The 57,671-nt window shown below is 41.3% G+C and carries 52 protein-coding genes, 2 tRNA genes and 1 riboswitch (1 of these 55 running past the window's edge); of the genes, 11 read left to right on the top strand and 43 right to left on the bottom strand.

Annotated elements, in window-relative coordinates; genetic code table 11:
• Positions 1–796: the 3' portion of an SGNH/GDSL hydrolase family protein gene (locus HZA77_11180; protein MBI5375989.1), read on the top strand. The gene continues 599 nt to the left of window position 1, outside the view; the window shows 796 of its 1,395 coding nt (coding positions 600–1,395); the start codon falls outside the window, past its left edge; its stop codon occupies positions 794–796.
• A 39-nt stretch (positions 797–835) separates the two neighbouring features.
• Here the strand turns inward: HZA77_11180 and HZA77_11175 are convergent, their stop codons facing one another.
• The 5 genes from HZA77_11175 to HZA77_11155 all read right to left on the bottom strand — a co-directional run bounded on the left by HZA77_11175 (position 836) and on the right by HZA77_11155 (position 3,976).
• Entirely contained in the window at positions 836–1,240 is a 405-nt protein-coding gene (locus HZA77_11175) for a type II toxin-antitoxin system VapC family toxin (protein MBI5375988.1), read from the bottom strand.
• Positions 1,237–1,467 carry an AbrB/MazE/SpoVT family DNA-binding domain-containing protein gene (locus HZA77_11170; protein ID MBI5375987.1) on the bottom strand — a complete coding sequence of 77 codons (231 nt, stop codon included), beginning with the start codon at positions 1,465–1,467 and terminating at the stop codon, positions 1,237–1,239. The genes HZA77_11175 and HZA77_11170 overlap by 4 nt, the downstream gene beginning before the upstream one ends.
• Positions 1,468–1,617: 150 nt before the next feature.
• Complete coding sequence (locus HZA77_11165; GenBank protein ID MBI5375986.1) at positions 1,618–2,400, bottom strand: prepilin peptidase; 783 nt, start codon at positions 2,398–2,400, stop codon at positions 1,618–1,620.
• The gene (locus tag HZA77_11160; protein MBI5375985.1) at positions 2,397–3,266 is read right to left on the bottom strand and encodes a stage 0 sporulation protein; all 870 of its coding nucleotides are present in this window, start codon (positions 3,264–3,266) and stop codon (positions 2,397–2,399) included. The genes HZA77_11165 and HZA77_11160 overlap by 4 nt, the downstream gene beginning before the upstream one ends.
• Positions 3,267–3,313: 47 nt before the next feature.
• Positions 3,314–3,976, bottom strand: a complete 663-nt coding sequence (locus HZA77_11155; protein MBI5375984.1) for a dTMP kinase — start codon at positions 3,974–3,976, stop codon at positions 3,314–3,316.
• Positions 3,977–4,408: 432 nt separating this feature from the next.
• On the opposite strand from HZA77_11155, the gene HZA77_11150 reads away from it, so the two are divergent.
• Positions 4,409–6,619 (top strand): PKD domain-containing protein, encoded by a 2,211-nt coding sequence (locus HZA77_11150; GenBank protein MBI5375983.1) that lies wholly within the window; start codon positions 4,409–4,411, stop codon positions 6,617–6,619.
• Positions 6,620–6,643: 24 nt separating this feature from the next.
• Here the strand turns inward: HZA77_11150 and HZA77_11145 are convergent, their stop codons facing one another.
• Together HZA77_11145 and HZA77_11140 are read right to left on the bottom strand one after the other, a co-directional pair.
• On the bottom strand, positions 6,644–7,810 hold the full coding sequence (locus HZA77_11145; protein ID MBI5375982.1) for a 4Fe-4S binding protein: 1,167 nt from the start codon (positions 7,808–7,810) through the stop codon (positions 6,644–6,646).
• Positions 7,811–7,886: 76 nt separating this feature from the next.
• Entirely contained in the window at positions 7,887–8,741 is an 855-nt protein-coding gene (locus HZA77_11140) for a hypothetical protein (GenBank protein MBI5375981.1), read from the bottom strand.
• A 134-nt stretch (positions 8,742–8,875) separates the two neighbouring features.
• On the opposite strand from HZA77_11140, the gene HZA77_11135 reads away from it, so the two are divergent.
• Together HZA77_11135 and HZA77_11130 are read left to right on the top strand one after the other, a co-directional pair.
• Positions 8,876–9,655 carry a hypothetical protein gene (locus tag HZA77_11135; GenBank protein MBI5375980.1) on the top strand — a complete coding sequence of 260 codons (780 nt, stop codon included), beginning with the start codon at positions 8,876–8,878 and terminating at the stop codon, positions 9,653–9,655.
• A 165-nt stretch (positions 9,656–9,820) separates the two neighbouring features.
• The gene (locus HZA77_11130) at positions 9,821–11,197 is read left to right on the top strand and encodes a cation diffusion facilitator family transporter (GenBank protein ID MBI5375979.1); all 1,377 of its coding nucleotides are present in this window, start codon (positions 9,821–9,823) and stop codon (positions 11,195–11,197) included.
• Positions 11,198–11,292: 95 nt separating this feature from the next.
• Here the strand turns inward: HZA77_11130 and HZA77_11125 are convergent, their stop codons facing one another.
• Positions 11,293–14,505 (bottom strand): choice-of-anchor D domain-containing protein, encoded by a 3,213-nt coding sequence (locus HZA77_11125; GenBank protein ID MBI5375978.1) that lies wholly within the window; start codon positions 14,503–14,505, stop codon positions 11,293–11,295.
• Between the two features lie 480 nt (positions 14,506–14,985).
• A riboswitch (cyclic di-GMP riboswitch) is annotated at positions 14,986–15,061 on the bottom strand.
• Positions 15,062–15,666: 605 nt separating this feature from the next.
• On the opposite strand from HZA77_11125, the gene rpiB reads away from it, so the two are divergent.
• The 6 genes from rpiB to HZA77_11095 are packed head-to-tail and all read left to right on the top strand — an operon-like array spanning position 15,667 to position 21,769.
• Complete coding sequence (rpiB, locus tag HZA77_11120; GenBank protein ID MBI5375977.1) at positions 15,667–17,391, top strand: ribose 5-phosphate isomerase B; 1,725 nt, start codon at positions 15,667–15,669, stop codon at positions 17,389–17,391.
• Positions 17,392–17,406: 15 nt separating this feature from the next.
• A complete protein-coding gene (locus tag HZA77_11115) occupies positions 17,407–17,856 on the top strand; it encodes a cytidine/deoxycytidylate deaminase family protein (GenBank protein MBI5375976.1) in 450 nt (149 codons plus the stop codon).
• Positions 17,853–18,329: a transcriptional repressor NrdR gene (gene nrdR, locus HZA77_11110; GenBank protein ID MBI5375975.1), complete on the top strand. Its 477-nt coding sequence runs from the start codon at positions 17,853–17,855 to the stop codon at positions 18,327–18,329. The genes HZA77_11115 and nrdR overlap by 4 nt, the downstream gene beginning before the upstream one ends.
• Positions 18,330–18,371: 42 nt before the next feature.
• Positions 18,372–19,553: an aminotransferase class V-fold PLP-dependent enzyme gene (locus tag HZA77_11105; GenBank protein MBI5375974.1), complete on the top strand. Its 1,182-nt coding sequence runs from the start codon at positions 18,372–18,374 to the stop codon at positions 19,551–19,553.
• A gap of 57 nt (positions 19,554–19,610) precedes the next feature.
• The gene (locus HZA77_11100; GenBank protein ID MBI5375973.1) at positions 19,611–20,516 is read left to right on the top strand and encodes a hypothetical protein; all 906 of its coding nucleotides are present in this window, start codon (positions 19,611–19,613) and stop codon (positions 20,514–20,516) included.
• Complete coding sequence (locus tag HZA77_11095; protein MBI5375972.1) at positions 20,516–21,769, top strand: nucleotidyltransferase family protein; 1,254 nt, start codon at positions 20,516–20,518, stop codon at positions 21,767–21,769. The genes HZA77_11100 and HZA77_11095 overlap by 1 nt, the downstream gene beginning before the upstream one ends.
• Positions 21,770–21,774: 5 nt before the next feature.
• On the opposite strand, the gene HZA77_11090 is transcribed toward HZA77_11095, so the two are convergent.
• The 30 genes from HZA77_11090 to mqnC form a co-directional block, all read right to left on the bottom strand.
• Complete coding sequence (locus HZA77_11090) at positions 21,775–22,602, bottom strand: glycosyltransferase family 2 protein (GenBank protein MBI5375971.1); 828 nt, start codon at positions 22,600–22,602, stop codon at positions 21,775–21,777.
• Positions 22,599–23,804: a glycosyltransferase family 4 protein gene (locus tag HZA77_11085; protein MBI5375970.1), complete on the bottom strand. Its 1,206-nt coding sequence runs from the start codon at positions 23,802–23,804 to the stop codon at positions 22,599–22,601. Before HZA77_11085 ends, HZA77_11090 begins: the two co-directional genes overlap by 4 nt.
• A 9-nt stretch (positions 23,805–23,813) precedes the next feature.
• Positions 23,814–24,755 carry an SDR family oxidoreductase gene (locus HZA77_11080; GenBank protein MBI5375969.1) on the bottom strand — a complete coding sequence of 314 codons (942 nt, stop codon included), beginning with the start codon at positions 24,753–24,755 and terminating at the stop codon, positions 23,814–23,816.
• Between the two features lie 22 nt (positions 24,756–24,777).
• Positions 24,778–26,652 carry a penicillin-binding protein 2 gene (gene mrdA, locus HZA77_11075; protein MBI5375968.1) on the bottom strand — a complete coding sequence of 625 codons (1,875 nt, stop codon included), beginning with the start codon at positions 26,650–26,652 and terminating at the stop codon, positions 24,778–24,780.
• A 53-nt stretch (positions 26,653–26,705) separates the two neighbouring features.
• Complete coding sequence (locus tag HZA77_11070; GenBank protein ID MBI5375967.1) at positions 26,706–27,419, bottom strand: hypothetical protein; 714 nt, start codon at positions 27,417–27,419, stop codon at positions 26,706–26,708.
• A 221-nt stretch (positions 27,420–27,640) separates the two neighbouring features.
• A tRNA-Ile gene (locus HZA77_11065) sits at positions 27,641–27,713 on the bottom strand.
• A gap of 17 nt (positions 27,714–27,730) precedes the next feature.
• Positions 27,731–29,506, bottom strand: coding sequence for an RNA polymerase sigma factor RpoD (gene rpoD / locus HZA77_11060; GenBank protein ID MBI5375966.1), 1,776 nt, complete (start codon positions 29,504–29,506; stop codon positions 27,731–27,733).
• Between the two features lie 29 nt (positions 29,507–29,535).
• Positions 29,536–31,308, bottom strand: a complete 1,773-nt coding sequence (locus tag HZA77_11055; protein ID MBI5375965.1) for a DNA primase — start codon at positions 31,306–31,308, stop codon at positions 29,536–29,538.
• A gap of 8 nt (positions 31,309–31,316) precedes the next feature.
• Positions 31,317–32,294 carry an NGG1p interacting factor NIF3 gene (locus HZA77_11050; protein ID MBI5375964.1) on the bottom strand — a complete coding sequence of 326 codons (978 nt, stop codon included), beginning with the start codon at positions 32,292–32,294 and terminating at the stop codon, positions 31,317–31,319.
• An 85-nt stretch (positions 32,295–32,379) separates the two neighbouring features.
• Positions 32,380–32,826: a GatB/YqeY domain-containing protein gene (locus HZA77_11045; GenBank protein ID MBI5375963.1), complete on the bottom strand. Its 447-nt coding sequence runs from the start codon at positions 32,824–32,826 to the stop codon at positions 32,380–32,382.
• Between the two features lie 167 nt (positions 32,827–32,993).
• Complete coding sequence (locus tag HZA77_11040; protein ID MBI5375962.1) at positions 32,994–33,311, bottom strand: hypothetical protein; 318 nt, start codon at positions 33,309–33,311, stop codon at positions 32,994–32,996.
• 23 nt (positions 33,312–33,334) lie between these two features.
• Positions 33,335–33,817, bottom strand: coding sequence for a PTS sugar transporter subunit IIA (locus HZA77_11035; GenBank protein ID MBI5375961.1), 483 nt, complete (start codon positions 33,815–33,817; stop codon positions 33,335–33,337).
• Between the two features lie 297 nt (positions 33,818–34,114).
• The gene (locus tag HZA77_11030) at positions 34,115–35,485 is read right to left on the bottom strand and encodes a sigma-54-dependent Fis family transcriptional regulator (GenBank protein ID MBI5375960.1); all 1,371 of its coding nucleotides are present in this window, start codon (positions 35,483–35,485) and stop codon (positions 34,115–34,117) included.
• Between the two features lie 75 nt (positions 35,486–35,560).
• Positions 35,561–36,106: a 2-oxoacid:acceptor oxidoreductase family protein gene (locus HZA77_11025; protein MBI5375959.1), complete on the bottom strand. Its 546-nt coding sequence runs from the start codon at positions 36,104–36,106 to the stop codon at positions 35,561–35,563.
• A gap of 16 nt (positions 36,107–36,122) precedes the next feature.
• On the bottom strand, positions 36,123–36,947 hold the full coding sequence (locus HZA77_11020) for a 2-oxoacid:ferredoxin oxidoreductase subunit beta (protein ID MBI5375958.1): 825 nt from the start codon (positions 36,945–36,947) through the stop codon (positions 36,123–36,125).
• A gap of 2 nt (positions 36,948–36,949) precedes the next feature.
• The gene (locus tag HZA77_11015; protein ID MBI5375957.1) at positions 36,950–38,080 is read right to left on the bottom strand and encodes a 2-oxoacid:acceptor oxidoreductase subunit alpha; all 1,131 of its coding nucleotides are present in this window, start codon (positions 38,078–38,080) and stop codon (positions 36,950–36,952) included.
• Positions 38,081–38,107: 27 nt separating this feature from the next.
• Entirely contained in the window at positions 38,108–38,302 is a 195-nt protein-coding gene (locus HZA77_11010; GenBank protein ID MBI5375956.1) for a 4Fe-4S binding protein, read from the bottom strand.
• 4 nt (positions 38,303–38,306) lie between these two features.
• Positions 38,307–39,182: a succinate--CoA ligase subunit alpha gene (gene sucD, locus HZA77_11005; GenBank protein MBI5375955.1), complete on the bottom strand. Its 876-nt coding sequence runs from the start codon at positions 39,180–39,182 to the stop codon at positions 38,307–38,309.
• A 30-nt stretch (positions 39,183–39,212) separates the two neighbouring features.
• Positions 39,213–40,373 (bottom strand): ADP-forming succinate--CoA ligase subunit beta, encoded by a 1,161-nt coding sequence (gene sucC, locus HZA77_11000; protein MBI5375954.1) that lies wholly within the window; start codon positions 40,371–40,373, stop codon positions 39,213–39,215.
• A 19-nt stretch (positions 40,374–40,392) separates the two neighbouring features.
• A complete protein-coding gene (locus HZA77_10995) occupies positions 40,393–41,094 on the bottom strand; it encodes a succinate dehydrogenase iron-sulfur subunit (GenBank protein MBI5375953.1) in 702 nt (233 codons plus the stop codon).
• Positions 41,095–41,096: 2 nt separating this feature from the next.
• A complete protein-coding gene (locus HZA77_10990; protein ID MBI5375952.1) occupies positions 41,097–42,821 on the bottom strand; it encodes a succinate dehydrogenase flavoprotein subunit in 1,725 nt (574 codons plus the stop codon).
• Between the two features lie 33 nt (positions 42,822–42,854).
• Entirely contained in the window at positions 42,855–43,235 is a 381-nt protein-coding gene (sdhD, locus tag HZA77_10985) for a succinate dehydrogenase, hydrophobic membrane anchor protein (protein MBI5375951.1), read from the bottom strand.
• 19 nt (positions 43,236–43,254) lie between these two features.
• Positions 43,255–43,611 (bottom strand): succinate dehydrogenase, cytochrome b556 subunit, encoded by a 357-nt coding sequence (gene sdhC / locus HZA77_10980; GenBank protein ID MBI5375950.1) that lies wholly within the window; start codon positions 43,609–43,611, stop codon positions 43,255–43,257.
• A gap of 25 nt (positions 43,612–43,636) precedes the next feature.
• Positions 43,637–44,194 carry a Fe-S-containing hydro-lyase gene (locus HZA77_10975; protein ID MBI5375949.1) on the bottom strand — a complete coding sequence of 186 codons (558 nt, stop codon included), beginning with the start codon at positions 44,192–44,194 and terminating at the stop codon, positions 43,637–43,639.
• Positions 44,195–44,215: 21 nt separating this feature from the next.
• The gene (locus HZA77_10970) at positions 44,216–45,058 is read right to left on the bottom strand and encodes a fumarate hydratase (GenBank protein ID MBI5375948.1); all 843 of its coding nucleotides are present in this window, start codon (positions 45,056–45,058) and stop codon (positions 44,216–44,218) included.
• 228 nt (positions 45,059–45,286) lie between these two features.
• Entirely contained in the window at positions 45,287–46,219 is a 933-nt protein-coding gene (gene mdh, locus HZA77_10965) for a malate dehydrogenase (GenBank protein ID MBI5375947.1), read from the bottom strand.
• A 14-nt stretch (positions 46,220–46,233) separates the two neighbouring features.
• Entirely contained in the window at positions 46,234–47,424 is a 1,191-nt protein-coding gene (icd, locus tag HZA77_10960) for an isocitrate dehydrogenase (NADP(+)) (protein ID MBI5375946.1), read from the bottom strand.
• A gap of 494 nt (positions 47,425–47,918) precedes the next feature.
• Positions 47,919–49,718 carry a DUF1566 domain-containing protein gene (locus HZA77_10955; protein MBI5375945.1) on the bottom strand — a complete coding sequence of 600 codons (1,800 nt, stop codon included), beginning with the start codon at positions 49,716–49,718 and terminating at the stop codon, positions 47,919–47,921.
• 42 nt (positions 49,719–49,760) lie between these two features.
• Positions 49,761–50,645 carry an MTAP family purine nucleoside phosphorylase gene (locus tag HZA77_10950; GenBank protein ID MBI5375944.1) on the bottom strand — a complete coding sequence of 295 codons (885 nt, stop codon included), beginning with the start codon at positions 50,643–50,645 and terminating at the stop codon, positions 49,761–49,763.
• A complete protein-coding gene (gene mqnC, locus HZA77_10945) occupies positions 50,642–51,712 on the bottom strand; it encodes a dehypoxanthine futalosine cyclase (protein ID MBI5375943.1) in 1,071 nt (356 codons plus the stop codon). Before mqnC ends, HZA77_10950 begins: the two co-directional genes overlap by 4 nt.
• A 332-nt stretch (positions 51,713–52,044) precedes the next feature.
• Here mqnC and HZA77_10940 point away from each other — a divergent pair, with 332 nt between their 5' ends.
• Positions 52,045–53,322, top strand: coding sequence for a citrate (Si)-synthase (locus HZA77_10940; protein MBI5375942.1), 1,278 nt, complete (start codon positions 52,045–52,047; stop codon positions 53,320–53,322).
• A gap of 57 nt (positions 53,323–53,379) precedes the next feature.
• Here HZA77_10940 and mqnE read toward each other — a convergent pair whose 3' ends face one another.
• From mqnE to HZA77_10915, 5 genes are all read right to left on the bottom strand, one after another.
• Positions 53,380–54,459 carry an aminofutalosine synthase MqnE gene (gene mqnE, locus HZA77_10935; GenBank protein ID MBI5375941.1) on the bottom strand — a complete coding sequence of 360 codons (1,080 nt, stop codon included), beginning with the start codon at positions 54,457–54,459 and terminating at the stop codon, positions 53,380–53,382.
• Between the two features lie 21 nt (positions 54,460–54,480).
• Positions 54,481–54,553 (bottom strand) — tRNA-Ala (locus HZA77_10930).
• Positions 54,554–54,782: 229 nt separating this feature from the next.
• A complete protein-coding gene (locus HZA77_10925; GenBank protein MBI5375940.1) occupies positions 54,783–54,989 on the bottom strand; it encodes a helix-turn-helix domain-containing protein in 207 nt (68 codons plus the stop codon).
• Positions 54,990–55,299: 310 nt separating this feature from the next.
• Complete coding sequence (locus HZA77_10920; GenBank protein ID MBI5375939.1) at positions 55,300–57,231, bottom strand: aconitate hydratase; 1,932 nt, start codon at positions 57,229–57,231, stop codon at positions 55,300–55,302.
• 284 nt (positions 57,232–57,515) lie between these two features.
• Positions 57,516–57,671 (bottom strand): PEP-CTERM sorting domain-containing protein (locus HZA77_10915; protein MBI5375938.1); only part of this gene is annotated, 156 nt, incomplete at its 5' end.

The following is a 57,671-nucleotide window of genomic DNA, read 5'->3' as shown; positions in this document are numbered from 1 at the left end:
CATTGTTTTTGACGGTTACAATGATTTTTTCCAAAAAAATATAGTTGAGCAAACAGATAATTCATATCCGGAACGATATCATTGGAACGAAAGACATGTAGAATTAAAAGCAGATGCAGAGAATCCAAAATTCAAGATTCAACTTCCGGAAAGATATCAAATCTGGCGTTATTCATATTTCTTGGATATGGCTATAACATATTCTGATAAATTATTTGTTAAACTGCAAAACTCACTTCCCCGCCCAAAGGTTAAAATACCGGATATTATTATTAATAAATACCCGTCCACAACAGAAGAAGAATTTCATCCGATTGTAAAGTGGCGAAGCAATTTGAATTATGACAAATGGCTTACTGAAAAACAGATTGAATCGCTGCCGAATGCTGTCAACAAACACAATATCGAACACTACATTACCAATATAGTTTTCATGAAAGCAGTAACTGACAAGAGAAAAGTTTTCTTCCTTTCAATATTGCAGCCAATGCTTCTTCCCGAACTAAAGAAAGTTTTTACTCCGGCGGAAAAGATGCTTTATGATTGCAATGTCCAATTCGCTGCCCAGCAATATCATGTAGACTATCACAAGATGATTTATGATTCTTCGGAGTACGCAGCAAAAGAGATCGGCGATGAATTACATGATTCTTTTCTTGATATGAGAGGATTCTTCAATGGAGAATCTCAAAGAACATATTTCGACTGGGTTCACTATAATGATTTTGGCAATCAGCTTATAGGCCAGTATTTATCTGACTTCATAATAAATAAGCTGGAAAACACATCTTCTTAGTACGTGTAAATAACACAATGTTTGCAAAACCTATCCTCTCTAAAGCCAATGTATTTTCAGCTCCCCTTCCACCTGCCTGAATTCCTTATCACCGGTAACAAGCTCAGCCTTCCGCAATTTTGCCAGAGCCGCCGCGAAACAGTCAGCATAAGACATTTTTTTTACTGCTTTGAATTCAGCAGCCTGTCTGGCAAGCTCCAAATCTGCCGGAATCAATTCTATTGGCAACGTAGAAATCAAATGGGCTAACTGGTCAGCCCGCTCGCGCCCGTCTTCCCGAAGTGTTATATAATAGATCTCTCCCCAATTCACTACGGAGAGAAGAGCTGGGCGTCCTGAATCCCTCGCATCCTGAAATATTTCAACCATCTTATCTTTTCCAGCTTCACCTTCAAAGAAGGCTATGAGGCTATAGCTGTCTAAAACTTTTTTTACAATCCTCACAGTACCCGTTCCTTTTTCTTTTCTTCCATCAGCGCCTTCATTAGCCTTCCCTTTGTTTTGGTTATCCCGGCAAGGCTTTTTATATACTCATCTGTGACTGGTTTAATAATTATTTTCTCATCCTGCTCATAAATAAAAACCTGTGTTCCTTTTTTGATGCCATACTTGCGGCGCAGTCTTGAGGGGATTACTATCTGTCCCTTGGATGTGACAAGCGATTTATCCATAAAATCTCCCATTAGATATACAATAAAATATAACCATAATAACAATGTACGTCAATTTATTTATAGTAATAACATATTTATATTGTATGTAAACTTATGACAGGTAATAATATTTGACATGAGAAATGAAGAATAAAGAGTGACTGAATTTCAGTAGTTTCCTGTAAGTAATCCTGTATAAAGACCAATCAGTTTTTTGCCGGCAATAATAAAAATCAGAGCTGCAAGAGAAAGGAAAACTCCGAATGGAATCGGGTATTTTCTTCCTTTCCCTCCAAAGAGTATCATGGCACCGCCTGCAAGGCTTCCGAGCAGCGAGCCGATAAACAGTGTGAATGCTGTTCCCATGATGCCTGTAAATGCACCGATCATGGCAAGAAGCTTTATATCACCTCCGCCCATACCTTCATCACCTGTTAACTTTTCATATGCCCATGCAATAAAAAAAAGCACTCCGCCGCCTGCGAGTATCCCTGCCAGTGAATCAATAAATTTTAATTCCCTGACAAAGCAACTCAATATCCCGAGAGGAATAAATCCCAGCGATATCTCGTCAGGTATGATCCTGTGAGTGATGTCAATACCGCTTACTATCAGAAGAGCCGACGTAAGAACGAGATAGACAGCAAACTCTGCGGAATAAGAGTAAACATAGTATATGGCAGAAAACAGTGACCCTGTAAGGATTTCAACCAGAGGGTATTGAAAAGATATTTTAACTCCGCAGTGCCTGCATTTTCCGGCAAGTACAATATAGCTTATTACCGGTATATTGTCATAGAAGCTGATAAGATTTCCGCACCGGGTGCAGTGAGAACGGGGAGTTACTATTGATTCCTCTCTGGGAAGTCTGTAGATGCAAACATTTATAAAACTACCGACACATAGACCTGCTGCAAAAATGAAAACTGAAAGTACCAGGCCAGGCATCATTCATCCGCTGAGTCGTCAGCTTCGAGGGCAACCTTTTCCACGTCAAGATCATCGGCGTCTACAGTCACCATTGTGGTGTCTTCAAGTTCGACTATGAGCTTACGCGTAATGGTGTTGACCTTTCTCACCTTCCCTGTCCTTCCATCATGCAAAGTCACCTTTTTGCCATATTTAGGCAGGTCTCGGTTTATCTCCTTGTATGTCGTGTATTCATACATAAGACAACACATGAGACGCCCGCAGATTCCGGAAAGTTTATTGGGATTCAAAGTCAGGTTCTGAGCTTTCGCCATTTTAATGGAAACAGGCTCAAACTCTTCAAGGAATGAGCTGCAGCAGAGTTCCCTGCCGCAATGACCGTAGCCCCCGATTATCCGTGCCTGGTCTCTTACTCCTATCTGCCTCATTTCAATTCTTGTTCTGAACTCATAAGCAAGGTCTTTTACGAGCTCCCTGAAGTCGATCCTGCCGTCAGCAATAAAATAAAATATTATTTTCGAGTCATCAAAGGAAGTGTCTACACGAACAATTTTCATCTGAAGATTGCGCGATTCAACTTTATCTCCGGCTTTTCTTAATACTTCCCTTTCCTTCTCCTTGTGTGTCTCTATTTTCTTAACATCATCATCTGTAGCTTTTCTTATTACTTTTTTAAATGATGAGATATCTGTCCCCTTGTGCGGGATAAAGGGATCGGATGTTACAATCGCAGCATCCTGTCCTTTATCAACTTCAACAATACAGTAATCACCCTTTTTTAGCTTAATCCCGGCAGTGATGAAATGATAAAGCTTACAGCATCCAATCAATCTCGTCCGTATTATCTCAGGTGTTTCCTCTTTTATTTCTGTTCCCTCTTGTTCCATCTTCCATCCTCAGGATTATAAACATATTGGAGCTTGCCAATATGAAATTATTTTTTTCTTAAAAACTTCTCCACCTCTTTGACTGCATTATACACCATCTCCTTCTCACTAACAGTTGAATCTATTATCTTTATCCTTTTTTTCTCTTTTTGCGCAAGCTTTAAGTAACCTTCTCTTACTCTGTTGTGGAATTCTTCGCTTTCTCTTTCAAACCTTCCTTCATCCCATCCATTGTTTTCATCATTCCTTCTCATGGCACGCCGCAATCCTATACGTACATCTACATCAAGAAGTATTGTAAGGTCAGGCTCCAAACCCCTGCATGCTATTTTATCGAGAGATTTCACTTCTTTTACCCCGAGGCCTCTTGCGTAACCCTGATAGGCAAGTGTAGCATCAGAAAATCTGTCACAAAGAACTATTTTCCCTTCATGGACGGCAGGAAAGATTATTTCCTCAACATGCTGTGCCCGGCTTGCACAGTATAGCATAAGTTCTGCCTTTGGTGTCATTGCAGAACTCTTCTGGGAAAGCAGTATCTTTCTTATCCTGTTACCTATCTTTGTTCCGCCCGGCTCCCTTGTGAGAACTACATCATGTCCCATCTTCTTTAGATATTGAGCCACATACTTTATAGCCGTAGTCTTACCGCATCCTTCAATCCCTTCGAAGGTGATAAAAACCCCATTTTTCTTGCTATTTCTATTCATAAGTATAGAGGCAGAATTAACACGTATAGATAAGATAAATCAACAATGAAAAGGGGTTGCAACTGCCTATCCGGAATAAATGAGAAGAAAATTTGTTCGATTCAATAAAATAAGATCATAGTCCACCAATTAAATTAAAAAAAACAGCAAGTTGAAGTGTTTTTCAGTTTTTTGCTCTTTTTCCAACAATAGCAATTTACAGCAAAAGAAGAGCAACGTGCTGGTTGAATAAAATGTTCAATTCTATTCTATGTTGATAACCACACGACTATTTTTAACACTGCACTTAACAATCTTTTAAACTGGATTGATTGAAAGGGGGTGGTAATCAGATAGAAACAAACCTTCCTGAACAGTTTTAAGGATTTCATAAACACGATTTAAACATAAATAGAAATTTCATTAAAATATTTTTCAACCGGGGGTTTATTTATGAAAATTGGGAGTAAAAGTTACAGGATAGCTTTACTTGCAGTTCTTTCTTTTGTTATTCTCACATGGGCAGTAGAATACAATCCAAAGATGCCTGGTGGATGGTATCAGGAAGCTGATTTAAACTCACGAAGATTTCTCCACGGAAGTGTAAATTTAGCTGACGGAAGAGTGTTGTCAACAGGAGGCACAAATGCTACCGGCGGACCAGCACTCACAAGCGCAGAAATCTATGACGCAACCACAAATACATGGACTTCTACCGGGTCAATGAACGTCGGTAGAATGAGCATGGGAATAGTCCTCCTAAATGACGGCAGAGTGCTCGTAAGCGGCGGAAGACTTGCCTACGGCGGCGGAACGACATTAATAACCAACAAAGCAGAGATATTTGACCCTGCAACAGGAGTCTGGACTCTGACCGGCTCAATGAATTATGCGAGAAGAAACCATCAGATGACTCTCCTTAGCGACGGCAGAGTGCTGGTCACGGGCGGTGGAGACAGAGCTAGCCTTGGAAGCTCTATTGCTCTTAAGACAGCGGAAATTTATGATCCCGCAACAGGGGCATTCACCTACATAGGCGACATGACAACACCGAGGCTTTTTCATGGTGCAGATCTTCTTCCTGACGGGACAGTACTCCTCACAGGAGGAACGCTTGTGGGCATCACAAATCCGCAATCCAGCGCAGAGATTTATGACCCGGCGGCAAACACCTTCACATATATAGGCAATATGAACAGTGTAAGGAACACACATGCTCATATGCTCTTAAACAATGGGAAAGTGCTGATTGCAGGCGGCGGTCTCACAGGAACTACCACAACAGCAACAGCAGAACTATATGACCCGGCGACAAGAACCTTCACATCAATAAAGTCAATGCCATCAATCAGAGGTAACCTTTTTTCAGTGGTAAAGCTTTATGATGGCTCAGTGCTTATTCCGGGCGGTGCAAATTCCCTTGGAATACTTAAAGACTGTTTTCTCTATGACCCTTATATGAATAACTGGACAATCACCGCTTCTTTGAAAGAAGGTGGAGATACTGCAGGGTATAACCTTCTGCCCGACGGACGCGTGCTTCGAAACGGCGGATTAAGTTATGACCTGAACCGCGTTCCTACTATTCAGGTAGAGAAGCTAACCCAGACTTATGTGGCGCCTGTTGACAGGCAGATAATAGGATTAAGAAATGTCATAAATGGACTGCCTTCCACATCATTTAACAATGGTGAAGCAAGCCGTGAATTGCTAATTGTAAAATTAAATAATATAAGCAAATTCGTAGGGCTTCACGAAGAAGAATATTCCAGCGGTAGCGGAGCTTTCTTGGGCCATACAATCAACAACAACGGCGTTTATCACAGACCGGGGTTACACTATCCTGAAACCTACTGCACCGGTTGTCATGGCGCAGATCTAACAGGCGGCGTTACAGCTCCATCATGCTATACATGCCACGGCGCAAAGTGGAGCACCGGAGGACCCTATGTAGATTACGGCAAGGCACTTTTAGAGACAAAAAACATGCTTAATAAACTTGACGGTTGCGGCACTGAGCCTGATTCAAATGATGCAATCATTGATTGCAACGAACAGAAACGTGTCCGTTCAATCCTTCAGGTACTTATAGACACCCTGGACAAGATGTCACAGCCCAATGCACTGCCTACTGTTTCTGTTTCTGCAACACCTACATCAGGAGTAATTCCTCTAAACGTAACATTTACATCAACAGCAAGTGACTCTGACGGCTCTATAGCAACATACTTCTGGGATTTCGGAGACTCAACAACAAGCTCCGAGATAAACCCGGTACATTCTTTCGCATGTCCGGGAACATTCAATGTATCATTAACAGTAACTGACAATCTCGGAGGAACAGCATCAGCAACAGTTCTTATAAATGTTGCAAGCGATGGCTCGGGAATTGTTAGATTCAAGTGCGATGTTGTTCCTGTGCTTGACCCGAACTGCCTCGGCTGCCACAGCGGCAGTGGTGCACTAGGCGGGCTTGATGTAAGCACAGTTTCAAAGATCTATCAGGGCGGTGCAAGCGGACCAGCAGTTATCCCCTTCGACGCGGATAACAGTCTGCTCATCACAAGAATCATAGACGGCACAATGCCTCCTGGCGGTTCAATCACACCAACACAGCTTCAGACTATCAAAGATTGGATTAATCAGGGAGCTTTGAGCAACTAACAAAAACAAAAGGGGAGGTTGATTTCAGCCTCCCCTGTATTTTCCTCTCTTGCTGCAAAAAAAACATATCTCTTCATCATCAGAGCGTGATGCAAACTCAGTTGAACAGACACTGCACGTTTTATTCCTGAAGGAAATAAGCTCGCGGGGAGAAGGGTTAACAATCTTTTTAGGGTCAAACAGAGGCTGTACTTTTATAGCCTTGCCGAGACAAATCTCCGCACACAAACCGCAGCTTATGCACCTGTCGTAACTGAACATCAGCTTTACTTTGTCTTCAGACTTCTCTTTGTATAATGCCGCAGTGGGGCAAAGTATCTGGCATACATCGCAACCAATACATTCAGCACTAATGGAAACATCACCAAAAGGTATATATATACCTCCGCTTCCATCATAAATGCTTCCATTGCCCATACCATCAAGTATCTTCTTTAAAAGGTTGCGCCTCGGGCTTTTCCCGCTTGTTTTTACATTTTCCTTCGGCGGCATTTTAATTGACTCAGTAACCATCTCACCTACCTTTAAAATGCCTTCACCCCTTAGTCTTTTAAAGAAATCCCTCCTTGAAAAACCTCCGGATGGGACACTGATATTTTTTTCTTTCTTTTCCCCGGCATTTTCCTCTTTCCTTATTTCCTGTGCTTGTCCTTTCTCCCATTTGATCCCGGCGCTTTCAGCTATAAGCCTTGCCAGACGATGGTTATATTTGAATACAGCATCCCCTCTCGACAGACTGCATGTTGGACAATCTCCGCTTTCGAACGTAATATTCGTAATGCCATTTTTCTTAAGCCAGAGAAGGATGTTTTCAGTCAATCTTCCCAGACATCTAATAGGTACAACCGGTCCCATCTCATTGTGCGCCATTCCGCATGCAAAAATAACAGAAGCGCCGTCAGTGCTGTTCTTTACCGCTGACATTGCAAGCTCGACTATATTGGCATCGCTTTCAAGACGTGATAGAAAAACTCCGGACGGACACGCAGAAATGCATAAACCACAGTTAAAACATTTCGCCTCATCTATCATCCCTTCAGACATTGAAATGGCATTTGCCGGACAAACTTCCATACATATATGGCAAGAGGATTTAGGGGATTTAAGAGTTGGGCATAGATATCCTGTAACTTCTATTTCTCCTCTTAAAATGCTCTTTATGGCTGCATCTATTATAGTAGATTTTATCATGATGTTTATTTTTTATAATCTGTACAGAGAAAGTCAAGACTATCCATGATTTACGAAGAAGATATAATATCAGCAGTCAATGCCCTTCAAACTCCCTGAGCAGATTCTTAAACTCAAGTTCGCGGAAAAGAAGTATGAGTTCCTCTTTTTTTGGTTCACCAAGTTTTAGCTCTTCAATGCTAATATCAAGCGGGACATTCCTTTCAAGAAGCACAAGCTTTTTACTGAGCAGTGCCTGTTCTTTAAAAGTATCTATCTTCTCTTTTACCTTCTTCTGCTTTATTGATGATGAATTTTCAATCAATGCCTCTATGCTCCCAAATTCCTGTATAAGATTCTTTGCAGTTTTCTCTCCAATACCTGGAACTCCGGGAATGTTATCTGACTGGTCTCCCATAAGTGCAAGAACGTCAGCAACTTTTGCAGGGGGAACACCGAAACGTTCAATCACTGCCATTTCATCAAACCATCTGTCGCGCATAGGATCATACATATTTATATTTTCATCTATCAACTGCATCATATCCTTGTCTGCGCTCACAAATGTAATATTGTAACCTTCCGCGACTCCTCTCACTGCAAGAGTTGCCATAATATCGTCAGCCTCAAAGCCCGCCTTTTCAAGCCCCGGGATGTTCATATAATCTACAATTGCCTTGATAAAAGGGATCTGCTGAACAAGCTCATCAGGCATACCGGGACGGTTGGCCTTGTAGTCCTCATATTCAACATGGCGGAATGTTTCTTCCTTTCTGTCATAGGCAACGGCAAGATATTCAGGCTGTTTCTCACGAATGAACTTTCTCAGCATATTGGTGACTGAGAGAATCGCGTTAGTGGGAATCCCTTTTGAATTGGAAAGCCGGGGCATGGCAAAAAATCCCCTGTACATATATGAGCTTCCGTCAATGAGATAAAGATGTTTTGTCATTTATATTTCAACAATTATAGTTTATTGTAGCTTTTAAATGTGTTAATTATAAAATTCAGTCAAGTAAAACTTTTCAGATCATAGACGCTTTTAACAAATTTGATTCCTTATATAAATTAATAAGGAGAATAAATATGTATGAAGCTAAACATAGCAAAAAAATTGCACTGTTAATTCTTCTGCTGATCTTTTCCGGTTGTTCCGCTTCGAAAGAACACGAATTCACTGTAAACATTGAATCCGTTAATAATACGGACACTGCATCAACAGGAAAGAGCTATCTCCTGGTCCCGGATGGAATTGAAAGCACTACTGGAAACCAGCGTTATGAAGAAGTCGCATCTTTACTGGATGAAGCGCTTACCGGGCATGGCTTTGTTCCTGCAAAAGAGAATGAACCAGCAGAAATGGTTATAAACTTCTCCTATGGTATAGGGAAGCCCCAGCAAATACAAACCACAAAAAAAATCCCTATATGGGATCAGATGAGCGTCAAGTCAGATCCTAATCAGGATAAAATAGTTTATTTGGGAACCAAATTCGGAGTATCCAGCAATGCGCCTGGGCAGGGTGTGGTAGGCTATACAGAAGTAAAAAAAACAATAACAGTCTTTGATAGATTTATCAGACTTGACGCGTATGACGGCAAAGAATATCAGAAAAAAAATAAAGTCCTTTTATGGAATATAAAAGCAACAAGCACTGGACCCTCATCTCAACCTGAAGAAGTTTTCCCTGTGCTTGTGACAGCATTAAAGCCCCACATGGCCACCAATAACATCCAATCTATCGTGCTTTATGACACTGATTCCTCTCTGGCTAAAGGAAAGAAACCTTATAAAAGTAAAATCTCCAGAGTACATTCTGAGGGTGGTCAAAGGATCGACAGCATCCGGCTTACCCCTTCCTTTTAATTATCATACTATTCATATCAATCATCAAGTATGAAACATTGATGAAGCCATTACATGGAATATTGCACTTTTTACGCTTAACACGACCTTGACATCAAGTGCCTTCTATGTAAAAAGCCATTGGGCAGAGGACAATGACATTGTCGCTCATGGCCGGGATAAGTTGTGAAATATAAGAAAAAAAAACAAAATGTTGCCCTGAGTTCCGTGATAGCAAGCTTCCTTCTTACTGGAATGAAACTTGTTGTAGGCATTGCTACAGGAAGCATCGGCATCATATCTGAAGCCGCTCATTCTGGTCTTGATTTCGGCGTCGCATCGCTTACCTATTTTGCAGTAAAGATCGGAGACAAGCCGGCTGACAAAGACCACCATTACGGCCACACCAAAGTAGAGAGTATCGCAGCACTCATCGAAAGCGGCATTTTGCTGATAGCAAGTTCCCTGATCATTTATGAAGCCGCTCACAGGCTCATGTACAGGGAAAGCGACGTCAAAGTCACATGGTATTCCGTCCTTGTTCTGATAATTTCCATGGTCGTTGACTTTTCAAGGTCCAGGGCATTGTCAAAAGTAGCTAAGGAAACAAAGAGCCAGGCGCTGGAAGCGGATGCGCTTCATTTCAATCTTGATATTTTCAGTTCCGCAGTAGTTCTTGGCGGACTTGTCTTCGTGGCAATTGGGATTACCTGGGCTGATGCAATTGCTGGTATCACTGTTGCAGTTATTGTTCTTTCTGCTGCTTTTCGTCTAGGGAAAAGAACTGTTAACGTTCTTACAGATGCAGCTCCGGAAGGTATAACTGAGCAGATAATTGCAGCGACAAAAACGGTAAATGGTGTTGTAAACATAGAAAAGATAAGGGTTAAGCCTGCGGGCCCTCACGTATTTGTTGAAATGACTGTAAACGTCAGCAGAAACCTGTCTATCGAAAGCGTACAGCTAATTTGCAGTACCATAGAAAGCCATGTCAGCAAAATATGCGAGATAGGTGACATAACTATTAACACCAAACCTGTTGCGCTGGACTGTGAGACTGTCGCTGAACGGGTTCATATAATAGGTATGAACCACAATATTAATGTCCATAATATTGCTACAACTACTGCTGAAGAGAAGGTTCTTGTAAGTTTCGATGTGGAAGTTGATCGTGGTCTGACAATAAAGGAGGCCCATGATATCGTTTCCAATTTTGAAGATGACATCAGAAAGGAGTTTAATAACAACATTGATATAAGTATACATATCGATCCTCTTCCGCCAGATGAAAAAGGAAGTACGCCACTGGCACCCGAAGTAGAAGATGATTTAAAAAAAATTATCATGCGTACTGCTGAAGAGATAGGCCACATATATGACGTTCAGAATATTCAGATACGCAAAACTGAAAAGGAAAGACTTTTTATATCCCTGCTTTGTTCCTTTGACAACTCCGTACTTCTAGATGAAGTACATTCTATAACAAAAGCTTTTGAATGGATGATTCTACAGAACATCCCAAATGCATACAGAGTAATCATCCATGCAGAACCTTTTTTTTAGTATCAGTCCTGCAAGAAATTTTATCAATAAAAAACCGGCAGAGTTGTCCACTTTCACTCTGCCGGCTGATGCGTTATAGCTTCAGGTTTTACAACTTATTTTTGTATAGTAACCTGAGATGTTCCGTACAGCGATGAGTCGCTCTTGCTAACAGCCTTGATTGTTATTTTGTTACTCCCGGTAAGTTTGGTGGGGGCTGCATATTTCGCTTTTCCACCTTTTTTAACCGGCGTTATGGTCCCTACTTCACTGTTGCCCCCAAGGACATCATTTACATACCAATCAAACTTTTGTGATGTTGTTGCAGATTTTTTCTTGCTTGATTTGGTTTTAATGTTTGCTGCAAGTTCCTTCTTCTTTCCTGCTTTTATACTAACTTTGCTCGGTTTAACTTCAACAACAGAAGATTTTTGTCCGGAGACTTTTGTTGTTGCCGACGCTTCATCCAGATCAGAATCGTCATCATCTATAGTTATTGTCCATGTTATATCACCTGATGCAATCGCTGTATAATCCGGAAATTCAAAGGTCTCAACATTAGCTTCTTCTTCATCATTATCTTCTTCTGATGAGGATGTGGTTTTATTAGCAGTAAGGGCTTGTTTATCACTCTCGTCATCGTCTCCATTTTCAGACCATTTAGCACCATGACAACTATAGCAAGACACTCCGACGCTTCCGCCCTTAAGGTCTGAACCATGACATTCGGTGCAGTTAGTCATCGGATCATTCAAGCCAGGTCTATGATAGACTCCGTCCTTGTTCACTGTATGCCCATTGGAACCTCCGGTATTGTTGCCATCTCCATTGCCACTTTCAGACCACTTTGCATCATGACAACTATAGCAGGATACTCCTACATCTCCACCCTTAAGATCCGAACCATGACATTCGGTACAGTTCGTCATCGGGTCCTTCAGGCCAGGTCTATGATAGACTCCGTCCTCATTTACTGTATGCCCATTGGAACCTCCGCCATTATTGTTGTCGTCATCATCGTCATCATCACCATCATCGCTATTTGCAGGATCAACAGAGATGGATATTGTCTGATTATAGATTTCCGCGTTATTCTGAATACCTTTTACAGTAGCATTTCGAGGTTCATTGGTCGTTCCATTATTTTCAGCAACCAACTTTATCTTAATAGATTTTCCTTCTTTCAATTTCACACTTTTTGTTACAGAAAACTCTTTAACATCATAGTCAACACTCTGGATTGTTGTGTCAGTTCCAGTCCCGGAAAGATTTACAGAAACTGTCGCCTCGTCCGGATCGGAGCTTGCAATCTGTAATGTTGCACTGCTTGCTGCGGCAGATGAAGGAGTAAAATCAACAGCTATTTCAACCGAGTTGTTAGCTGCAACTGTAAATGATACAGATGGTGTTGATGAATTAAGCGAAAAATCTGAACTGCCGCTGATTGAAAGACCGGTTACCGTAAGGTCAGCATTCCCGATGTTGCTTATAGCAGCTGTAAGTGTCTTGGTAGTGCCAACAACTTCTGTCCCGAAATCAAGAGCCGCAGGCAATACATTGATATCAGGCTGGGCAACAGAACTACCAGTCCCGGAAAGATTTACAGAAACTGTCGCCTCGTCCGGATCAGAGCTTGCAATCTGTAATGTTGCACTGCTTGCTGCGGCAGATGAAGGCGTATAATCTACGGCTATTTCAACTGAGTTGTTAGCTGCAACTGTAAAGGACACAGCCGGAGCTGATGAGTTAAGCTTAAAATCAGAACTGCCACTGATTGAAAGACCGGTTACAGTAAGGTCAGCATTACCGACATTGCTTATAGTGGCAGTAAGGGTCTTAGTTGCACCAATAACTTCTGTACCAAAACCAAGTGATACTGGAAGTACATTGATGTCAGGCTGCGTCATCGAGCTACCAGTCCCCGAAAGATTTACAGAAACTGTCGCTTCATCCGGGTCAGAGCTTGCAATCTGAAGGGTTGCAACCTTAGCACCTGTAGATGAAGGAATAAAATCAACAGCTACATCAACTGAAGCGTTAGCTGCAACTGTAAAGGATACAACCGGAGCTGATGAGTTAAGCTTAAAATCCGAACTACCGCTGATTGAAAGACCAGTTACCGTAAGGTCTGTATTGCCTATATTGTTTATAGTGGTCGTAAGAGTCTTCGTTGCACCAACTACTTCTGTACCAAAACCAAGTGATACTGGAAGTACATTGATGTCTGGTTGCAATACAGGGCTACCTGTCCCTGAAAGATTTACAGACACAGTAGCTTCATCCGGATCAGAGCTTGCAATCTGAAGGGTTGCAACCTTAGCACCTGTAGATGAAGGAATAAAATCAACAGCTACATCAACTGAAGCGTTAGCTGCAACTGTAAAGGACACAGCCGGAGCTGATGAGTTAAGCTTAAAATCAGAACTCCCGGTGATTGAAAGACCGGTTACCGTAAGACTTGCATTACCAATGTTATTTATAGTAGTCGTAAGAGTCTTCGTTGCACCAACTACTTCTGTACCAAAACCAAGTGATACTGGCAGCACATTGATATCTGGTTGGGGAACCGGATCACCAGTCCCCGAAAGATTTACTGAAACTGTCGCTTTGCTCGGGTCAGAGCTTGCAATCTGAAAAGTTCCAACCTTTGCACCCGTAGATGAAGGTGTAAAATCAACAGATATATTAACTGAGGCACTGGGTGCAACTGTTAATGGTGTAGCCGGCACAGATGAGTTAAGCTTAAAATCCGAACTACCGGTGATTGAAAGACCGGTAACACTAAGGTTAGCATTCCCACTGTTGCTTATAGTGGCTGCAAGCGTCTTGGTTACGCCAACAACTCCTGAACCAAAAGCAAGAGACGCCGGCGACACGTTAATGGCAGGCTGTGTAGCTGCCGCAGGATCTAAATTAGAAATTGCTGGAGCTGTTTGATTTAAAACAGTTGAACTAGTATTATATCTGGTATTATTAGCGCCTGATGTCCATCCTGGTTGTGCGTTTGCGTTGATTTCTACCAGGTTAGATGAGTTCGTAGGATCTCCATCAGAGTTTAGAGACTCTACAGCAGCAAGTGCCTGACTAATTGTTTTTCCATTATTATTAATTTCTAACCTTAAGGCCCAACCATAGGCATTCCATGTTGATGTTGAAGAAGTAAAATGACAGAAGCGGCATTTAGATCCCAAAGCAGTATTAACATTATTCACTGACTGCGATGAAGGATAGCGTGTCTGCCATGTTGTTACATAATTGCTTTGCGCAAAAACTGAACTTGAAAAAATCGACATTAAAAAAACTGCTAATACAATACATCTGCTTTTCATCTTCTACTCCCCTTTCATAATGTTGTTAAATAACTCCTCGTGTTCATTACACAGTGCGTATATTTCGAAACTTCATTCCTTCATTTTTTACAGGTTTAATCTTTTGGGAAATCCCACAACCTAGTTGCAATTATGCAATTGTCGTTCCATATTCGGAATATTTTTCAGAATATTCTTTATAAATTTATTAATTATATTATATGATGTTGTAGTATAAATAATTACAACAACAGCCCAGTCAATTAATGTTTCTGTTTTTAAACATCGTTTACTTTTAAACTGAAACGTCATTTAATTTACCATCCCTATAAAATTGGAAATTAAATTTACACGCAATAAGGAAAATTTTTTTCATATTTAAAAAATTTTTTTCACGAAAGTTTTCCATAATTTTTTCTTTGTTATAAAGTCGTAAATAAAAAAGCCTGTTCTCCGGACGCGAAGAACAGGCTTTTATTTATCGAACCTGTAATGTGTCTCTTCGGCAGCCCGACCATCCCGCAAAGGATTCGAAGCTTTGTGCCCCCTGCTTGCACAGGGTTTACCATTTCGGAGACTTCCTAATCCCAAAATTTACTTTTTAGTTTTCTCTGATTACTTCCTTTCCATTATTTTTTTCTAGTTCGTCTGGTACATGCAAGTCTTGTTCCAAAACAAAAAAACACTTTTCATTTTTCTATTAAAAAAGTGAACCAACATGCTCAAATAAAACGAGATATTAACTAAAATTATTGTTAAAAAATGAAACATCAAAACTTGAAGAAAAACTATAAATCGAGGCTTGAAATGCTGTTCAATTTTGTACAACAACGCCAAGCAAATGACTTTTCATAAACGAATATAACATTAGAACAATCGTTATTTTCATTATTTTTTGCTTCCGTTAAATTGCAAAATTACAATGTGTTAACTTCTTTTCTATCTAAAGATAAAGACTCCTAACATAGAAAAAACCAACTGCATTTCATATACATTTGATTAAAATTCAAATTGACTCTCATTAACACACCACATCATTTTACCATGCTCAGCAAAGACCCATTTGTTAAAAAATGAGTTAGCGTTTAAGTCGCTTATATGCAGATAAAAAAGTCTCCTTGACAAGCACCCCTTCTTCAATATAGTTCCATAACAGCAACCTTAAAAGAAACGGATAATGCCATGATTTTAATAGGTTCTGATCACGGTGGATTTGAGCTCAAAGAAACAATAAAAAAATACCTTGAAAAAAAATGTATCCCCTATCAAGACTTGGGAACGGAATCAAATAACTCAGTCGATTATCCGGCGTATGCCATAGAAGTTGCACGCCGCATATCTGAGAAGAAAGCTGATTCAGGGATATTGATATGCGGTACAGGCATCGGGATGTCCATAGTGGCCAACAAATTTCCGGGAGTACGGGCGACACTTTGTTGCAATACATATACAGCGAAGATGAGCAGGGAACACAACAACTCAAATATTCTTATCCTTGGCGGGAGAACAATTGAACAGGAACATGCAGTTGAAATAACCGAAGTCTGGCTTACAACAGAATTTGAAGGAGGGCGGCACCAGAAGAGGCTTGACCGCATAACAACACTTGAAAACGAACTTTTTGGAAAAAATAATAACAACACAAGGAGTACTGGAGTGAAAAGACTAAGCGAAGTTGATCCGGAACTTGCAGAAGCAATAAGAAAAGAAACAGAACGGCTTGAATACAAGCTTGAACTCATTGCATCTGAAAACATTGTAAGTGAAGCTGTTCTCGAAGCACAGGGATGCATTATGACCAACAAATACGCCGAAGGTTTACCGGGAAAAAGATATTACGGCGGCTGCCAGTTTGTAGATGTTGCCGAAGATCTTGCCAGGGAACGTGCAAAAAAGTTGTTCGGAGCGAAATTCGTAAACGTCCAGCCCCATTCCGGTTCGCAGGCAAACATGGGAGTTTATTTTTCTGTATGCAAACCGGGCGACAACGTGCTTGGCATGAACCTTTCACATGGCGGGCACTTAACTCATGGAAGTCCTGTGAATTTTTCAGGCATGCTTTATAACATAAAATTTTACGGCGTAAGACAGGACACGGAAACAATTGATTACGACGAGGTGAGAAAACTTGCGAAAGAGCACAAACCGCGCCTCATTGTTGTAGGGGCAAGTGCATACCCCAGACAGATAGATTTCAAAGCGTTCAGGGAAATAGCAGATGAAACTGGAGCCATGGTGATGGCTGATATTGCTCACTATGCAGGGCTTGTGGTAGCAGGTCTTTTCCCTAACCCGGTCCCTTATTGCGAGTTCGTCACCACAACAACCCATAAGACACTTCGCGGACCACGCGGAGGAATGATAATGACAAATAACGAAGAACTTGCAAAGCTCATGGATAAAAACATATTCCCCGGAATTCAGGGTGGACCGTTGATGCACGTAATCGCTGCAAAGGCAGTTGCTTTCAAGGAGGCCTTAAGCGATGAATTTAAGAATTACCAGAAGCAGATTATCAAAAATGCCCAGACACTGGCGTCGGAGCTTGTAAAAAGAGGGTTTCACCTTGTATCAGGGGGAACAGACACACACCTGATGCTTGTAAATTTAAACAATAAGAATCTCACAGGCAAGGATGCAGAGGCTGCACTTGAAAAAGCAGGAATAACAGTAAACAAAAACACTGTTCCCTTTGAAACAAGAAGCCCCTTTGTAACAAGCGGAATAAGAATAGGTACTCCGGCAGTTACTACAAAGGGATTAAAAGAACCTGAAATGAAGATAATAGCCGGCTGGATAAACGATGTCCTTGAGCACAAGGATGACCAGGCAACCGCGGAACGAGTAAAAGCAGAAGTGAAAGAGCTCTGCAAGAAGTTTCCATTTTATGCTCACAGGCTCCAATAAAAAAATACAAAGAATATGAAAAGACCCTCATGGAACGAATATTTCATGCAGATTGCCATGATTGTAAAGTCAAGGTCGACTTGCCTTCGCCGTCAGGTGGGCTGTGTTATAGTAAAAGATAAAAAAATTCTCGCTACCGGATATAATGGCGCGCCTTCAGGTCTTTCACACTGCCTTGAGATAGGTTGCATGAGAGAAAAGCTCGGAATACCTTCAGGAGAGCGCCACGAGCTTTGCCGTGCACTCCATGCTGAGCAGAATGCTATTATCCAGTCAGCAGTTTCGGGAGCTACCATATCAGGAGGAACCATATTTTGCACTCATTATCCCTGTTCGCTGTGTGCAAAGATGCTTATAAATTCAAAGATAAAAGAGATATACTTCATCGAGGGATACCCTGATGAGCTAGCAAAAGAACTTCTCGCAGAAGCCGGCATATGCTCTTATAAGGTTGACCTGCCATGAGATGCCCTGCATGCGGACATATTGAAGACAAGGTCGTTGATTCAAGGGAAGACAAGGATGGAAGGCGGATCAGGAGAAGAAGGGAATGTCTGAAGTGCAGAACCAGGTTTACCACCTACGAACACATAGAAGAAATTTCAGTAATGGTCATAAAAAAGGATGGCAGACGGGAACCTTTTGACAGACAAAAAATCCTCTCAGGCATAACAAAGGCATGCGAGAAAAGGCCTATCAGCGTTGACGCCATGGAAAGACTTGCCGAGGAGGTAGAGCATGCTGTGCAGGAACTGGGAGAAAAAGAGGTTTCGAGCACAAAGATAGGCGAAATAGTTGTTAATAGACTGCATGAACTTGATGACGTAGCCTATGTCAGATTTGCATCTGTTTACAGGCAGTTCAGGGATATTAATGAGTTCATGAAAGAGTTGTCAGGACTGCTTAACCAGAGAAAAAAGAAATCAAAGAAAAAATAATGGATCGAATTTCGCCTGTTACAGCAGGCTAAAGCATTCACAATGGATATTACTATCAAAGACAGCGACATAAAAATGCTTCACAATGATTTTCCGGTATTCAGAAAATATATTTACATGAACACCGGATGGTGCGCCCCGCGCAGCAAAAAAGTGCAGGGCGCGATAGATGCCTTTTCAGCAACAGAGATTGAAGAGGGAGTCGCCAACCTGGATGTATGGAAGCTTCATGAGGCTGCGCGCAACTCTCTGCGGAAGAGGCTTGCAGCATTTTTCAGTGCTGATGAAGATGAAATTGCAATTACCCAGAACACGTCATCAGGGATAAATATTGTAGTCACTTGCCTTGATTTTAAGCAAGAAGATGAAATAATAATTTCTTCAGAAGAGCATCCTGCCGGTATAGTCCCATGGATTCAGCTTAAAAGGCTGAAAGGAGTAAATATCAAAATTCTAAATGTTGAACCTCCTGAAGTTTTACTGAATTCGCTCAGAAAAAAAATAACCAGGAAAACAAAGCTTATAATGTTAAGCCATATATCCTGTATGTCCGGATACAGATTCCCAATAAAGCAAATCTCAGAGATCTCAAGAGAATGCGGTATTCCACTGCTTGTTGACGGTGCTCAGTCGGCAGGACATATCAATGTGGACTTTAATGAAATCGGATGTGATTTCTATGCTATCCCCGGCCAAAAGTGGATGCTTGGACCTGAAAGTACCGGAGCTCTTTTCGTCCGGCGTGATCTCCTTGCCAAGACTGAGAGCATCAATGCCGGTTACAGATCTATCAAATCACTTGATACAGAAAGACTTGAAATGGAGATTCACCCGGCTGCCAGAAGGTTTGAAATGTACGATACAAACTGCAGCCTGGTGGCAGGACTTGATGCTGGTGTTGAAATCCTGACCGAATTCGGGATAAAAGCTGTTGAGGAGAGGATTCGATTCCTTGCAGAAAAAATGATAGAAGGTCTCGCTAATAACAAGAACATAAAAGTCCTGACGCCATCAAGCTATGACGGTAAACCTGACTCAGGGCTTGTTGCCTTAAAGATCAATGGCCGTGACGCTTCATCATTAACAAAAGAGCTCTACGAGAAGCATCGAATAATTGTACGTTATTTCACCAAAGAAAATATTCTCCGTTTTTCAGTTAACTTTTTCAATACTGAAGAAGAAATATCAAAAGCAGTATATTCATTAAACAAACTTGCAGTATAGGCAGAGCTTTTCAGCTTTTATATTGATTTGGTAATGGTTTTTATTTAACGTTAAAATATGGAAACTTTAAAAAATAATGTAATGAGAAAAGCAGTGCTGTTTGTCATACTTTTTTTTGCTTCAGGTATGTTATGCGCAAAGGCTGCAGACACTATTCAATCCTTTGAAAACGGTAGAATAAACTGGTCAAAAGGATTTGTCTATGCATGGGGTAGCGCCCCGGTTGACGCTTCTGTCAGTCCTTACAGGCTTTCAAAGGAGCTGGCGGAAAGAAATGCCATAATAAAAGCAAAAGAAAATCTTATAGATATTCTAAAGCAGGTTAAACTTGATTCAAAGATTTCAGTGGAAGATCTCAGTTCAAAAATCAAATTAGTAGGCGCCAAGATAAGCAATGCTGCAAAGGTTGCTGATATCAAGAACGAGCTTATCAGAGATGATTTTGTAAGAACGACTGTAACCCTGAAAATTTACGGCAATTTTTCACAGTCTCTTCTCCCTTATACAAAAGAAACGCGAGTGGAAAAAAATCCTGATGAAGCCCTTATAGAAGAATTGCGCGAGCGACAAGCTATGAGGGTGACTTCACAATCCCCTAAAACACCTGTGGCTGTGGTTACCGGAAAATATTCCGGACTTATAATTGACGCACGTCATACAAAAACTACTCCGGTAATGTTCCCCAAAATAACTGATGAGAGCGGGAAAGAAATATACAGCTTCTCCAAACTGTCAGTTAAAAACATTCCGGACGAGAGTTTTGTTCTCTACACGAAAGATATTAAAAGCGCTCTTTCAAATCCCAAAGCAGGAACACGTCCTCTTGTTCTGAGGGCATTGATAAAGATCAGAACTGATGAAAGCGGAATAATATTATCCAATAAGGATTCAAGAAAGATAGAGTACGAAAATAAGAAAAGCAAATTTCTTGATGCAGGTAATGTAATAATAGTGCTCGATTAATGGAAAAGCGCTTCATAAGCGACTATTTTGACAAACTGCCCGATGACCAGAGGCTTCTCTTAACACTCTCGTCATTGTCTTATCTTAAAAACCCCGCTAAAGAAAATTCAGGAATTGATCTTGCCCAGAATTCTATCTGGGACAGGGCAATGGGGATATTCTTTAATACCGGCCTTTCTAATATTATTTTTTATAATCTTAAGCAGACAGGCCATTTAAATTCAATTCCAATCAGGGTAAAGGAAAAGCTCGAACAACTCTACCACTCCAACGCTGCAAGAAACCTTCTTATCATGAATATTCTCAAACATATTTCTGAAATAACCCTAAAACACGGAAAAGAAATTATGCTCATGCAGGGAACGGCATTGATTTCGTCAGTATACGAACATCCTTCTCTCAGATATTTAAGTGATATTGATATAATGGTAAAATCCTCAGAGGTGCTGGAATTTGAAAAAATACTTTTAGAAAACGGTTTTAAGTGTTCAAATTTTCCCGGCAATACCAAGTGGTGTATTGATAATCTTAATCACCTTCCGCATTATTACTATCAAGATTTTGCTTCTCCATTAGAGGTACATTTTAAATTTGCTGAGATTTTCACAGGAGTTTCTCCGCAAACAAACTGGTTCTGGGAAGGCAAAACACTTTTGCCGGAAACACAAAACATTTTCATACCGTCACCTGAGAATCTAATGCTTTCAATATCTCTCCATATATCCAAGAAATCACACATTACAGACCTTACTATGCTTCCACGTCACTGTTGCGATATGGATGCGATTTTTTCAAAATGCGGCAACACCTTATTATCAGATTCATTTATTAAAAAAACTGTAGATCTTAATCTTGCTGAGCCTCTCTATTATTCATGCAGAATAGGAGCTTTCGTTCTGTCATCAGAAAAATTTGAAGAACTTGCTGAAAAACTTAAACCTCTGGTATCACCATCACTGCTGCGATTCACTGAAACTATGGTGGACAATATTTTAGCCGGTATAAACACCAAGATAACACTCGCAGGATGGGAAACTTTCTTTATGCAGCCTACTCTGGTGAAAAAAGTTATTTTCTTTCTAAGACATATTTGCCCGCCAGTTTCGACAATGAAGGAAATCTATGGACCACCCGCATCTGGGGGAATGCTTCTACTTTATTATCTTTACAGGCCATTTCACCTTCTGAGGATTTTTTCCTTTAAAAGGGTTAAAACATCATCTATTCTGGCAGACATAAAAAAGAGACATTAGGATTTCTATCTTTTCCGTACAAAGTACCTGATGTCTCTAATAAATTGATCGGCTGGAAGAATTAAATCAATGGAGAGCAGTTTGTACTGTCTATTCCTTATATCCTCTTTTATCCTGTCACGCGAAGTCCTGAGATTGTATCGAGTCCTGAATTTCAGATTTTCGATATTCACGGGTTCGTGGAACATCCTGTACCAATTCCAGTGAGTACGTAATATAGATGAAACAGTATCCTGCCTTAAATGGACTGCTCTTGCAGCCGGAGTATATATCAAGGCATAATTCATTGATTTGAGTTTTTGAGATATATGGTGGTCTTCTCCGTTATTCCCCAGAGCTTCATCGTACATACCAACCTTTAAAAGACTTTCCTTACGAAAAATATTATTGCTGCCAAAAAGAAATTCCGGATTATAAGTCAGTTCGTTACCCCAGTGCTGGGGCATGTTTACCGCCCTCCAAAGGTCAGCGGGTTTATCCTGATATCCTTCGACAAGCATCCCTCCTATTCCTGCAATCTTATTGTCCCTGAATTCGTGGATGAGTTTTTCGATCCAGTTTTTTTCTGGAACACAGTCTGAATCAAGGGATGCTATATAATCTCCTGCCGAGTTTTTTATGGCAGTGTTTCTTGCTGCGGCAAGACCTTTGTTGCTTTCATGAGATATTATTTTGACATCGAACTTAGACGCAATCTGCACTGTGTTATCAGTACTTCCATCATCAATTATTAGCACTTCGTCTATATTGATGCTCTGGTTAAAAACCCCTTCGAGGCACCGCTTAATATAAAGAGATGCGTTAAAGCATGGAATATAAAGTGATATTTTCATTCGAAGAGCGGCATGTAAACCTGACTGACAATCTTGTCCCAATCATATCTGTCTTCCGAGCTTTTACGCGCTGCAACACTCATTTTTTCAAGCAATCCTCTGTCAGAAATAAATCTGTCAATAGCAGAAGCCAGCTCGTCAACATCACCCGGGGCAACAAGAAAACCATTCTTGCATTCTTCAATAATATTCTGAAGCCCGCCGGTCCTTGTTGCAATAAGCGGAATTCCACACGCAAGCGACTCAACGGCCACCATTCCAAAAGGTTCCATCCAGATAGAAGGAACAACACTTATGTCACACTCGTTATATAGCCCGGGCATTTCATCAGGTGTAAGCCATCCTGCAGATCGTACAAATTCATCCCTCACTTTCTTTTCACCAGTAATAACAAGCTCTATGTCCCGTCCCATAGCGATGAGCTTCTTGCAAGCTCTGTAAAGTATATCAAATCCTTTCCCCGGGTCATCGACTCTCCCCGCCATGAGAACTTTAAATTTTCCTTTTCTCTCCTTTCCTGAAACAGGAGAGAATCTTTCTATATCTACACCGGAAGGGACGACAAGGCATTCAGGATTAAAACGTTTTACTATCTCAGCAATATAGTTATTATACACTATTATCGCTGAAGCCGAAGCCAGGCCACGCTTGATAGTCCTATACAGAAGAGGAGTAAAAGCAAGAGATGTCAGGAATGTATGTGATGCCATCCGGGCCCTGTATTTAAGTATCCATGCTAACGAGCAGTTAATGCAATAAAGAGGCGTATCAAGATAACAGCGGTTACAAACTTTACCATTATGAAAGAAAGTCCCGTAATCCTTTATACAGAAGCTATCATATGAATAATATCGTAATATAGGTTTATATTCCCTGAGAGCATCAATCACATAAGGTTTTATGAGCTCGCCGTCAGCCACAAAAACATAATCAGGTTTAAATTTATCTACTACTTTTTTTATCCTTGTAGGGACATGGTAGAAGTTATAAGTAATTGCATTGAAACGAATCAGCTCAAGTTCTATCGAATCATTAAAGGGAGTAAGAATTTCACCCCGAGGGTAATAGCGCATAAACTCAGGAACAAAAAACTTCACTTCATGCTTTTGCGCCACTCTTGAGAATACTTCTTTAAGATCAATTCTCGATCCACCATCAGGTGGCCAGTGAAAAAGAAGGTCGACAACTGCTATCTTTGACATTTTTCTTTATCAGGCAAGATTAAGTTTTTGCTTGAAATAGTCAAGGGTTCTGGCGAGTCCCTCTTTCCGGTTGACAGCTGGCTGCCAGCCAAGCAGCTGTTTTGCTTTAGTTATATCAGGTCTGCGAACTTTTGGATCATCCTGAGGTAGTTCCTTAAATATGATTTTACTTCTGCTTCCTGTCAGTTCTACAATCTCTTTAGCAAAATCAAGGATAGTAATCTCTTCCTGGTTTCCTATGTTGACCGGTTCAACTATATTTGAATTGAGAAGTCTCAGAATTCCTTCAACCAGGTCTGACACATAGCAAAAACTTCTTGTTTGTCCGCCATCACCAAAAACCGTGATATCTTCCCCTCTGAGAGCCTGACACATATGAGTTGGAAGAACCCTTCCGTCATTTATTCTCATTCTCGGGCCATAAGTATTAAATATCCTTACTATTCTTGTTTCGACTCCGTGATAACGGTGATATGCCATTACCATAGCCTCTGCAAATCTTTTTGCCTCATCATAAACGCCTCTTGGGCCTATTGGGTTGACATTACCCCAATATGTCTCCGGCTGCGGATGTATAAGAGGATCTCCGTAAACCTCCGAGGTGGATGCAAGAAGAAACCTTGCTTTCTTTTCCTTTGCCAGCCCAAGTACTTTGTGTGTACCAAGAGACCCTACCTTTAAAGTTTGTATAGGATATTCAAGGTAATCTATAGGACTTGCAGGTGATGCAAAATGTAGTATATTGTCAACCTTTCCGGGAACGTAAACAAACTCCGTCACATCATAATTGATAAAATGAAAATGCTTATTCCCAAACAGATGAGCGATATTGTCCATATCACCAGTTATGAGATTATCCATGCAGACAACCTCATGTCCTTCAGCTAAAAGCCTATCAGAAAGATGTGATCCAAGGAATCCAGCACCTCCGGTAACAAGCGTACGTTGCATTTTTCCCCTTTCTTATTTTATTCTAAGTTGGTGATGTTAGCTCTTCGTCGCCATCGTTGCTATCTTTAAAATAGAATTCTATAAGTTTTTTTGCTATCGGTGCTGCTGCTTTCCCACCGGATCCACCATGCTCCACAAAAATCGCAAAAGCTATTTTAGGGTCATCATATGGTGCGAAACCTGCAAACCATGAATGATCCATCAATTGCTCCGGAACTGGTAATCCTTTTTCCTGATATGCCTTTATAACTGAACGTGTCACTACCTGAGCTGTCCCTGTTTTTCCCGCAACTACTATCCCCGCTGCTCTTGCTCCTCCTCCCGTGCCACCTCCGTTTACAACACCCCACAGAGCTTTTCTAATAATTGCGAAAGTCCCACTGTTCAAATTAAGATTGTCATCTGAAGATATTTTTTCTTCTTTCAATGGTTCATGTCCTATGCTCCTTAAAAGCTTGGGCTTTGGAAGTTTACCAAAGGTTGCAACAGCACCCATCATCCGGGCAACCTGTATTGGAGTAACCATAATATTACCCTGTCCAATAGCAACAGTCAAAGAGTTGCTAGCTGACGAAGGAGTAACAGAGGATTTTTCTTTAAGCTTCTTATCAGGAAGAGATCCGGGAATTTCAAATGGATAGTCTAATCCTGTAGATTTCCCGAAACCAAGCATAGATGCGTATTTAAGTATAGTATCTGCACCCAATCTTTTCCCCATGGTATAGAAAAATACATTACATGAATTCCTTATAGCTCCATCAAGGTTAAGTGTCCCATGTCCTCCCTTTTTCCAGCAATGAAAAATTCTGTTGCCTATTGTAATTTCACCGCTGCAATGTACTGATGTATCCGGAGTTATAATTCCTGTCTCTAAACCCGCAATAGTTGTGATGACCTTAAACACCGAACCCGGCGGATATGATCCGCCAATAGCTTTGTTCATCATAGGATTGCCATTAGTACCAATAAGCTCCTGCCATTCTTTGCTGCTTATTCCGTTGACAAAGATATTTGGATTAAAAGAGGGCTGGCTTACCATTGCCAGAACTTCACCGGTTTGCGGTTCGATAGCTACTATTGCGCCTTTTTTCCCTTCAAGAAGAGATTCAGCGTAAGCCTGCAAATTTGCATCAAGGTTTAAAACTATATCTGTCCCTGATTGTGGTTCTTTGCTAAGAGTTCTTAGTTCTACCTTCTGCCTTCCCTTAGCTTCCTTTATTCGTCCATAAGTATCTTTTAAAACCGCTTCCCATCCATCTTCACCGCGAAGTATATCATCATATATTTTTTCCACTCCGTGTTTTCCTATAGATGTATTCATGCTGAGATTCTCTCTTGCCTGAAGGTCATCTCGACTGGGGAAACCTATATACCCCAGTACCTGGGAAGCTATGTTCCCAAGTGGGTAAAGCCTTCTTTCTTCTATATTTACTTCTACAGATCTTAAAACATCCCTGTTTTCTTCAAGCCTTGCAACTTCATCCCTTGCCAGACCTCTCTTTAATATCACAGGATCATATTTCCTGTAAGATTGTGCTGTTGAGAGATTCTGAAAAAGCTGGTTGTCCGGAACAGAGAGGATAGAACCAATGCGTTTGATTATAACATCCTTCTGCGACTTTATTTCTTCTGGGACCACTGCTACATCGAAGCTTGGATTGTTCCTTGCTAGGATCACTCCATTCCTGTCATAAATCGTTCCCCTTAATGCAGACTTCGAAATCATCCCTATTTTGTTGTCAATAGACATTGTATAGAACTTACGAAAATCGATCATTTGCAAAAGGAAGAATTTAAACATTACGATAGAAAACAATGAAATGATGATTATGCGGAAAAATGTTATACGGGAAACAAAATTTTTTATATCATTTTCCTGGAACCTTCTAACCGGCAATTTGGCTCCTCCAACAGACGCACCTAATGGAAAAGATAAACACTCTCAGCAGCTCACACATCATCAGTGTAATAAAGTATTCTTTGACAGTTAGGGCAATAAAGCACCTTGTCATCAGCAATTACTTCATTTACTGTCTGTGGCGGTATAAGAACCGAACAATGCTGACATATTCCTCTTTTGCCTATCTTCGAAATAGCTATATTTTCTTTATACTTGCATAACCTCTCATAAATCCTATAAATTTCCGAATCTATCTCGATCATGAGTTTTTCTCTTTCTTCACGACTGAATTTTATTTCACTCTCAATATCCTGCAGTTCCTTATTCTTTATAATAATTTGTTCATCATACAGCTTCTTCTCATTTTCAAGTTCTTTTTTAGCAGATGCTATCTCCTCCTTGTATGGCTCCGCCAGATCAAACATCTTAATAAGTTCTTCTTCAATGGTGTCTATTCTGCTGTTTATAAAATCGATCTCTTTTAAAAGAGCACGGTATTCATCATTTGTTTTTACTTCATTCTGCCTTACCCTGCTTTTTTTAACCTTTTCCTTTTCATCATCTATTTCACCTTCTTTAATCTTTAAAGCCTTCTGGTAATCGGAATATTTTTTTTCTGCATCTTTCAGTTTGTTTTCAACCCTGATCATTTCAGACTTTGCTGACTCTAACTCTTCAGGTATCTTAATTTTTGTACTTTCAAGTGAATTGATATTCTGGTCAAGATACTGCAACTTCACTAACAAATCAATTTTGCTTCCCAATTCAGTTTTCCTCCAGGAAAAAAATAATACTTTGATTTAAGTTCCACGCAAATAATCTCTGAGAATACACCTGCTTAGTATTTCAAAATTAATAACAATCTGCGATAAAAGATAAAAAAAAAGAGTGCATTTCTGCACTCTTTTTATTTTAAGGAGTAGTAACCCCTCTCCAATCTTTATCCCATCCTCTTTTTTTCAATCTCATATCATCTATCCACATATGGGCCCACCTGGGTTCGAACCAGGGACCTACCGGTTATGAGCCGGTGGCTCTTCCAGCTGAGCTATGGGCCCTGAAACTTTAATAGTTTTTATCCGTTAACAAGGCTTACAAATGGCCTTAGTTTCCTGCTTCTGCTCTTATGCCTAAGCTTTCTCAATGCTTTAGCTTCTATTTGTCTTATTCTCTCGCGGGTTACGTTGAAATCCTTACCCACTTCTTCCAGAGTGTGTTCAGCATTAACATCAATACCGAACCTCATCCTGAGAACCTTTTCTTCTCTGGGCGTAAGAGTTTTTAGTATTTCTCTCACTTTTTCTTTTAAGTCAAGTCCAATTACAGCCTCAGCCGGAGAAATTGCCTTAGTATCTTCTATGAAATCACCAAGATGGCTGTCTTCTTCCTCTCCTATAGGAGTTTCTAGAGATATAGGCTCTTTTGCTATTTTAAGCACCTTGCGGATTTTATCCTCTGGCAGTTCCATCTTGCTTGCAATTTCTTCAGGAGTTGGCTCTCTACCTTTCTCCTGCACAAGATGTCTTGATGTCCTTATAAGCTTATTAATCGTCTCAATCATATGCACAGGGATTCTTATGGTTCTTGCCTGATCAGCTATTGCTCTTGTTATTGCCTGTCTGATCCACCATGTCGCATAGGTGCTGAATTTGTATCCTCTCTTGTATTCAAACTTCTCGACAGCTTTCATGAGCCCGATGTTCCCTTCTTGTATAAGATCAAGGAACTGAAGACCTCGATTGGTGTACTTCTTGGCTATGCTCACAACCAAGCGAAGATTAGCTTTTGCAAGTTCTGCTTTTGCATTCTTGTCTATTATACGGCCATTTTGTATCAGTCTTACCGTATTTTTAAGATCTTCACTGCTAAGATTCACTTCATACTCTATTCTCTTTATCTTTCTTTTTGAATTCTTTAAGACCTTGTTCTCTTCTTCAATAATCTTAAGCAACTCTGACTTTCTTGAATTCTTCGCGTTGCCTCCTGCTGCTTTCAATTTTGCAAGTTTCTTCTTGTATTCAAGTATCTTTATTTCTGCGTCCTTTATTTCCTTATCAACCTCTTCAACTTTAAGCACGAGGGCTTCAAGCCTTGCCGCAATACGGTCTATCTGTTTGGAGTTAAGATGTAAGTCCTTAATATACTCAACAATGTCCCTGTGAACAGCACTGGCTTTCTCCTTAAGAGAAGCATACTTCTTCCCGTCAGGACTCAGTTTCTGAAGTTCTATGAGCAATTTTGTATACTGTTTTTCCTTTACTTTTACTTTCTCAAGGATAGATATAGCTTTCTTCTCTTCTTTTTTGCCTTTCTCAGTATAAAATTCATCAAAATCACTTAATGTAATTACATCTCCGATCTCGATTTTACCTTTCTTCAGTTTTTCACCAAGATCAGTTATATCACTTATAGCCAACGGAGTTGTAATGACGGCATTTATAATCTGATGTTCAGCCTGTTCTATCTTTTTTGCTATCTCAACTTCCCCTTCCCTGCTAAGAAGAGAAACAGCCCCCATTTCCCTAAGGTACATCCTGACAGGATCATCACTTTTTGGAAGGCCAGGGGTAGTACCATCAGTTATTGTCATGATCTTTTCTTCATCAATATGAACATTATCTTCGCTAGACCCTTCTTTTTCATCAAGAGGTACATTAACCCCAAGAGAAACAGGTTTAGCATCTATTATTTCTATTTCATTCTCATCAAACATTGTCATGATGTCGTCGATATCCTCGCTATCGGTAATGCCCGCTGGAAGAACTTCATTGACCTCATCGTAAGTAAGGAAGCCTTTCTTCTTCCCCGTATCGATGAGTGTCTTAATCTCTTCAAGGTTTCTGTTGCTCATTCGGGATAACCCCCTTCGTTAAATTGTAATTAAAACTTCGCCTTAATATTAAATTGAAGCCTCTGGTTTTCTTTTAGCAGATGTTCAACAACTCCTTCATTGCCATTTGAAAGTGCTTTTTTGATCTCTGCCTTGTTCATTTCCAGTGCTCTTATATATTGTCTGCGTCTGAACATGTTGATGCAATCATCAAAGCTTTTTTTTATGTCTATCACTTCCTCCTTTCTAAACGCTATCTCACTTAATATACCTGCGGAAGTTTCATCAAGTTCCTGGCATATACTTCCAATATCTATATTGTCTTTGTCCTGAATACTCACTTTAAGTTTCTCAGCAATACTACTTAAAAGCCTGTCTTCTATATCTGCAGTATCTATTGCTTCGAATACACGCAATGCCCATTCTTTCGAAGCAAGTGAAATCATAAGCAAATGCGCATCAAGGCTATTTACATTTTTGCTTCTCTCAGGGAGTTCATTGTCTTTTTTTACATCACCTAAGCGTTTACTCCTGTTCACGCTTTTAAAAGCCTCAATAATAATCCTCTCATCAGTCTTAAGTATTTCAGCGATAAAAGAACCATAAATAGCAATGTTGTAAACACCAGAAACTGCTGACAGCGCTTCAAAAATACTGTCCAGAGCTTTTTTCCTTTCCCCAGAATCCTTTAGGTCAAATGGCTTTACGAGCTCGGAAATAATAAATTCTCCGGTGTCTACAGCGTCAGATATCTGTTTTTGCACGAACTCACTCCCTCTGTTCCTCAGAGAACTGTCAAGATCCTCTCCGGAAGGGAGAACAAGCACCTTTGATGACAGACCCGCGGCAGCTATCGTTTCCCATGCACGTATAACGGCCTTCACTCCTGCTGCATCAGCATCAAAAACAAGTATTAAATTATCAGTATAAGCCCTGAGTACCTTAAGATGATCTTCCGTAAGAGCAGTACCGAGCGTGGCCACAATATTGTTAAAGCCATATTTAACAGCAGTTATTGCATCCATATATCCTTCAGTTATTAAAACTGTTTTTGCCTCTCTTATATGCTCTTTGGAATATGACAGTCCGTAAAGAATTTTTCCTTTCCTGTAAATAGGAGTCTCAGGACTGTTTATATATTTAGCTCCGTCTTTAGCGGTTCCAATTGTTCTGCCTCCAAAGCCTACTACTTTTCCATCTCTGTCTTCTATTGGGAAGATTACCCTATCTCTGAACCTGTCGTAGTAACCTCGTCCATCTTGTTTTTCCACCACAAGACCTGACTTCACTATATCTTCTCTGGAAAATCTCTTTTGAGAGAGATAAGTTGATAACGAATCCCAGCTGTCAGGAGCATAGCCTACATTGAATTTTTTTATTATCAGCTCGTCTATACCTCTCTCATCAAGATAAGACCGCGCTTTCTTTCCCACTGTCTTGCTGAGTGCAGCGGAAAAAAACACGGATGCTTCTTCATTAATTTTGTAAACCGTGTCAATCTGCTCCGCTTCTTTACTGTTACCTGAAACGTTGAACTTTATCCCGTATTTCGCAGCAAGTTTTTTGAGCACAGCCGGAAATGTCAGATTTTCATGTTTCATAAGAAAAGCAAAAACATTCCCTCCTGCACCGCATCCGAAGCAATGATATATCTGCTTGTCAGGTGAAACCATAAAGGATGGAGTCTTCTCATGGTGGAATGGACAAAGTCCTTTATAGTTTCTTCCCGATTTGGTAAGAGATACATACTCCGAGATTATATCGAGGATATCAGATGCCCTTCTTATCTCTTCAACCTTATCGTTTGCTGCGAAATTGTTCAATATTCCTCCTACAGCTTTTTATCACTATTTAGCCTGCTAACACGTGTATGTCCGGAACAAGAATATATGACCATAGATGGATCTTCTTTCAAAAGCTCATCAACTATGATATTTATTCCCAGTGAGTCACTCGCCATATGTCCTGCTATAACCACATTTATATGGTGCTTCTCAGCTTCCTTCCTGTGGTCCTCTCCTATATGCATTCCCACTACAGTGCCTACATCTGTATTAGCAAGTTTTTCAAACATCTCCTTTGCGCCGCCAGTCCCTCCGGTCATATCCACAAACACTTTGCCGCACCGCCTTTTTTCTGAGCCCACAATGACAGCAGGCACATTCTGATCAGCAAGTGATGTCCTATATTCAGGAATATCCTGAAGGATCTTTATCACGTCCTTCACATATTCTGGTTTTTCTGAATCAAATATCTTTTGCAGAAAATCAGTAACAGCATTGTCTGCCGGAGTATGTATACACATCATGGGAATACCCAAAAGTTTTGCAGCGTCAACGCTCCTGTTATAATTTGAAGGCATCACCCTTCTTGCAACTTCTTTTATGCGGGGCTCAAGAATCGATTCCGCTACATTGATTGGCACACCGAATTTATGGAGAATATCTGCCTGCATATCCATAACCGCATAAAAATTCGCCATTGCCTTACCTTCCGGATGATGCGCAAGCACAAGGTCAACAGTTGTTCCCCTCTGAGTTAGCCTGTCAGCAAGAAGTATCTCTCCCACCTCCATGTCAATTCCCAGAAGTACAGTTTTTACTTCTTTTTCCAGATCACCACATAGAATACGTGTATCTGCAAAAGGATTTGTTATCTTCTCTTTGTCGAAGAAAACTTTTTTGTCAGTCTTAAGCTCATCATAGTCCTCTTTCTGTTTTTTTAAGTAAGACTCCACTGTATCTCTGCCTCTTGGATCACACTCTATACCTTTTGCGACAGCAATCTCATAAATCCGTTTTACCTTCATCAAATCACCTTATAGAATTAAAAAAATCCTTGCAGAATCCTGCAAGGAAGTGGTTGGTTTTTGTATAAAATAATGCAGAGTCTTCTCAATTGCCGAGGCACTCAAGAACAATCCGGTTAACTATCTTCCCGTCTGCCCTTCCAACAAATTTTGGCATTACTGTCTTCATTACTTTGCCAAGTTCCTTTTTAGAGGTTGCACCACACTCCCTGATTGATTCAATTATAATCTGTTTTATCTCGTCATCAGTTAATGGCTGAGGCAGATATGTCCTTATAATGTCAGCCTCTGACTTCTCTTTATCTACAAGATCTTGCCTGCCTCCTTTGGCAAATTCCTCAATTGACTCATTTCTTCTTTTAAGGGCTGAGGAAAATATCTCAAGAGTTTCCTGGTCAGTGACTTCTGCCCTTTTTTCAATTTTTTTGTTTTTAATATCATTTATAAGCCCCCGTATCACTGAAAGGCGCAATGCCTCACCTTTCTTAAGGGCATCTTTCATGTCATTTGTTAAATTTTCAATAATAGCCATAATGTTTTAACTATCAGATCTATAAGATATTATGTAGATTTTGCAAATCTTAAATATAGTGCATTAAAGGTAATTGTCAAGGCGAGGAAGCTGAAAAAACCGCTAATTTCAGAAGGTTTCTAAAAAATTCCTCCCTTAAAGCACTAACAGGAGAGTTGCAGAAATTATTATGTGTAAAGAATTCGCTGGCAATTCCAGCATTGAACTATATTCTTTGCTTCAGCAACAAATGGAAGCTCTTTTGTGGGTAATACTACATGGCAACCACCGCAAACTCCATCTTCAATTTTTGCGAGTGCCTGACCTTCTCTTGCCCTATAAAGTTTCTCATAAAGAGTAAAAACATGTGGAGTTACAGCGGATTTGAGCTTGTCTCGGAGTTTCTGATCGGTATTTTTGCCATTATTGCACTTCTTAGCGTTTGATGAATTGTCAGTTGAGTCCATCTCCTGCAGTTCAATCAGCATATCAATCTGGTTTTTCATAGAGAAACTCCTTTTAAAAGTGGTTACCTTGTTAATGCTACTTTTGTCTCCCCTGATAATAATACATCTGTATTTAAAACTGCCTTTATTTCAGCAACGGTATTGCACTGTTTTAGTTTATTAACTGCGTAAGGTGATGAAAGACATTCTAGAAGCTCAGAAAATACCCACAAATAATTCCCTTCCTTTGGAAGTAGTATCAGAAAGATCCACTCAGCTTTCTCACCGGATACAGATTTAAAATCAACACGCTTAAATGAGCGGCCTATTGCAATTACCGGAGAACTAATACTTGATGAACGGACATGAGGGAAAGCTATTCCAGGATAAAGAACTGTAGATGAATTTTCTTCTCTCTCAATAAGTTCAATGAGATATTCGCTTTGCCTGTTAATAGCCCCAACTACCTCAAGATGAAGGAGAATCTCCCCAAGACAACCAGAAACAGTTGAACTTCTTAATCCAAGAATTATATGTTCTTTTCTTATCAAATTATTTAATTGCATGGTGAAATATGCTATCGCAAAAACCGTACCAAATTGGTCACACTATTATTTCACAAAATAAATACAATAAAATATAACTTAACGCAATTTAACCCAATTTATCCATATAACTATGAAAGCATTTCAAAGGTCATATATGCATAAATTGCATACATATCATTAATTAAGAAGTATCTATTTGATTAACTGAGGTATTTAAGGAAGGATAGTTAGTGCAACAACTGCATATATATGCATTATATGCACATTACGCTTTTGCATTTCACTTACAATGATAATCAGGAAATTGAGTCTGAGCTATTTGGAACCTATATTATATCTCTTAAGCTTGTAATGAAGGGTTCTTAAACTCATTCCAAGAAGTTTTGCAGTCTTCTGTCTATGGCCACCGGAAAGTTCAAGGGCTTCTTTTATTGCATTTCTTTCACGTACTTTTAACGAAGCGAATTTATCGTCTCCATCTTCTCTCTGAACTGGACCCTTAATATCCTTATATATCTGTTCAGGCAAATCATGTGGAGTGATAGTCGTTTCCTTCGAAAGAACCACGGCTCTCTCTACTATATTTTTTAGCTCTCTTACGTTTCCAGGAAATGAATACCTATTTAGAATCGCAGATGTTTCATGCGACAATGATTTCATATCCTTGCTATATTTACGACAAAACTTTTCCACAAAAGCATTTGCCAGAAGAGGGATATCTTCCTGCCTATCGCGCAATGGAGGCAATTTTAATCTTATAACATTAAGCCTGTAAAAAAGATCTTCCCTGAATTCTCCTCTACTGCAAAGCTGTTCAAGGTCTTTGTTTGTCGCCGCAATGAATCTTACATCAACATCAGTTCGTTCAAGTCCGCCAAGTCTCATAACTTTTTGTTCTTCAAGTACCCTCAACAAATCAACCTGATTATTTAGAGTGAGCTCTGCTATCTCATCAAGGAAAAGGGTCCCTGTATGTGCCTGTTCTATTCTCCCCTTTTTTCGCGCAACGGCTCCTGTAAAAGCACCTTTTTCATATCCAAACAATTCACTCTCTATAAGGGTCTCCGGCAAAGCCCCGCAATTTAAGGCAATAAAAGGTCTGTCATTCCTGTGGCTCCTTCTATGAATCGCCCTCGCAACTAATTCTTTCCCGGTTCCGCTCTCACCTTCAAGAAGAACCGTGACATCTGTCGGGGCTATTTCGTCAATCAGTTTATATACCAGTTTTATCCTTGGGCTTGTACCAACTATCTCATCATTTTGAGAATCAATTTTCAACATTTCCTTAAGCTTTCTGTTCTCATTGATTAGCATTCGCCTCTGGCCTAAGTTAATAAGATAGTTTCTGAAATGCTTTGTATCTATGGGAAGCTGAAGAAAATCGTGAGCACCCTTTTTAAGGGCATCGATTGCTAAGGTGATTGTCCCGCGGTTTGACATGAGTATGACGTCAGAAACGGGTGACTTTGATTTTACTGCTTCGAGAAGTTCCATCCCATCCACATATGTCATGTGAATGTCTGAAAAGATAATGTCGAACTCTTTCTTTGAGATAAGGTCTCTCGCCCTTATACTGCCAGCAAGTTTCTCAACTGAAAAAAGCACATCATTAAAACAGGAAGCAAGCTCCTCTCTCGTGTTTTGATCTTCACTTACTATGAGAACAGATATTTTATTATCAGGCATAAAAAGTAAGTAAGCAATAGACTACGCACGCAGCTTGCACTGTGAGCAGACAAGGAACGGGAGTATTAAGCTTTATCAGCCTTCTACTGCTTTAAAACCTTCTGCAAGCGCATTCTTGTTGAGTTCAACAAATGCACTTGGGACCCTTGCCAGAACAGCCTTCTCAATTGCATCTTTGGAAACAGCTTTTGTTGCACCTACAAGTGCTCCGAGGGCTACAATATTGGCAGTTATAACCTTACCAACCTTGTTTTTTGCTATATCTATGACAGGAACTTTAAAAACTTTGTAGTTTCCGGCTGGAATATTTTTAACAAGGTCTTTTTCAACTATCAATATTCCGTCAGGCTTCAAATCGACAACATATTTGTCGCATGCTTTCTGGGTAAGTGCAAGAAGAACATCAATTCTTGTAGCTTTAGGAAAATCTATTTCACTATCGCTTATAATGACATCAGACTTACTCGCACCACCTCTTGCTTCCGGGCCATAGGACTGGCTCTGTACTGCTTTCTTACCTTCATATATAGATGCCGCCTCACCGAGAATAACAGCAGCTAATATTATCCCCTGACCTCCTGAACCGCTAAACCTTATTTCATAATGACTATTTCCACCCATTAGTATTTCACTCCCGCTATTTTTTCTTGTTATTCGCCTGAGCTCTTTCCATAAGAAGCGCGTACTGTTCCATATACTCCGGTTTCTCTATATCGAGGAGAACTCCTGTTGGAACCTTGCCGACCTTTTCTTCATCTGTAAGTTTATCGTATCTTGCTTTGGCGATGCAGTTATCCTTCAGCCAATTCAACATATCAACCGGAGTACTCTGCTTATTCCGGCGCCCATAAGCCGTCGGACATGGGCTAAGTACTTCAACAACAGAAAAACCTTTTTTCTTAATTGCCTGTTCGATAAGTTTATCGAGTGGAACAGCCTGATACACCGTTCCCCTTGCAACAAAAGTTGCGCCTGCTGCTGCTGCAAGCTCGCAAATATCAAAAGGCGGCTCGATATTTCCGTAGGGAGCTGTTGTTGCCATTCTTCCCTGGGGAGTGGTTGGAGAATACTGACCTCCGGTCATTCCATAAATATAGTTATTGTAAATAAGATATGTCATATCGATGTTTCTTCTTGCTGCATGTATGAAATGATTTCCGCCTATGGCCGTAGCATCACCGTCTCCTGAGACAACAATAACGGTCATCTCAGGCTTCGCCATCTTTACCCCTGTTGCGAAGGGTAATGCCCTGCCGTGTGTCGTATGCAGAGTATTAAAATCAAGGTAACCCGGTGTACGGCTTGAACATCCTATCCCGGAAACCATAGTTATATCATCTTTCTTGATTCCTGTTTTGCTGATAGCCCTTATTACGGATTTCGTGGCAATGCCATGTCCGCATCCCGGGCACCAGATGTGCGGAAATTTATCTTCCCGCATGTAATCTTGATATATGCTCATCTTCAGGCAAGCTCCTTTATACGAGTCAAAATTTGATTCGGAGTTATGGTTTCTCCATCAGCCCTGTTTATTCCGACTATCGGTATATCTTTTGCTGCTACCCTCTGAACTTCACCTATTATCATCCCTAGATTTACTTCCGGGACTATTATCTTTTTTACTCTTTTTGAAAGCTCTCTCACCTTCGCATCGGGGAAAGGCCAAAGAGTTATTGGTCTAAACATGCCGACCTTTATCCCTTCTTTTCTTGCTGCTTTTATTGCAGCCTTTGCAGACCTTGCTGTTGAACCATAGGCAAAGATCATAATCTCCATGTCGTCAGCCATGAACTCATCCCAGGTAAGCACGTCATCAAGATGGTTCAGTATCTTATTCATGAGCCGTTCTTCATCTACCTCAACAAGCTTCGGATCGCCTGTTGGGAATCCTGTCGCGTCATGATTAAGTCCCGTTACATGAAACCTGTATCCTTCTCCATAAGCAGGCAAAGGATTTACCTCGTTTTTAGGATCATAAGGGAGATATTCCTCAGGCTTGCATGTTGGCTTCTTCCTGTTTATAATTTCTAAAGTGGAGTAATCCGGAAGCTCTATTGCCTCTCTCATATGCCCTACAACTTCATCGAGAAGAACGAGAACCGGTGTTCTGTATTTCTCCGACAAGTTGAATGCTCTTACGGTTAAATAAAATGATTCTTCCACAGACCATGGCACAAGAGCGATCATAGGATGGTCGCCATGTGTTCCCCACCTTGCCTGCATAACATCTGACTGCGATGTCGCTGTCGGAAGACCTGTACTTGGGCCTCCCCTCATAACGTTAACAATAACTACCGGCACCTCTGTCAAGCATGCAAAACCAAGGTTTTCCTGCTTCAACGAAAAGCCCGGACCGCTTGTAGCAGTGATTGATTTAGCACCTGCCAGCGATGCCCCTATTACTGCACCCATAGAAGCTATTTCATCTTCCATCTGGATGAACCGTCCGCCAATCTGCGGAAGTCTCCTTGCCAGCACTTCAGCTATTTCAGTAGAAGGAGTGATAGGATATCCTGCAAAGAACTTTACCCCCGCAGCAATCGCTCCTTCCGCACTTGCCTCATTCCCCTGTAGAAATCTTGTTTTTCTTTCCACCTTTTTCTTAAGCCTCCAGAGTAACGTTTATTCGATAACCTCTACTGCAAAGTCAGGGCATCTTATCTCGCACTGCTTGCACAGTATACATTTATCAAGATCCTTTACAACTGCAACAAAGCCCTTCATCTCCAGGACATTTGTCGGGCAGAATGCAACGCAAATCTCACACCCTTTGCACCACTTCTCATTAATCCTTATTTCCTTTGCTTTCTTAGTCATTTATTCAACCTTTCTTCAAAACCCTTTCCATTGTTTCACCGATTGCTGAGGGATCCTGACTGACTTCAATGCCTGCTTTCTTGAGTGCAGCCATTTTTTCCTGTGCAGTTCCTTTCCCTCCGGAAATAATTGCACCAGCATGCCCCATCCTTCTTCCCGGAGGAGCAGTCTGTCCTGCAATAAAAGCAACAACCGGCTTCTTAACGTTAGCCTTTACAAATTCTGCTGCTTCTTCTTCTGCTGTTCCTCCGATTTCCCCTATCATGATAATACCATCTGTTTCAGGGTCCTCAGCAAAAAGAGCAAGAAGATCTATGAACTTGGAGCCTATTATAGGGTCGCCTCCAATACCTATGCACGTTGACTGCCCGAGCCCGCGGCTTGTAAGCTGTGCAACAGCTTCATATGTCAATGTACCTGACCTCGATATGACACCGATTCTTCCTTCTTTATGAATGAATCCAGGCATTATGCCTATCTTGCATTTCCCGGGAGATATTATACCGGGGCAGTTTGGTCCTATGAGCCTTACATTTTTCCCCTTGAGATATTCATAGGCTTTTACCATATCAATCGTAGGGATACCTTCAGTTATGCAGACTATAACTGCAACACCTGCATCTGCAGCTTCCATTATGGCATCGGCAGCAAATGGAGGCGGAACAAAAATAGCAGAAGCATTCGCACCCTTTTCTTTTACAGCCTGAGCCACTGTATTAAACACAGGGACCCCGTTATGCGTTGTACCGCCTTTGCCGGGAGTTACTCCTGCAACAACGTTTGTACCATATTCCACCATCTGGCCAGTATGGAACGAACCTTCACCACCGGTTATCCCTTGAACTACCAGTCTTGTATTTTTATTAACAAGTATGCTCATATCAGTTTCTCCGCCTCTCCTATATGAAATTTATTTTATCGTTGCCACGACTTTCTGCGCCGCGTCTTTCAATCCTTTTGCAACAATGAAATTAAGCCCCGACTTATTTATCAGCTCAGAAGCTTCACTTGCATTTGTTCCTTCAAGCCTAACAACGACAGGAAGATTTATCTTTACCTGCTGGCTTGCCTCAATAACACCCTGTGCAACCCTGTCGCAGCGAACTATGCCGCCAAAGATATTTATCAGCACAGCCTTGACATTTTTGTCAGACATCAGAATTTTGAATGCATTGGCAACTCGTTCAACGTTAGCTCCGCCTCCCACATCGAGGAAGTTTGCGGGCTCGCCTCCGGCAAGTTTGATTATATCCATCGTAGCCATTGCCAAACCTGCTCCGTTTACCATGCATCCCACATTACCGTCGAGCTTTATGTAGTTGAGATCAAATTTTGAAGCCTCTATCTCAAGAGGTTCTTCTTCATCAAAGTCTCGGAGTTCTTCAATTTCTTTGTGCCTGTAAAGGGCATTATCATCAAAATTTATTTTCGCATCAAGTGCCATCACATCACCGGCTTTTGTGACAACAAGCGGATTTATTTCTACAAGTGATGCATCTATAGCTTCGAATCCCCTGTAAAGAGCCATAATAAGCTTTGTTGCTTTACCAATCTGGTCAGCTTTTAGATTAAGACCAAATGCAAGTTTCCTTGCCTGAAAAGCCTGAAGCCCCACTCTCGGGTCAATAATCTCTTTTAATATCTTTTCAGGAGTTTCCGCTGCTACCTTTTCAATCTCCATACCGCCTGCCTCGCTCGCCATCACAACAGGCCTTGATGTAACACGGTCAATGACGATACCGAGATAGAGTTCTCTCTCTATATCGCATCCTTTTTCAATCAGAACTCTTTTTACTTTCTTCCCCTCAGGACCTGTCTGATGCGTAACAAGGTTCATACCTAAAATACTTTTAGCAAGTTCAAAAACCTCATCAGGGTTCTTCGCAACTTTTACTCCGCCCCCTTTTCCCCTTCCACCTGCATGTATCTGGGCCTTAACAACGCATACTCCGCCGCCAAGTCCTTTTGCAATTTCTTTGGCATCAGCAGGGTTGGTTGCCACCGATCCTTCAGGAACAACTACTCCATATTTCTTTAAAATCTCTTTTCCTTGATACTCGTGAATTTTCATTCCTCATTCCTCTCTAAACTTACAGTTTTGAAGCCAGCACGAAACGTTTTAGTTCTGAAATACACTGCGTAATATTTATCTCTTTTGGGCAAACCTCATTGCAGTTCAAAATGGTGTGGCATCTCCACAATCCATTACGATCGTTAACTATGCTTATCCTCTCTTCTTTCCCTTCATCCCGGCTGTCAAGGATAAACCTGTGGGCCTTTACCAGTGCAGCAGGTCCGAGATAGTCCTTGTTATACCAGTAGGATGGGCATGATGAGGTACATGAACCGCAAAGTATGCATTTTAAAGAGTCATCAATCCTGTCTCTGTCCTCATTACTCTGATAGCGCTCCTTATCAGGCGGAGGTGAGTTATTAATAAAATAGGGTTTTATCTTCTCAAGATTCTTGAAGAATGGATCAAGGTCAACAACAAGGTCTTTTATTACCGGGAATTCAAGCAAAGGCTCGATGACAGCTTTCCCCCCTTTGAGGTCCTTGACAAGAGTCTGGCAGGCAAGCCCGTTCTCGCCGTCAATCCTTATCGCATCTGACCCGCAAACCCCATGTGCACAGGATTTCCTGAACGTAAGGGTCCCATCCTGTTCCCACTTTACTTTATTAAGACAGTCAACTATCCTGTCCATCAAGTCCACTTCAACCTTATATGTCTTATAGTAAGGCTTCTTATCCTTCTCAGGATCGTAGCGGTAAATAGTAAGAGTCACTTCCATCTCTAATATCTCCTCTCCTTAGGTTGGAACTTCGTAATGGAAACCTTTTTGTAATCTAGACTAAAACCTTTATCTGTCTTAGAGATAAGGGTATGTTTCAACCAGTTCACATCGTCACGATTCGGATAATCCTCACGGGTGTGAGCGCCGCGGCTCTCTGTCCTGTTGAGGGCGCATGCTGTTATAATCTCAGCGTTATCAAGCATGAAACCAAGCTCAATAGCTTCGAGAAGGTCAGTATTGTAAGTTGTTCCTTTGTCAGTTATTGATATCTTGTTGTATCTTTCGCGCAATTCTTTTAACTTCTCAGTCAAAGGTTTTAGTCCTTTCTCCTCCCTATAGACTGAGCACTTGTCCATCATCTCTTCCTGCATTTCCTTCCTGATGACGTGGATTTTCTCATTCCCTTTTCCATTAAGAATCTTATCAATCTTCTCCCGTGCACCGCCATCAGGTTTATCAGGAAGAGGCTCATATTTTGCTGACCTCAGGTACTGAGCTATATCTTTCCCGGCTCTTCTTCCAAATACAACTGTATCAAGGAGTGAATTCGTACCGAGTCTGTTGCCGCCATGTACAGAAACGCATGCACACTCACCTGCCGCGTAAAAACCGAGTACAGGGGTGTTGTTCTTGTCTTTTATTACCCTGCCGTCATAATCTGTAGGAATTCCACCCATTGCATAGTGCGTTGTGGGTTGAATGGGAACGAGTTCTTCAGAAGGTTCAATGCCAAGATAGGTTTTGCAGAATTCAGCTATTTCCGGAAGCTTAAGCTCAATTTCAGCCTTTCCAAGTTTCCTCACATCAAGATGCACATAGTCCTTTCCGCCAATTCCCCTTCCTTCTCTTATCTCAGTATAAATCGCCCTTGAAACAACGTCACGCGGTGCAAGGTCCTTAACAGTAGGGGCATATTTTTCCATGAACCTTTCACCCTTACCATTGAGGAGAATTCCACCTTCTCCACGCGCTGCTTCTGTTATTAGTATCCCAAGTCTGTATATGCCCGTAGGATGGAACTGTACGAATTCCATGTCCTCAAGAGGAAGCCCCGCGTTGTAGGTAATACTCATTCCATCGCCTGTAGATGCATATGCATTGGATGTGGTCTTGAAAGCTTTCCCATAACCCCCGGTTGCAAACATCACGGCCTTTGCATGAAGAACTGTTATCTCTCCAGTTCTTATGTCCATTCCAACTACACCCCGGCAGACATTATCCTTGATAATAAGATCAAGCATTAAGAATTCGTTATAAAACCTGACTTCATTTTTGATACATTGTTCGTACAATGTATGAAGCATCACATGCCCTGTTCTGTCTGCTGCATAACAGGCGCGCCTTACCGGTGCTTCTCCGAAATTCCTTGTATGCCCCCCGAAAGGCCTCTGCGCTATCTTCCCTTCAGGTGTCCGGCTGAATGGAACTCCCATATGCTCCAACTCATATATGGTACGTGGAGCATCGTATGTCATTATCTCTATCGCATCCTGGTCTCCCAGATAATCGCTCCCTTTAACTGTGTCGAACATATGCCATTCAGGATAATCTTCCTCCTCGTTTGCAAGTGCTGCACCAACTCCTCCCTGTGCTGTAGAGGAATGGGATCTTGTAGGAAAAACCTTGCTTATAACAGCAACATCTGTATTCGCAGCCAGTTCAACAGCCGCTCTTGATCCGGCCAGACCAGCACCGACTATTACTACATCATGTTCATGTATCATCGTCTACCTCCGAATTATTCTGGTATACCTAAGCTAAGGTAAATTTACCCATTCCTTTGAAATGGGAACAACTGCAACTACCCCCATCACTAACAGCACAAGTCCAACAAATGTCAGTGCACTGAAAAGGGTTATCTTCCACGTTGCTGATTTTATGTAGTCCTGAATTACCATCCATACACCGTTAAGCCCGTGGTAAAGCCCAAGAACCAGAAAGCAAATATCAACAACTTTCAAGTAAGGGTTAGAAAGTCTTTTTATAACTGCATCGAATAAGATCTTCTCCTCTCCACCACTGTAATGCATTATCCACATATGCATTAATAAAAGAATCAAAAGCACAAGGCCTGACAGCCTCTGCATAAACCAGTTTATTGCCCCTGTATCGCTTGAAACCCTGTTTTGAAGTTCCATCTATCAAATCCCCCGTTAGTTATTCGCCAGCAAATAATGGATTTACAAAAGGATATGCACCAGCTAAGAACATAATTGCACCGATTATCGTAAGCACCCAGAATAGCTGCTTGTGATACTTTGCCCCTCCGTAGAAATCTATCAGGAAGACGCGAATTCCGTTCATTGAGTGGTAAATCAATATCCCGAGCAAGCCAAGCTCGCCGAGCTTGAAAATTGGCAGGTTGTATAGTTTCATTAGATTATCAAAAGATTCCCGCCCCTGCTGAAGATGGCTTACACTCCATATATGCTGCAATATGAAATACGTTATACCCAATCCTGTTACTCGATGCAGGACCCATGCCCACATCCCTGTCCGCCATTTATATCTCATCTTTTCCCTCCCGAAAAATACTGGGTTATTTTATTTGGTATTTTTGTCTGCCTTCTTTATAGAGGTCATTGCCATATATATCATTTATAACAACAACCGGAAAATCTACGACCTCGAGCCTGCGAATCGCCTCAGGACCAAGGTCTTCGTATGCAAGGATTTCACAGCTTTTTATCTGGTTTGATATAAGAGCCGCAGCCCCTCCGATTGCTCCGAAATAGACGGCCTTGTACTTTTTCATTGCATCAATTACCGCCGGTATTCTTGACCCCTTACCTATCATCCCTTTGAGCCCAAGTTCTATAAGCTTAGGAGCATAGGCATCCATCCTGCCGCTCGTGGTAGGCCCTGCCGAGCCTATGACTTTGCCCGGTTTTGCAGGCGTTGGCCCAACATAATAAATAACCTGTCCTCTCACATCTACAGGGAGTTTTTCCCCTTTGTCTATGAGCTCTATAAGCCTTTTATGGGCTGCATCCCTTCCGGTAAGCAGTGTTCCGCTTATCAGGACCGCATCTCCAATCTTTAAACCTTCAATATCCTCATCCTTTAGCGGAGTTGTTAGTCTAATTGGCCCTTTCATTTCATAACCCTCTTTTTTAATTTATAGAATTACTTCTTTATGCCTGTGGGCATGGCAATTTATGTTCACAGCCACCGGCAGGCTCGCTATATGACATGGATGTTTCTCTATATGAACTGCAAGAGCTGTTATCCTGCCGCCAAAACCCTGCGGACCTATGCCGAGGTTATTCACTTTTTCGAGCATCTCTTTTTCAAGCGCAGCTATTTCAGGATCAGGGTTAGAACTTCCAAGATTCCTGGTAAGCGCTTTCTTAGCGAGAATCGCTGAGACTTCAAAGGTCCCCCCAATCCCGACACCCACAACTATGGGCGGGCAAGGATTAGGACCGGCATCAGTCACTTTCTCAAGGATAAACGCCTTAACCCCTTCAATGCCTTCTGAGGGCTTTAACATCTTCAGCCCGCTCATGTTCTCACTTCCTCCGCCCTTGGGAGCAATAAGAAGTTTCACGTTATCGCCGGGGACTATCTTAGTGTGGATTATTGCAGGAGTGTTATCGCCTGTGTTTACCCTTTTTAACGGATCACCTACGATTGATTTTCTAAGGTATCCTTCTTTATATCCCTGCCTTACTCCTTCATTGATCGCTTCCTCGAAATTTCCACCTTCAATATGCACATCCTGACCGATCTCTGCAAAAAACACAGCAAATCCGGTATCCTGACACATAGGGACATTATCCCTTCTTGCAATCTCAGCGTTCTCCTTGATATGTCCGAGGACGGATTTGCATGTAGGGGATTCTTCTCTCTCTATTGCCTTGTCAAGGGCATTCATAACATCTTCGCCAAGATAAAAGTTGGCATCCATGCACATCTTTTTTACTGCATCAACAATTACTGAAGTTTTTATAGTCTTCATCGCAGTGACCTTCTGTTGGAGATATTGTTACTAAAAAAATTGCCCACTCATAGAAGATTTATATAGCAATGTCAAATAGGTTTCTGCCGGAGAGGGGAGGATTTTGATTTTCTGAGATTTTACGGGAAACTTAAACCGCAATGTTTCAGCTCTTTTTTCCCTGCCTGTAAAAATAAGGAGGGGAACCTTGTCATTTCCAATTTCCCCTCCCCCTTCGTTTTAAAAAACCTACACTTGTAAAAGTGCAATCTGTTTCTTTATGCCCTCCACTGATTTCATTAAAGCGCTCTTCTCCTCTTCAAGGAGTTCAAGCTCTATTATCTTTTCTATACCGCCTGCACCTATCTTAACAGGTACACCGACGAACAATCCGCCGGTAATGCCATACTCACCTTCAAGGCATGCAGCAGCGGGAAGTATTCTTTTTTTATCTTTTAATATTGCTTCAGCCATTTGCACAGCACTTGCTGACGGAGAATAATAAGCACTTCCTGTCTTTAAAAGAGCGACTATTTCTCCGCCTGCACCTCTTGTTCTTTTTATTATCCTGTCAATGGCTTCCTGCGAAAGGAACTTTGCAATAGGAATGCCTGAGATTGTTGAATACCTTGCCATCGGAACCATGTCGTCTCCGTGACCACCCAGAACCATAGTCTGCACATCTTCAACTGACACGCCTGCTTCCATGGCAACAAATGCCTTAAATCTTGCTGCATCAAGAACACCCGCCATACCCATAACCCTGTTTTTCGGAAACTTGCTCACCTTCCATGCAAGGTAGGTCATGATATCAAGAGGGTTAGATACGATAATGATAAAACTGTTAGGCGAGTATTTCGCAACCTGTTCAGTGCAGGCTTTCACAATTTCTGCATTCTTTGCCTGCAAATCGTCCCTGCTCATTCCAGGTTTCCTTGCAAGACCCGCGGTGATTATAACAACATCAGAATTTGCAGTCTCTTCATAACTATTTACCCCGATAACATTTACATCAAAACCCTCAACTGGAGCTGTCTCAACAAGGTCAAGTGCTTTACCCTGCGGAACTCCCTCAACAACATCGACCAGAACAATATCACCCAGCTCTTTTGCAGCAGCCCAATGAGCAGCTGTTGCACCAACATTCCCAGCTCCGACTATCGTGATCTTTTTTCTCTTCATCGTTCAGCTCCCCCTTAGACATTGTCCATGTTTCTGATTATGCAATCCCCAAACTCTGAACACTTCACCTTCTTAGCCCCAGGCATAAGACGTTCAAGGTCATATGTGACTGTCTTATCCTGAATGGTCTTTGCCAAAGCCTTTGTAATCAATTCTCCCGCTTCATCCCACACCATATGATCAAACATCATTACCCCTGAAAGAATTACAGAACCAGGGTTAATAACGTCTTTGCCTGCGTACTTGGGAGCCGTCCCGTGTGTTGCTTCAAAGAGCGCTGAATTATCGCCGATATTCGCACCAGGTGCGATTCCGAGACCTCCAACCTGAGCCGCGCATGCATCGGAGAGATAGTCACCATTAAGGTTTGGGGTGCAAAGAACTTCATATTCATCAGGACGGGTAAGAATCTGCTGGAACATAGAATCAGCTATCCTGTCCTTTATGATTATCTTCCCTTCAGGAGCCTGTCCATTGTATTTATCCCAAAGATCCTGCTCGCTTACAGTGATATCGGAAAACTCTTCACGTGCAAGCTCATATCCCCAATCTCTGAAGGCACCTTCCGTATACTTCATTATGTTCCCCTTGTGGACAAGGGTAACGCTTTTCTTTTTCTTTTTTATTGCATACTGGATAGCCATTTTTACGAGGCGCTTCGAACCAAACACGCTCATCGGCTTTACGCCTATGCCTGAGTCTTCTCTTACAGTGACATTCATTTCCTTCTTGAGAAAATTAATTACCTTTTTTACATCTTCAGAGCCCTGTTTCCATTCTATACCTGCATAGACGTCTTCAGTGTTTTCACGGAAGATTATGACATTAAGTTTGCTTGGATCTTTTACCGGACTTGGAACACCGTTAAAATACTTTATTGGCCTTACGCATGCATAAAGATCAAGAAGTTTGCGGAGGCTGACATTCAGGCTTCTGATGCCTCCTCCAATTGGTGTTGTAAGGGGACCCTTGATTGCTACCTTATACTCTGCTATTGCTTCGACTGTCTCATCAGGAAGCCATGAGCCCGTGGCATTGTTTGCTTTTTCTCCTGCAAGGATCTCAAACCATTTTATTTTTCTTTTTCCCTTGTAAGCCTTTTGAACAGCTGCATCAAAAACTCTCACAGAAGCTGCCCATATGTCGCCACCTATTCCGTCTCCCTCAATAAATGGGATAATCGGGTCATCAGGGATGATCAACATCCCATTTTTTATTTCTATCTTTGTTCCGCCATCAGGTTTTTTCAGTGCCAACTTTCTTCTCCTTCTCTGTATGGTTTCTCATTACGCTTTATCAAAAAGCTTTAATTCCCAAGTATCCGAGTTTAAAAAAATTTGTGCGGAGCTTATTAAAAAACTCCATTTCTGTCAAGCCGTTTAACCTGTTAAAAAAACAGGGAAAAAATACCCAAAAAAAATTGAACGTGTAAAAAATGCATATTCCGTGCCACCGATTATTTAGGGGGAAAGAGAGGTTTAACTTACTGTTAAAACTATATTTGAGAGAAAATTAGAAAAAAAGTATTTTTTCTTTTTTGACAAATTTCTTTGGCTTCTATGACATAATGTCAGTTACAGTATTTAGACAGGACAATACATAATCAACAAAAAAACTCCCGCAACCTAAAAATAATAATTTACCACAAAGAGCATAGAGATGTGTTTACCCTCTGTGTCCTCTGTGGTTCAGGTACGACTTATTTTATACTGAACTTCTTTGACGCCTTTGTGTTGTTGCTTTCATTCGATTCTGGCACGACACTGCCGCTGTCGCAGACGGCTTTTAAATAATAATCCCCTACCCCTGATGGTGCCTTAACTTTCCATATAAGTTTGACAGTAACTCTTCCTTTCACCTTTATCTTTCCTGTCGCCTTCTTTGGACCAATCGGTGTGTCTCCATCAATGGAACTAGTGTTATTACTTGAGAGATAAAACTTCACTGAAGAGTTCAGCGCATTCTTCTCGCCAATGTTTTTTATTACCGCTGCAATATTAATCTTCTTTCCTTTTTTTGCATTACCTTTAAAGCTTACAGAGCTTACCGTGAGATCTGACAGTTTACCCGGTGGTGTAACAGTAAAACCCGAAGATAATGTCCCCGTGCCATTTGTTGTTGTAATTACAATATCCCTTACACCTGCAGTTGCTGATAAATCTATTGTGATATTGGCGGTAATTACTGTGTCGCTTACAACAGTATAGAAAGCAATTGTTATTCCTGAGCCAAAACTTATGGATTCAGCTCCTGTAAAATTTGCGCCGCTTATTGTGACATCCAATGTTTCTCCCTGCACTCCGGAATTTGGACTGGATGAAATAACCGAAGGAGTTAATGACACAACCTGTCCAGAGCTAACCGGCCAAACATAGTAATAGTAGTCCTTGCCAAGGCTCCCCACGTAGCCATCATACATATAGAGGTACCACGCATAATCAGTATCGTAGGCGTAAGTAGAAGACGACCAATAGAAGTCTGACTGCACATTACTGAAACCCTGCGTATTAAGCCATGATGATGTGTGCAATTCGCCAGCATTTGCAAGACTTCTAAGCTGGTTGACATTTGGTAGATGCCAGTCGTTAAATCCAAGATAATTACTGCTGTTAAGCGATGCTACATAGTCGAGTGCCTCCTGCCATGTTTTTTGACCATTTGGAAGATTTGCATTCTTTGTCCACATCAAGCCTGTCAGATTGTCCGTGACAGTTTCATTGCTGTTATCAGTAAATCTTGGACTTGGCCATGCAATACCTTCCTGAATATCACCATCCTGCCCTGTGCCTTCGCAGGTAATCTCAGTGCCTGCTTCGTCATAGCACTTTGTCTGCCCTGTCAGGGGAAGGGAAATAACCGAAGAACCAAATCCAGACCTAACGGGCCAAACATAGTTATCGTTCCCCTTATAGCTGTATGCCACGTAGCCATCGCCCATGCCGACGTACCATGCATTGAACATACTGAAGGCGTAAGTAGAAGACGACCAATAGTAGTAAGATTGCACATTGCTAAAACCCTGCGCATTAAGATCTGCTGATGTATCCGCTTCGCCAGAATTGATAAGGCTTCCAAGCTCATTGACATTTGGCAGGCGCCAGTCGTTATATCCAAGATAGTCTTCAGCATTTAATTTCGCTACATAGTCCAGGGCATGCTGCCATGTCACTCTTCCATCGCCAGACGTACCATCAGTATCAAACCCAATGTCTCTTGCTGTCATAAGATTCCCGTTCTTTGCCCATACTAACCCTGTAAGATTATCCGAAATAGTTTCATCGCCATTGTCAGTAAATCTTGGGTCTGGCCACACAACTCCGGTACGAATATCCCCATCCTGCCCGGTACCTGTGCATAAGATCTCTGCACCTGATGTATCGTAGCACTTTGTCTGCCCTGTCTGGGGAAGCTCGATTGTCCCGGTAGCTTCTAAAATAAAAGGCATTAGCAACACTACAACAGCAAACAAGGACAAGACAGATTTCACTTTACACTTCATGAGAACCTCCTATTGGCAACAAGAATTTTACTGATTGAAAAATTAAAACCATTTTCTCCATTCGCTGTCCAGAACACCTCTTTTTTTATAGCGGAGCATGTAATCAGGACAAACGCATGTTCGGATATTTTCCGCAAAGCTCTTTATAACATTAAATATTATCTCAGGAAGAACCTGCTGGATTTCACTTACCTTTTTCGCTTCCTTTTCATCCTGCATTCCTTCAAAAAGCACACCGGGCTTAAAAGATTTCTTTTCACCAATTCCCTCGGCAAGGTTTGTAAGATAACATATCGAGTGGTAGCATATCTCAAGCTCCCTTGCCAGAAAGCACTCAGGCGCAATTGTCATACCCACCACATCACCGCCAAGCACTTTATATTTTTTTATTTCAGCCACTGTTTCGAGACGGGGACCCTCTGTGCAGACATAAATACCGCCGGATTTAAATCTTATCTTCATTGAGCGAAGAGTTTTTTTGATAAAATCATAAAGCTCATTGCAGAATACCGGGTTCTGTCTTACAAAGCCTATACCTCCCCTTTCAAAAAATGTGTCTTTCCTATGTTTCGTTTCATCAAGCACATCATCCGGAAGATAAAGCTCCCCTACTTTAAGTTTCTTGTCATTAATTATACCGGGACCAGACCAGGATATTATCCTTTTTACGCCAATGCTTTTCATGGCAAAGATATTTGCCCTGTAATTGATAAATGGAGCGGCTATCTCGTAACCTTTTTCTCCATGTCTGGAGATGAAAGCAAACCTTATTTCATCTTTCTCATATATATGCAAAGGAGAACTAATGCCAAAGGGCGTCTTGATTTTTCTACTGCTTATACAATTGCCCCAGTCTCCATTGATGGAAAGAAAAGCCTTGCTTCCCCCTATTACTCCGAAGCCTGAGAACTTTTCTTTACCTCTCAACTCATAACCTCCAGAACATTGTAGTTTGTATCTCTTCTGGCAGGGACAAAGCCTGCATGCTTTATAAGTTCAATGATCTCCTTTTCAGTCATCCTGAATGAGGCACCTGCCATGCGTACGACATTCTCTTCCATCATTGTACCGCCAAAATCATTTGCCCCGAACATGAGAGAAAGCTGTGATATCTTGGGCCCCTGCGTAACCCATGAAGCCTGTATGTTTTTTATATTATCAAGAAATATTCTTGATATTGCCACAGTCCTTAAATATTCAATGGCAGATGTGGTGACTTTTCCTATCTTTGTGTTCTCCCATTGGAATGTCCATGGAATGAACGCTCTGAATCCTCCTGTTTCATCCTGAAGTTCCCTTATCTTTAAAAGATGTGTAATCCTCTCCTCAAGAGATTCCACATGTCCGAACATCATTGTTGCAGTTGAACCTATCCCTAGTTCATGAGCCCTTCTCATAACATCAAGCCAGTCTCCGGCATTGCATTTATGAGGGCTTATCTCCTGCCTTACCCTGTCCACAAGTATCTCTGCTCCTCCTCCCGGGATAGTGTCAAGCCCTGCATCCCGGAGCCTGAGCAGGACATCTTTCACGTGAATCTCTGAAGTTTTTGCTATGAATACAATCTCGGGAGGTGAAAATGAATGGATATGAACAGGGAATCTGCTTTTGATTTTCCTCAAAAGCCCCTCGTAATAATCAATAGAAAGGGATGGATTTAATCCCCCCTGCATCAATATCTGTGTTGCACCTGCCTTGACTGCTTCTTCAATCTTCCTAAATATTTCTTCATCGGGAAGCACATATCCTTCTTTGCTTTCAGGATTTTTGTAAAAGGCACAGAAAGCACACTCTGAAACACAGATGTTGGTGAAATTTATATTCCTGTCAACTACATAGGTCACCTTGTCAGTAGGAGAGGATGAAAGACGAAGATTATTGGCAAGTCGTCCCAGCAGAAAAAAGTCTGCAGATTTTAAGAGTTCGAGGCACTCGTCAGTAGAAATCCTCTGACGCTTCTCAACTTTTTCAGCGATATTTTTATAATTGCCCACTTTAGATGCTTAACACAATTAATAACAATGTGTTGCTGCTCCTCTGTTTGTGCTACATTACTGTTGACATGACTTTACTGCCGTAGTATTGACTTGCCAGACTTTTTAACTTAAATTAATTTAAAAAACTATATAAATTTCTAAAACTCTTATTTCAATGAAGAGTTAAACCATGAAATTCCACGTGGGCGGGGGAGTTCAGTTGAGATTAGCAGAGCCATTGCATAATGGAAAGTTAGAAGAGTCCCCAGATTCCCGGTCAATGCATAAGCAGATCAGTTTATCAACAGTGTTCGTAAAACGACCCTATTCTAATTGAAAGGAGATTCACTATGGCAACATTGAAAGAAAGACTATCACAACAGATCCCGAAGCTAAAAGAAGAGACTAAGGCACTGGTAAAGGAACATGGAACAAAGGTTGTATCTGAAGTAACTGTAGATCAGGTTTTTGGCGGTTTGAGAGGGGTCATAGGACTGATATGCGATACATCTCTCGTTGAAGCAGATAAAGGGTTAATAATAAGAGGTAACCCTATCGGGGATATCAAGGAAAAACTTCCTGAAGAGATATTGTACTTACTTCTGACAGGAGAACTCCCCGATGCAGCAGCGCTCAAATCTCTCCAGCAGGACTTAAAGGCACGTTCAAAAGTCCCATCATATGTATGGGATGTTTTAAAAGCTATGCCCGCAGATGCACACCCCATGGCAACACTCAATGCATTAATACTTGTCCTTGAAAAGGAATCAGTTTTCAGGAAGAAATATGACGAAGGAATAAAGAAGGATGAGTACTGGGTATACGCACTTGAGGATTCCCTTAACCTGATTGCAAAACTGCCTTCAATAGCCGCAGGAATTTACAGGCACAGGTTCAGGAAAGGCGACAGGATTGAAAGCGATCCGAATTTAGATTGGGGAGCTGATTACGCTCATATGCTCGGTCTTCCTGATCCATCAGGAGAATTCAAGAACCTTATGAGACTTTACATGACGCTTCACTGCGATCATGAGGGCGGAAACGTCAGCGCATATACCTGCCATACCGTAAGCTCAGCGCTTTCAGATGTCTACTATTCAGTATCTGCCGGATTAGACGGACTTGCAGGACCTCTTCACGGCTTGGCAAACCAGGAGTGTTTAGGTTTCGTTCTCCAGCTTAGGGAGAAATACAAGGGAGTGCCTTCAGACGAGGATTTGAGAAAATTCACATGGGATAACCTTAACGCAGGGAAAGTAGTCCCCGGTTACGGCCATGCAGTATTAAGGTGCCCTGATCCACGCTTTGTAGCATTCCATGCATTCGGGAAAAAAGTATGTCCCAAGGACGAAGTATTCCAGATTGTTGACAAACTCTATAAAATAGTCCCGGAAGTACTGAAGGAACAGGGAAAAGCAAAGAACCCATGGCCTAATGTTGACGCAGGTTCAGGTTCGCTCCTTTATCATTTCGGGCTTACTGAATTTGACTATTACACAGTGCTCTTCAGCGTATCCCGTGCAATGGGTATGTGCTCTCAGATGATTTTGAACCTCGGCATGGGAACTCCAATAACAAGGCCGAAGTCAGTACAGACAAACTGGGTACAGGCACAGGTAAAGAAATAGGAAAGATAAGTTTTTATAGATAAGCAATGAAAAGAGGCGGGCAGAAGACGCCGAGAATTATACGCAGTTATAAAGTGTATCTCTCTCGACCGGTTCTCTGCCCGCTTCTTTTATTATGTCCATAAGTTCTTCGCGGCTTACAAATTGCCCGGTCCTTGCTCCTGCAGAATGTGTGATTTTCTCTTCAACAACAGTTCCGTCGATATCATCAACACCGAATGAAAGAGAAACTTGCGCAAGCTTAAGCCCTATCATAATCCAGAAAGCCTTTATGTGCGAAAAATTATCAAGCATAAGCCTTGCGACTGCAAGCTCTTTTAAATCATCTATACCTGTCGTATATGCAAGAGTTTTAAGGTCCGTGTTCTCAGGATGAAATGCCAGAGGGATAAAAGCAAGAAAGCCTCCTGTTTCATCCTGAAGTTCGCGAAGTTTAATCAGGTGTTCTATTTTTTCTTCATCAGTCTCTACATGACCGTAAAGCATTGTGGCGTTGCTTCTAAGCCCAAGCATGTGCGCCTCTCTCATTACATCAAGCCATACATTTCCTGATGTTTTTTCATCACAGAGTAGGTTTCGCACACGTGGAGAAAAAACCTCAGCTCCTCCTCCGGGAAGAGAGCCAAGACCTGCATTATAAAGCTCTTTTAATGTATAACTAACTGAAAGATTTGCTATCGCGGAAAGATGTTTTATCTCAACCGCTGTAAATGCCTGGATATGGACATCAGGAAACTCGCTCTTTAAGGACCTCAGCATTGTCAGATAATAAGAGAATGGTAGTTCAGGATGGAGGCCTCCGACAATATGAAATTCCTTCACGCGACTGTCTTTGACTGCTCTTGCCTTCTCCATTATTTCATCGATATTCATAGTATATGCCCCATCGTCTCCCGCACTCCTGCTAAAAGCACAGAAACGGCACCGGTTGGCGCATATATTGCTGTAGTTGATATGGCGGTTGGTTATAAAGTAGGCTTTGTTCCCGTTTTTTCTTTCTCTTATAATATTTGCAAGAAAACCAAGGGATATCACATCATTCGAGCGATAAAGACGCAGACCCTCTTCAGCAGACAGTCTTCCCCCTGCCCTTACTTTATCATAAATGTCAGCAAACTCTTTTGAAACAATCTCCACTTCTGTCTCTCTGTTTCTTAATGGAGATGAGCGGGCTCGAACCGCCGACCTCCTCGTTGCGAACGAGGCGCTCTCCCAGCTGAGCTACATCCCCAAAAAATAAATTGCATTTATTTATCATATTCGAGAATAACCATACGGAACGGAATAAATCTAAAGGCATTTCGAATAGACTGAAAATAAAACAATTTTTTAAAAAAGTAAATAGAGGTATTTTAAAGGAAAAAAGACTTTCATTGGGAATGACAAAAACTTAGTCATACTGCAAGACTTCACACATAAATAACGAATTAACTCTAACTGCAAAAAACTGGCTGTCAAACCTACTTTTTAATAGGCTTTCTTCTTTTCCAGGCACCCATAGTTTTCCCGGAACGTTCTTTAAGCCAGGTTTCAAGAACCTCTTCCAAAACTCTCCAGTTTCTACCTACACGCGTTGCAGGAATTCTCCCATCTTTTGCATACCTATAAGCTGTATGCTCATTAATCTTCAACAACCTTGCAACCTCTTTAATTGTCATCAGCTTCATGATGCTACCTCCATTTTCAATAGATACTAGTTTTATTCAGGTATAATTATTTCCTTATCTATTGATGGATTTCATTATTAATATGATACTACGCACTTAAATGTTAATCACGCAACCTCTTTTTTCAAATTTATGCAATTAATAATACTTTTTCCACCTAATAATTTAAGCTCCCCCGGCAACAGCTATAGGTATTCTTACCATTATAAGTTGTTAATCGTTTTCTTATCTACGCTCTCTAACCCATAGATAACAAGGGACTGCGCTTGCTGAACATCTGTAAAAATCGGTCAGAAAATTTCCTTAAATTTTACCGACCAGCTTTCACCTTTGTGTAATTCAGCAAGCCTCCTGCCAGTATTATCTCTTTCTGTCTTTCAGTTAAATCAAACATTACTTCGAAAGACTTGCCTGACTTTAGGTTTTCAACTTTGAGCTTATTACCGCTTTTCAGGGCTTCATGTACATTATTGATTTCCAGCTCATCCCCTTCCTTGAGCAAACCATAATCGGAAGCATTGATGAAGGTAAGCGGGAGTATTCCGAAATTAATCAGGTTCGCCCTGTGAATCCTGGCAAATGATTTAGTGAGAACGAACTTGATTCCAAGATACATTGGTGCAAGCGCTGCGTGTTCGCGGCTTGAGCCCTGGCCATAGTTGTCACCGCCTACTACGAAGCCGCCATGCTCTGCCTTTGCACGCGATGCGAAATTGGGATCAACCACTTCAAAAACATGCTCTGCAATTTTGGGGATATTCGAGCGGAGAGGAAGTACCTTTGCCCCTGCCGGCATGATATGGTCAGTTGTTATATTGTCAGCAACCTTGAGAAGCACTTTCCCGTGAAGCACTTTAGGCAATGGCATGTTCTTGGGAAGAGGAGCAATGTTCGGTCCTCTTAAAACCTCGACTTTGCTTCCGTCTTTCGGTGGCTTCACAATGAGACTGTCGTTGATAAAAAATTTCTTTGGCCTTGCGACTTTCGGGAAGTTTCCAAGCTTGCGCGGATCGGTAAATTTCCCTTTTAATGCTGCAGCAACAGCAACCTCCGGGCTTGCAAGGTAAACACCTGCGTCCTTTGTTCCTGACCTTCCTTCAAAGTTTCTGTTAAAAGTTCTCACCGAAACCCCGCCGCTGCATGGCGACTGTCCCATGCCGATACATGGACCGCATGCTGATTCTAGTATCCTTGTCCCAGCCTCTACCAAAGTCCTAAGCGCTCCATTTTCTGCGATCATCTCGAAAACCTGTTTAGAGCCTGGAGCAATAGCAAAACTTACATCAGGGCTTACTTTTTTCCCTTTAAGAATTGCAGCCACAGTCATAAGGTCTTTGTATGAAGAATTCGTACAGCTTCCAATGATTACCTGATCAACTTTTTTTCCCTCCAGATCCTTTACGCGGCAGACATTGTCAGGGCTGTGAGGTTGTGCGATCATTGGTACAAGCTTATTGAGGTCAATCGTTACAACCTCATCATAGGTGCATCCCTTATCAGGCTTAAGTTCCTTCCAGTCTTTTACTCTCCCCTGCGCTTTAAGGAACTCCTTTGTAACCGCATCGCTTGGGAATATCGATGTTGTTGCCCCGAGCTCTGCACCCATATTGGTGATTGTCGCTCTCTCCGGGACTGAAAGTGAAGCAACACCCTCACCGCCGTATTCGAATATCTTTCCAACCCCGCCCTTTACAGTCAGCCTTCTCAAAACTTCAAGTATTATATCCTTTGCGGAAACCCAGGGTTTGAGTTTCCCCTTAAGGTCAATAAGGACTACCTTAGGCATTGTAAGATAAAATGGTCCTCCTCCCATTGCCACTGCTACGTCAAGACCGCCTGCGCCGATTGCGATCATGCCAATTCCTCCGCCTGTCGGAGTATGGCTGTCAGAGCCGAGAAGAGTTCTTCCCGGAACACCGAAATGCTCTACGTTTACCTGATGGCAGATACCATTGCCGGGTTTTGAAAAATAGATTCCGTATTTGGCGGCTACAGACTGAAGATACCTGTGGTCATCAGCATTTTCAAATCCAGTCTGAAGAGTATTATGGTCAATATAGCTTACCGAAAGTTTAGTTTTTACCCGCGGAATATCGAGAGCCTCAAATTGCAGATATGCCATTGTACCGGTTGCATCCTGCGTCAGTGTCTGGTCAATTCTGATTGCGATCTCTTCGCCGGCAACAAGACTTCCGCTTACACGATGTTCCTTGAAAATCTTCTGTGTCAAGTTCTGGTTCACCTTAAAATCCTCCTCCTAAATCAAGTTTTCATCACCAAGTTTAAAAACTTATTTTTGGTGCCTCTTCATACAAAAGGTTTGAACAAAAGTCCATTAAATTCTTAAAAACTTGGGGAACACAAACTGTGATAGAAAAAACAATGCGGGATGTTTATCAGTACCTCGTATGGAAGCAATGGTTCAGTTAGATTGATATCATTAATTATGGGAAAAAACGCAAAACGAAAACAAATATTTTATTTACAAATTTTAAGTTCATTAGGTATAATTTTTCCAGAAGGTGTTTACTTCCTCCTTTTTTTCCATACAGCCATTCCGGTAATACCAAAGCCTATAAGGAGCAGTGTTGAAGGCTCAGGAACAGGTTGAACAAGGGCATGAAATGCCCAGTCAGCGGTTCTCGGATCATTGTTGTCCCATGTGCCGTTAAAATAGGACTG

The sequence above is a fragment of the Candidatus Schekmanbacteria bacterium genome (assembly GCA_016219965.1).
Taxonomy (GTDB): Bacteria; Schekmanbacteria; GWA2-38-11; order GWA2-38-11; family J061; genus JACRJM01.
Note: the sequence above shows the minus strand (reverse complement) of the source record. Positions and strands in the feature narration are given on the sequence as shown.

What these genes read in the sequence shown, in the direction of transcription:
- HZA77_11170 (MBI5375987.1), bottom strand. Translation starts at nt 1,467, where the DNA reads ATGGATAAATCGCTTGTCACATCCAAGGGACAGATAGTAATCCCCTCA.
- HZA77_11165 (MBI5375986.1), bottom strand. Translation starts at nt 2,400, where the DNA reads ATGATGCCTGGCCTGGTACTTTCAGTTTTCATTTTTGCAGCAGGTCTA.
- HZA77_11160 (MBI5375985.1), bottom strand. Translation starts at nt 3,266, where the DNA reads ATGGAACAAGAGGGAACAGAAATAAAAGAGGAAACACCTGAGATAATA.
- HZA77_11155 (MBI5375984.1), bottom strand. Translation starts at nt 3,976, where the DNA reads ATGAATAGAAATAGCAAGAAAAATGGGGTTTTTATCACCTTCGAAGGG.
- HZA77_11150 (MBI5375983.1), top strand. Translation starts at nt 4,409, where the DNA reads ATGAAAATTGGGAGTAAAAGTTACAGGATAGCTTTACTTGCAGTTCTT.
- HZA77_11145 (MBI5375982.1), bottom strand. Translation starts at nt 7,810, where the DNA reads ATGATAAAATCTACTATAATAGATGCAGCCATAAAGAGCATTTTAAGA.
- HZA77_11140 (MBI5375981.1), bottom strand. Translation starts at nt 8,741, where the DNA reads ATGACAAAACATCTTTATCTCATTGACGGAAGCTCATATATGTACAGG.
- HZA77_11135 (MBI5375980.1), top strand. Translation starts at nt 8,876, where the DNA reads ATGTATGAAGCTAAACATAGCAAAAAAATTGCACTGTTAATTCTTCTG.
- HZA77_11125 (MBI5375978.1), bottom strand. Translation starts at nt 14,505, where the DNA reads ATGAAAAGCAGATGTATTGTATTAGCAGTTTTTTTAATGTCGATTTTT.
- rpiB (MBI5375977.1), top strand. Translation starts at nt 15,667, where the DNA reads ATGATTTTAATAGGTTCTGATCACGGTGGATTTGAGCTCAAAGAAACA.
- HZA77_11115 (MBI5375976.1), top strand. Translation starts at nt 17,407, where the DNA reads ATGAAAAGACCCTCATGGAACGAATATTTCATGCAGATTGCCATGATT.
- nrdR (MBI5375975.1), top strand. Translation starts at nt 17,853, where the DNA reads ATGAGATGCCCTGCATGCGGACATATTGAAGACAAGGTCGTTGATTCA.
- HZA77_11105 (MBI5375974.1), top strand. Translation starts at nt 18,372, where the DNA reads ATGGATATTACTATCAAAGACAGCGACATAAAAATGCTTCACAATGAT.
- HZA77_11100 (MBI5375973.1), top strand. Translation starts at nt 19,611, where the DNA reads ATGGAAACTTTAAAAAATAATGTAATGAGAAAAGCAGTGCTGTTTGTC.
- HZA77_11095 (MBI5375972.1), top strand. Translation starts at nt 20,516, where the DNA reads ATGGAAAAGCGCTTCATAAGCGACTATTTTGACAAACTGCCCGATGAC.
- HZA77_11090 (MBI5375971.1), bottom strand. Translation starts at nt 22,602, where the DNA reads ATGAAAATATCACTTTATATTCCATGCTTTAACGCATCTCTTTATATT.
- HZA77_11085 (MBI5375970.1), bottom strand. Translation starts at nt 23,804, where the DNA reads ATGTCAAAGATAGCAGTTGTCGACCTTCTTTTTCACTGGCCACCTGAT.
- HZA77_11080 (MBI5375969.1), bottom strand. Translation starts at nt 24,755, where the DNA reads ATGCAACGTACGCTTGTTACCGGAGGTGCTGGATTCCTTGGATCACAT.
- rpoD (MBI5375966.1), bottom strand. Translation starts at nt 29,506, where the DNA reads ATGAGCAACAGAAACCTTGAAGAGATTAAGACACTCATCGATACGGGG.
- HZA77_11050 (MBI5375964.1), bottom strand. Translation starts at nt 32,294, where the DNA reads ATGAAGGTAAAACGGATTTATGAGATTGCTGTCGCAAAAGGTATAGAG.
- HZA77_11045 (MBI5375963.1), bottom strand. Translation starts at nt 32,826, where the DNA reads ATGGCTATTATTGAAAATTTAACAAATGACATGAAAGATGCCCTTAAG.
- HZA77_11040 (MBI5375962.1), bottom strand. Translation starts at nt 33,311, where the DNA reads ATGAAAAACCAGATTGATATGCTGATTGAACTGCAGGAGATGGACTCA.
- HZA77_11035 (MBI5375961.1), bottom strand. Translation starts at nt 33,817, where the DNA reads ATGCAATTAAATAATTTGATAAGAAAAGAACATATAATTCTTGGATTA.
- HZA77_11030 (MBI5375960.1), bottom strand. Translation starts at nt 35,485, where the DNA reads ATGCCTGATAATAAAATATCTGTTCTCATAGTAAGTGAAGATCAAAAC.
- HZA77_11025 (MBI5375959.1), bottom strand. Translation starts at nt 36,106, where the DNA reads ATGGGTGGAAATAGTCATTATGAAATAAGGTTTAGCGGTTCAGGAGGT.
- HZA77_11020 (MBI5375958.1), bottom strand. Translation starts at nt 36,947, where the DNA reads ATGAGCATATATCAAGATTACATGCGGGAAGATAAATTTCCGCACATC.
- HZA77_11010 (MBI5375956.1), bottom strand. Translation starts at nt 38,302, where the DNA reads ATGACTAAGAAAGCAAAGGAAATAAGGATTAATGAGAAGTGGTGCAAA.
- sucD (MBI5375955.1), bottom strand. Translation starts at nt 39,182, where the DNA reads ATGAGCATACTTGTTAATAAAAATACAAGACTGGTAGTTCAAGGGATA.
- sucC (MBI5375954.1), bottom strand. Translation starts at nt 40,373, where the DNA reads ATGAAAATTCACGAGTATCAAGGAAAAGAGATTTTAAAGAAATATGGA.
- HZA77_10995 (MBI5375953.1), bottom strand. Translation starts at nt 41,094, where the DNA reads ATGGAAGTGACTCTTACTATTTACCGCTACGATCCTGAGAAGGATAAG.
- HZA77_10990 (MBI5375952.1), bottom strand. Translation starts at nt 42,821, where the DNA reads ATGATACATGAACATGATGTAGTAATAGTCGGTGCTGGTCTGGCCGGA.
- sdhD (MBI5375951.1), bottom strand. Translation starts at nt 43,235, where the DNA reads ATGGAACTTCAAAACAGGGTTTCAAGCGATACAGGGGCAATAAACTGG.
- sdhC (MBI5375950.1), bottom strand. Translation starts at nt 43,611, where the DNA reads ATGAGATATAAATGGCGGACAGGGATGTGGGCATGGGTCCTGCATCGA.
- HZA77_10975 (MBI5375949.1), bottom strand. Translation starts at nt 44,194, where the DNA reads ATGAAAGGGCCAATTAGACTAACAACTCCGCTAAAGGATGAGGATATT.
- HZA77_10970 (MBI5375948.1), bottom strand. Translation starts at nt 45,058, where the DNA reads ATGAAGACTATAAAAACTTCAGTAATTGTTGATGCAGTAAAAAAGATG.
- mdh (MBI5375947.1), bottom strand. Translation starts at nt 46,219, where the DNA reads ATGAAGAGAAAAAAGATCACGATAGTCGGAGCTGGGAATGTTGGTGCA.
- icd (MBI5375946.1), bottom strand. Translation starts at nt 47,424, where the DNA reads ATGTTGATCATCCCTGATGACCCGATTATCCCATTTATTGAGGGAGAC.
- HZA77_10955 (MBI5375945.1), bottom strand. Translation starts at nt 49,718, where the DNA reads ATGAAGTGTAAAGTGAAATCTGTCTTGTCCTTGTTTGCTGTTGTAGTG.
- HZA77_10940 (MBI5375942.1), top strand. Translation starts at nt 52,045, where the DNA reads ATGGCAACATTGAAAGAAAGACTATCACAACAGATCCCGAAGCTAAAA.
- HZA77_10925 (MBI5375940.1), bottom strand. Translation starts at nt 54,989, where the DNA reads ATGAAGCTGATGACAATTAAAGAGGTTGCAAGGTTGTTGAAGATTAAT.